We start from the raw sequence: 57,671 nt of genomic DNA on the forward strand, positions 1-57,671 counted from the left end.
CCGCGGCGTCGACATCCTGGTGGCCACGCCGGGCCGCCTGCTGGACCTGGAAGGCCAGGACCACATCGACCTGTCGAACATCGAGATCCTGGTCCTCGACGAAGCCGACCGCATGCTCGACATGGGCTTCATCCACGACGTGAAGAAGGTGCTGGCGCTGCTGCCCAGGGACAAGCAGAGCCTGCTGTTCTCGGCCACCTTCAGCGACGAGATCCGCGAGCTGGTAACGGCCTGCTCAAGAGCCCCAAGAGCGTGCAGGTCACGCCGCCCAACACCACGGTCGAGCGCATCGCGCAGGTCATCTACCCCGTGGGCCGCGCCCGCAAGAAGGACGTGCTGGCGCACCTGATCGGCGAGAACGACTGGGCCAGGTGCTGGTGTTCACGCGCACCAAGTTCGGCGCCAACAAGGTGGCCGACTTCCTGAACGACCGCGGCATCAAGGCCATGGCGCTGCACGGCAACAAGAGCCAGAGCGCCCGCACCCAGGCGCTGGCCGAGTTCAAGACGGGCGACCTGCGCGCGCTGGTGGCCACCGACATCGCCGCGCGCGGCATCGACATCGACGAGCTGCCGCACGTCGTCAACTTCGACATCCCCAACGTGCCCGAGGACTACGTGCACCGCATCGGCCGCACCGGCCGCGCCGGCGCCAGCGGCGAGGCCGTGAGCCTGGTGTGCATGGACGAGGAAGGCTTCATGCACGAGATCGAGAAGTTCACCAGGCAGCAGATCCCGGTGCGCATGCTCGACGGCTTCGGCCCCGAGGAAGGCGAACGCGCCGAGCCCATCGCCATGGGCCGCCAGACGCTGTGGGGCGGCCTGGGCAAGCCGCCCAGCCGCGAGGTGATGCAGGCCGCCGCCAAGGCCGCGCGCCAGGAGATGATGCAGCGCATCCGCGAGAACAAGGCCGGCCAGGGCCCGCGCGGCGCCGGCCGCGGCCAGCCGCCGGCCCGCCCCAAGCCGCAGGCTCCGCGCACCGCCGCCGAAGGCCAGCCGCTGGTCGAAGGCGCGGTGGAGCTGAATGCCGACGGCACGCCCCTGTCCGCCGCCGACCAGCCGATGGGCCAGCGCACCGGCCGCAACCGCCGCCGCGGCCGCGGCAAGGGCAACGGCCCCGTCGGCGCCAACGGCCCGCAGCAGCAGCCGCGCCCGCAAGGCGCCCACCAGCCGCGCCCCACGCGCGAGTTCGGCTTCGACGACGAGGACGAGCGCGACATCGACCACCTGCCGCGTAACATCGACCCGCTGCAGACCAACCTGCACGGGCGCCGCAACGCCCCGCGCGGCCCCAGCCACGGCGCCGTGGGCCAGCCCGACCCGATGCGCACCAGCATCGACCTGATGGGCAAGGGCGGCGGCGGTGGCCGCAACCGCAACCGCTCCGGCGGGGGTGGTGGCGGCTACGGCGGCAACCGCAGTGGCGGTGGTGGTGGCGGTGGCAACCGCCGCGGCGGCTTCAGCCGCTGATCGACCGCGCCGCACCGGCAACAGGGGCCTTGGAAGGGCCCTTTTTGTACCCGGAAACGGGTTCGGTGCCCGTGCAGCCAGCGCGGCCAGCGGCGACACTCACATTCCGTTTCCAGATCGAAGCGGCATGAATCTCGTCGTTCCGGCGAAAGCCGGAATCCAGACGACGCGCGTGCGCAGCGCATGGATCCCGGCTTGCGCCGGGATGACGATGGCCAACGTCTTGAGGTGGAAACCGGGAACCGTCGTCGAGCTGCGTGCAGCTCGACCGGTCTGCGCTCACTCATGGGGAGTATGCTTGCTCAGATCCCGTCCACCAAGCGCTGCCAGCCATATATAGGGGAGTATTTGTTGAAGCACGCCCCCAGGCACCGTCACCGCGGCGCGCGCACGAACAGTGTCGCCAGCGGCTCATCGCCCACCTGCCGGCTGCGGTGGCCGTGCACCGCGGCGTCGAAGATGGCGCCGGGCGGCAGGGTGTCGTTCGAGTAGAAGCACTGCCCCGGCCCGAACACGCGCGTGCTGCCGTCCTGCAGGCCGATCTCCATCTGCCCCTGCAGCACCACCAGCCACTGCGGCGTGGTGGTGCAGTGGAAGTCGCTGGCAAAGCCCACCGGGCTCCAGCGGAACTGGCTGCCGCCCGAGGCCGCCAAGGCCGACAGGCGGGCCGCCGGCGTGCCCTCGCTCAGCGGCACGCGCAGATCGCGAAAACGCGCCACGCCGTCGGCGCCGGTGAACAGTTCGGGCAGGGTCATCTCGGCGGCGGGCGATGCGGTCATGGGCGGGCGTGGCGGGTGGACAACGGCGCACCGAGCGTAACGCACCGCGCCTGCGCTGGCGCAAGACAGCGGGCCGTGGGCGATGTGATGATCATCAAACCATCATCTCTCGGGCGCATGCTTGCCCCCTTGCCATGACCACTCCATCCGCTGCCCCGCCCGCCGCCGCCTTCCAGGGCAACGACCGGCTGCTGTTCGGCATGATCGCCGGGCTGGTCACCTTCTGGCTGTTCGCCCAGACCATGCTGAACGTGGCGCCCGACATGCGGCGCGACCTGGGCGTGGCCTCGGGCACCATGAACGTGGCGGTGTCGCTCACTTCGCTGTTCTCGGGCATCTTCACGGTGGTGATGGGTGGCCTGGCCGACCGGCTGGGGCGCATGCGCATCATGCGGCTGGGCTTCGGGCTGTCGATCGCCGGCTCGCTGCTGGTGGCGCTGGCGCCGGCGGGCGCGCTGGCCGCGCCGGTGCTGCTGCTGGGGCGCGCCATCCAGGGGCTGTCGGCGGCGTGCATCATGCCGGCCGGGCTGGCGCTGATCAAGACCTGGTGGCAGGACGCCGGGCGCCAGCGCGCGGTCAGCATGTGGTCGATCGGCTCCTGGGGCGCGTCGGGCCTGTGCTCGCTGTTCGGCGGGCTGATGGCGGCGCAGTTCGGCTGGCGCGCGATCTTCTTCACCTCCATCGCGGTGGCGCTGCTGGGGCTGTGGATGATCCGCGGCGCGCCCGAAAGCAAGGCGCAAGGCAGCGACAACGCCAGGTTCGACCTGGCCGGCGTGCTGCTGTTCATGCTGACCATGATCGCGCTGGAGGTGTTCATCACCCAGGGCAGCAAGCTCGGCTGGGCCAGCGCCGCCACGCTGGGCCTGGCCGCCGCCACGCTGGTGCTGGGCGCGCTGTTCGTGTGGCTGGAGACGCGGCCCGGGCGCCACAACTTCGTCGATTTCAGCCTGTTCAAAAGCCGCACCTACACCGGCGCGGCGCTGTCCAACTTCCTGCTCAACACCGTGGCCGGCACGCTGCTGGTGGCGCTGCAGTTGGTGCAACTGGGCGGCGGCATGAGCGCCCGGCAGGCCGGCCTGCTGACGCTGGGCTACGCCATCGCCATCATCCTGTTCATCCGCGTGGGCGAGAAGCTGCTGCAGCGCTTCGGCCCGCGCCAGCCCATGCTGTGGGGCTGCCTGATCACCGGCTTGGCCATTGCTCTGCTGTCGCCCGCCAACCTGCTGCTGGAGCAGTACCGCGTGCTGTCGGTCATCGGCTTCACGCTGTTCGGCATCGGCCTGGCCTTCTACGCCACGCCGTCGACCGACGCCGCGCTGTCCAGCCTGCCGGCGGCGCAGGCGGGTGCGGGCGCCGGCATCTACAAGATGACCTCGTCGCTCGGCTCGGCGCTGGGCGTGGCCATCTCGGGCTCGATCTTCACCGCCATCAGCAGCACCGGCGCGCCCTGGCTGGAGGGCGTGATCCCCTTCCCCGGCCGGCAGGACAACCTGGCCGTGCGCCAGGCCGCCATGGTGGCGCTGGGCTTCAACGGGGTGATGGTGGCGCTGGCCGCGCTGTCGGTGGTGCTGACCATCCCCAAGGGCAAGCGCGCCGAGCCGTATTGACGATTCGTCACACTTTCGCCGCCCGCGCTTGACCCCGTTGGCGCGGCGGCGCCGTTTCAGCAGACTCCAACACTTGTTTCTGGAGCCCCGCATGAAACCCCTGCCCCCGCTGCTGTCCGCCCTGGCCCTGGCCGCCGGCCTGCTCACCGCCCTGCCCGCCCACGCCGTCGGCGGGCTGGTCGACGTCAACGTGATCGACCGCGACAGCGGCGCCACCCTGCCCGTGTACCGCCACCAAGGCGAGTGGTGGATCGCCGGGCGCCCCGGCGCGCGCTACGCGATCGAGGTGCGCAACGCCGCGCCGGGCCGCGTGCTGGGCGTGATGGCGGTGGACGGCGTCAACGTCATCAGCGGCGACACCGCCTCCTGGGAGCAGACCGGCTACGTGCTGGCGCGTCGGCAGACGGCGCAGATCACCGGCTGGCGCAAGAGCGATGCCGAGGTGGCGGCGTTCCACTTCACGGCGCTGCCGCAGTCCTACGCCGCGCGCACCGGCCGGCCCGACCATGTGGGCGTGATCGGCGTGGCGGTGTTCCGCGAGAAGGCGGTGCCGCCGCCGCCACCCATCGCGCCCCGGCCCTGGCCGCGCGACGGGCGCTTCGGCGGCGGCGCACCCGCTGCCAGCGCCGATGCCGCCGGCCCGGCCGCCGAATCCGCCGCGCGCCAGCGCTCCCCGCGTCGCCCCAGCTGGGCACCGGCCATGGCGCGCGCGAAGCCTCGTACACCCGCCACACCACGTTCGAGCGCCGCAGCGCGCAGCCCGACGAAGTCATCACCCTCCGCTACGACAGCCGCGAGAACCTGATGGCGCTGGGCATCATCCCGCCCGATGCGCGGCGCCGGCCAGACGCCTTCCCCGACGCCCCGTCGGCGCGCTACGTGCCCGACCCGCCGGCGTGGCGCTGAACCTGCCCTGCACGGGTGATGGCGCGGGCGCGGGGCGTCGACATAATCGGCCCCATGTCCGTGCAGGCCGCCACCGCCGATGAGCAGCTCATGCGCGCCTACGCCGGCGGCGACGCTACCGCGTTCGAAACCCTGTACGACCGCCACGCGGCGCGCGTGTGGCGCTACATTCTTCGAAGCACGGGCGATGCCGCCACGGCCGACGACCTGGCGCAGGAGGTGTGGTTCAGCGTGGCGCGCCAGGCCGGGCAGTACGCGCCGCGCGCCTCGGCCCCCGGCCTGCCGCTGGCGCGCTTCACCACCTGGCTGTTCACCATCGCGCGGCACCGCGTGGTTGACCACCTGCGCGCCACGCGCCCGCAGGCCAGCCTGGATGCGCCCGCGGGCGACGACGCCGGCCAGACCCTGGCCGACACGCTGGCCGCGCCCTCCGGCTTCGGCCCGGTGCGCCGCATCGAGACGCGCCAGCAGGCGGCGCAGCTGCTGGCCGCGCTGGACGCCCTGCCGCCCGAGCAACGCGAGGCCTTTCTGCTGCAGGCCGAGGCCGACATGAGCGTGGCCGACATCGCCAGCACCACCGGCGTGCCGTTCGAAACCGCCAGGAGCCGCCTGCGCTACGCCCGCGCCGCGCTGCGCCGCACGCTGGAGACCATGGCATGACCCCCGACCCGATGCCGCGCCCGACCGAGGACGAACTCGTCGCGTGCTACCACGAGGCCGCGGCGCTCCAGGGCGCCGGCCCCAGTGCCGACCTGCGCGCCGCCGTGCTGGCGCAGGCCGAGGTGACGGCGTGGAAGCACGCCGATGCGGCCGAGAACCCGGATGAAATTGCTATCGAAAAATAGCTTCCAGCGCAGACACAGCAAGAGCTGAGGCCGAATTTGCCTCTGAACTGCCGCTGCGCGCCGCCGCCGCGGCCGAGGCGGCCAACGACCGCCGCTGGTTCATCCCCGCCGTGGCCAGCGTGGCCGTGCTGGGCCTGGCCGCGCTGCTGGCGCTGCAGTTCGACCGCGGCGATCCGGCCGACCAGGCCGTGGCGTTGGGTCAGCGCGGCGCACCGGCTGCTGAGGTGGCCGACCCCGCGCCCTCCGAACCGACGGCCAGCGACGCCGTGGCGGCAGCGCCGTCTGCCGAAACCGTGCCCGAACCCGCCCCAGCCAGCGCGCTGCCGCCACCTGCCTCACCTGAGCCACCCGCGCCACCGCCCGTGGCCGCGCCGGCCGAACCACTCCGCGCGAGCGGCGAAGCGGCCGCAGGGCCGGCCCGCGAACGCGCGGCCGAGCGCCCCGCCCCGCGCCCGCCGCCAAGCCCGCGCCCGCGCCGCGTGCCAAGCCCCGGCACCCGCCCGCGACGACCGCGCCGCCACGCGCCGCAGCGCCCCGCAGACGCACCCACCCCGCGCCGTGCGCCCGCCGCCGCCGCCACGCAGGAACCGGCCCCGACCGCGCCCACCGCCGCACCGCCGGCACCTGATGCGGCCGCCCCGCCGCCCACGCGCGATGCCGCCCGCCGCCCCGGCCCCGGCGGCGAGTTCGCGGCGCCCGACGTGGCGTATGAACATGACCGCGCGCCCACCGCGCCAGCCACTGCGCCCCGCGCCTTCCCCGGCCTGCAGCGGCCCGGCTCCGCCATGGACATGGCGGCCGACCCCGCCGATGCCGCGCCCGCGCCGCAGGCCGCACCGCGCGCCCCGGCGCTGACGCCGGCACAGCGCCTGCTGGCCGCGGCGACGCAAGGGCAGATCGCCGCCGCGCGCGACGCGCTGCAACGCGGCGCGCCGGTGAACGCCAGCGACGCCAGCGGCCGCACGGCGCTGATGCTGGCCGCGCGGCGCGGCGACGTGGGCATGGCCCGCCTGCTGGTGGGCGCCGGTGCCGATGCGCGCCGCACCGACCGCCAGGGCGTGAGCGCCATCGAGCACGCGCGCCGCGCCGGCCACGAGGCGCTGGCCCGGCACCTGGAACAAGGCGGCGGCGCGCCATGATCGTTTACTATGCTGTTGATAGCTGCTCGCGCCCTACTAGCGGGCGCTGGCGGCCATTTTGTTCATGAAAACCGAGGAGCCCCATGACCGCATCTTCCACCGCCATCCGCTTCGGCCTGCAGGGCCGCGTCGCCATCGTCACCGGCGGTTCGCAGGGCATTGGCGAAGCCTGTGCGCGCCGCTTCGCGCAGGAAGGCGCACAGGTCGTCATCGCCGACCTGGCCGATGAGCGCGGCCGCGCACTGGCCGCTGAACTGCAGGCGCGCTACGTGCACTGCGACGTGGGCGACAAGGCCCAGGTCGACGCGCTGGTGGCCGAGGTGATGCAGGCGCACGGCCGCATCGACGTGCTGGTGAACAACGCCGGCATCTTCCGCGCCGCCGACTTCCTCGACGTGACCGAGGAAGACTTCGACGCCGTGCTGCGCGTCAACCTGAAGGGCTCGTTTCTCGTCGCGCAGGCCGTGGGGCGCGAGATGGCCAGGGCCGGGCGCGGCAGCATTGTCAACATGAGCAGCGTGAACAGCGTGCTGGCGATTCCCAACATCGCCAGCTACAACGTCAGCAAGGGCGGCATCAACCAGCTCACGCGCGCCATGGCGCTGGCGCTGGCCGACCGGGGCGTGCGCGTCAACGCCGTCGGCCCCGGCACCATCGCCACCGAGCTGGCCGCCAAGGCGGTGCTGACCAGCGAGGAAGCGAAGAACAAGATCATGATGCGCACGCCGCTCAAGCGCCTGGGCGAGCCGAGCGAGATCGCCGACGTGGTGGCCTTCCTGGCCAGCGATGCATCAAGTTACATCACCGGCGAGATCATCATGGTGGACGGCGGGCGCATGGCGCTGAACTACACGGTGCCGACCTGATCATTCACACTGGCATCGGCGTGGCGTGCCGATTTCCGCGATGGGGCGCAACTATTGCGCACCGGCGCCCCGGCCACCCACGCCGCTGCCTGCAAGCCGATGACAATTCGCTCGTCATGTTGATCGCCCACCTCACCGACGCCCACCTGGGTCTCGACCCCGGCGGGCTGGTCGGCCGCATCGAGCCGGCCGCGGCGCTGCGCCGCGCGCTGGCGCATGTGCGCGGGCTGGGCACGCCGGCCGATGTGCTGCTGCTCAGCGGCGACCTGACCGAATCGGGCGCCGATGCCGATTACCAGACGCTGCGCCGGCTGTTCGACGAGGAACTGCCCGGCCACCGCCACCACCAGCCGCGCGTGCTGGCCGTGGGCGGCAACCACGATTTGCCGCTGCGCGCCCGCCAGCACCTGGCCGACTGGATGCCCGCGCCCGACAACCTGCCGCCCGGGCTGGTGTGCGTGAAGGCCGAGCATGGTGGCCTGCACTTCATCGGCCTGGATACCGTGGTGCCCGGCCAGCCGCACGGCGAACTGGGCAGCGCCCAGCTCGACTGGCTGGCGACCACGCTGCAATCGCTGGCCGGCCAGCCGGTGTTGATCTTCATGCACCACCCGCCCATGCTGACCGGCATGGCGGCGATGGACGACTGCGGCCTGCGCCACGGCCGCGCCGAGCTGGCGCGCCTGATCGCCGCGCATGGCCAGGTGCAGCTGGTGGCCGCCGGCCACATGCACCGCCCCATCCTGGGCGCGCTGGGTGGCGCGCCGGTGGTGGTGGCGCCCTCCACCTCGCACCAGATCGAGCTGGACCTGAACCCCAACGCACCGCTGGCCGTGCGGCTGGAGCCGCCCATGATCGGCCTGTACCGCTGGACGCCCGAGGACGGCATCGCCTGCCACTTCAGCCACGTGCAGGCGTTCGACGGGCCATTCCCGATCTGACGCCAGCGACCGCGGTCGCTTCTTTATTGATAGCTGCTGTCGCTTGCTGTACAAGCGCTGAAGGCCGTTTTTACCCAAAATCGGCAAGCACATCACCGTACGGAACGAGGAGACACCCATGACCCTGGCCCACCTGCTGCTGCGCCAGGCGCGCCAGCGCCCCGATTCGCCCGCCATCCTTGAAGGCGCGGCGCTGCATGCCACGCACGGGCAGTGGGCCGCGCGCAGTGCGGGGCTGGCAGCCGCCTGCGTGAAGCAGGCCTGCAGCCGGGCGACCGCGTGCTGCTGTTCGCACGCAACCACCCGCGCTACCTGGAGGTGCTGTGGGGCCTGTGGTGGGCCGGGCTGGTGGCCGTGCCGGTCAACGCCAAGCTGCACCCGCGCGAGGTGGAATGGATCGCCGCCAACTGCGGCGCGCGCTGGACTTTCGTCACCAGCGACGTGGCGCCCGAGCCGCTGGCCCGCATCGAGCGCCAGATCGACCTGGAAAGCGACGAAGCCGCCGCCCTGCTCGCGCCCGTGCCCGATCCCTTCGCCGTGCCCCTGGCCGAGCGCGACCTGGGCGACACCGCCTGGCTGTTCTACACCAGCGGCACCACCGGCCGCCCCAAGGGCGTGATGCTGACGCACCGCAACCTGATGACCATGGGTCTGGGCTACCACGTCGATGTCGATCCAGTGGCGCAGGGCGACGCCATCGTTTACGCCGCACCCATCTCGCACGGTGCCGGCATCTACGCCATCCCGCACCTGATGGCCGGCGCGCGCCACGTGGTGCCGGCCTCGGGCGGGGTCGATCCGGCCGAGCTGTTCGCGCTCGGGCGTGCCATTGGGCCGCTGTCGCTGTTCGCCGCGCCCACCATCGTCGGGCGGCTGGTGGACGAGGCCGAGCAGCAGGCCCTGTCGCCCGCCGACTGCGCACAGAGCTTCAAGACCATCGTCTACGGCGGCGCGCCGATGTACGTGGCCGACATCCAGCGCGCCCTGCGCGTGATGGGTCCGCGCTTCGTGCAGATCTACGGCCAGGGCGAAACGCCGATGGTCGGCACCGTGCTGTCGCGCGCCGACCTGGCGAACTCCGCCCACCCCCGTTACCTGGCCCGCATCGCCAGCATCGGCGTGGCGCAGACGCCCGTGCGCGTGCGCGTGACCGATGCCGAAGGGCGCGACCTGCCGCTGGGCGAGATCGGCGAGATCGTGGTCAAAGGCGACAGCGTGATGGCCGGCTACTGGGCCAACCCGGAAGCCACGGCCGTGGCCGTGAAGGACGGCTGGCTGTTCACCGGCGACATGGGCGCGCTCGACGCCGACGGCTACCTGACCCTGAAGGACCGCAGCAAGGACCTGATCATCAGCGGCGGCAGCAACATCTACCCGCGCGAGGTGGAAGAGACGCTGCTGCACGCCCCCGGCGTGGCAGAGGTGGCGGTGGTGGGCGAGCCGGATGCCGAATGGGGCGAGAACGTCGTCGCCTTCGTCGTGCTACAGGCCGGTGCGGACGTGACGGAGGCCGCGCTCGACGCGCATTGCCTGGCCGAGATCGCCCGCTTCAAGCGCCCCAAACGCTATATCTTCGTGAGCGCGCTGCCGAAGAACAACTACGGCAAGGTGTTGAAAACCGAGTTGCGCGCGCGACTGACGTCGACTTGAAGCCTGTGCATCATGTGCCACAGGGAAACCCGAGACGAACCATGACCCAGAACCATCTCGACCAATGGCTTGCCGATGAAAAGGCGATTCTCGAACGCCTCGAAAAAGGTCCCGGCCCCGGCGTGGCGCGCATGGACCAGATCGCCGGCCTGACGGGGCTGGAGCTGATGCAGGGCGTGCTGGACGGCACGCTGCCCTACGCGGCGATTGCCAAAACGCTCGACTTCGTGATGGTCGAGGTCGGCAAGGGCCGCGCGGTGTTCCAGGGCACGCCGGGGCCGCAGTTGCTCAACCCCATGGGCACGGTGCACGGCGGCTGGTTTGCCACGCTGCTGGATTCGGCGCTGGGCTGCGCCGTGCACACCCTGATGCCGGCCGGGCGCGCCTACACCACGGCAGAGCTGGGCGTGAACCTGGTGAAGGCCCTCACGCCCAAGGTGCCGCGCGTGCGCGCCGAGGGCCAGGTGATCCACTGCGGGCGCCAGCTGGCCACGGCCGAGGCGCGGCTGGTGGGGCCGGACGGCACGCTGTACGCGCACGCCACCACCACCTGCCTGGTGTTCGATCTGCCGGCGGCCTGAACCGGCGAGGCGGCCGCCATCAGGCGGCGCCGAACCCGCCGCCACCCGGCGTGTGGATCTCGAAGATGTCCCCGGCTGCATCTCGGCGCTGCCGATGTGCTGCAGCTCTTCCTGCGTGCCGTCGGCGCGCACCACGCGGTTGATGCCGGTGGCGCCCTCGCCACCACCCGCCATGCCGAAGGCGCCACGCACGCGGCCGTTGCTGAGGATGCTGGCGGTCATCGGCTGCAGGAAGCGCAGGCGCCGCACGCCACCGTTGCCGCCATTCCACTGGCCCTGGCCACCTGAGTCGCTGCGGATCTCATAGCTTTCCAACCGCACGGGAAGCGCCATTCCAGCACCTCGGGGTCGGTCATGCGCGAGTTGGTCATGTGCGTCTGCACCACGCTGGTACCCGGGAAGCCGCCCACCAGCTGGCCGTTGTCGTCGAACAGGCCCCCGGCGCCCGAGCCGCCCGAGATGGTCTCGTAGTACTGGTAGCGGTCGTTGCCGAAGGTGAAGTTGTTCACCGTGCACTGGCTGGCGCCCATCAGGCCCAGTGCGCCGATGATGGCGTTGGTGATGCAGGTCGAGGTTTCGACGTTGCCCGCCACCACGCTGGCCGGCGGACTGGGCCGCAGCATGCAGCCTTCGGGGATGACCACCTCGATCGGCTTCAGGCAGCCGGCGTTGAGCGGGATGTCGTCATCGACCAGCATGCGGAACACATACAGCACCGCCGCCATGCACACCGCCGTGGGCGCGTTGAAGTTGTTGGCCTGCTGCGGCGAGGTGCCGGTGAAATCCACCCTGGCACTGCGCGCCGTGCCGTCGATGGTGACGGCCACCTGGATCTGCGCGCCGTTGTCCAGCGGCAGGGTGAACTGCCCGCCCTGCATGCGCGCGGCCAGCTTGGTGATGGCGCGGCGCACGCTTTCCTCGGCGTTGTCCTGCACGTGGCGCATGTAGGCCTGCACCACGTCCAGGCCGAACTGCTCGACCATCTTGCGCAGCTCCTGCACGCCCTTCTCGTTGGCGGCGATCTGTGCCTTCAGGTCGGCCATGTTCTGCTGCGGGTTGCGGCTGGGGTATTCGCCGCTGGCCAGCAGGTCCAGCATTTCCCTTTCACGCAGGTGGCCCTGATCGACCAGCTTGACGTTGTCGATCTGCACGCCTTCCTCCTCGATGCGGGTGGAGAACGGCGGCATCGAGCCGGGCGAGATGCCACCCACATCCGCATGGTGGCCGCGTGAGCCGACGTAGAAGATCGGTTGCTGGTGCTCCTGCAGGTACACCGGCGTGATGACAGTGATATCCGGCAGGTGCGTGCCGCCGTGGTACGGGTCGTTCAGCACGTACACATCGCCGGGCTGCATGCTGCCCGCGTTGCGCGCAATCACGGTCTTGATGCTCTCGCCCATCGAGCCCAGGTGCACCGGCATGTGCGGCGCGTTGGCGATCAGGTTGCCCTCGGCATCGAACAGCGCGCAGCTGAAGTCCAGCCGCTCCTTGATGTTGACGGAGTACGCCGTGTTCTGCAGCTGCAGTCCCATCTGCTCGGCGATGTTCATGAACAGGTTGTTGAACACTTCCAGCAGCACCGGGTCCACCGTGGTGCCGGCGGCGTAGGTGACGGCGCGCGGCGCCGTGCGCTCCAGCAGGATGTGGTCGAACGTCGTCAGGCTGGCACGCCAGCCGGGCTCCACCACCGTGGTGGCGTTCTGCTCGGCGATGATGGCCGGGCCGTCGATGGCATCGCCGGGGCGCAGGTCCTCGCGCACGATCAGCGCGGCGTCGTGCCAAGCGGCCTGGCCATCCAGCCCGGCGGTGTAGATGCGCACCGTGTCGCGCTGCGGCACGGAGCGCGGCTCGTGCAGCGGGTGCCGCGCCTCCGAGGGCGCATCGCCGGCGATCACCGCCTCGACCGACACCGCCTCGACGATCATCGCCTTGCCCTCCATCAGGAAGGCGAAGCGCTGACGGTAAGCGGCCTCGAACGCGCGCGTGAGCTCGTGCAGCACCTGCTCGTCGCCCATTCCGCCCATCTCGTGGCCGCCGTGCAGGTTCGGAAACGGCACGATCAGCGCCGAGTCGGTGCCTTCGTAGCGCACGTGCGCGCGCCGGTGCACGCGGATGTCGCCGCGGCTGACTTCCTGGCGCGCCAGCTCCTCGTGCGCGGCCAGCGCCAGTTCGCCCAGCGTGTCGCGCATGGGGGCGATGTGGTCGAGCGCCAGGGGCAGTTCCACCGCCGTCTCGCGCATCACGTTCTGGTCGGCCAGGCCCATGCCGTAGGCCGACAGCACGCCCGCCAGCGGATGCACCAGCACGCGCGTCATGCCCAGCGCGTCGGCCACGCCGCAGGCGTGCTGGCCGCCGGCACCGCCGAAGCACTGCAGCGTGTAGCGCGTCACGTCGTAGCCGCGCGCCACGCTGATCTTCTTGATGGCGTTGGCCATCTGCTGCACGGCGATCTGGATGAAGCCGTGCGCCACGTCCTCGGGCAGTCGGCCTGTGGGGCGGGCGATGTCGGCAAACTTGTCGCGCACCACGTCGGCGTCCAGCGCCTGGTCGGCGGCGGGGCCGAACACCTTGGGAAAGTGCGCCGGCTGCACCTTGCCGACCATCACGTTGGCATCGGTCAGCGCCAGCGGGCCGCCGCGCCGGTAGCTCGCCGGGCCGGGGTTGGCGCCCGCGCTCTCGGGGCCGACGCGAAAGCGCGCGCCGTCGAACTGCAGGATCGAGCCCCGCCCGCCGCCACCGTGTGGATGCTCATCATGGGCGCGCGCATGCGCACCCCGGCCACCTGGGTTTCGAACTCGCGCTCGAACTGGCCCGCGTAGTGGCTCACGTCGGTGCTGGTGCCGCCCATGTCGAAGCCGATGACCTTGGGCTGGCCGGCGATCTCGGCCGTGCGGGCCATACCGACAATGCCGCCCGCCGGACCGCTGAGAATCGCGTCCTTGCCCTGGAAGGCCATCGCGTCCGTCAAGCCACCTGACGACTGCATGAAGAACAGCTTCACCCCGGCATCTCGGCCGCCACCTGCTCGACGTAGCGGCGCAGGATGGGTGACAGGTAGGCATCGACCACCGTGGTGTCGCCGCGGCTGACGAATTTCATCATCGGGCTGGTTTCGTGGCTGGTGCTGATCTGCGTGAAGCCGACCTCGCGCGCAATGCGCGCCGCCGCCTGCTCGTGCGCGCTGTGGCGGTAACCGTGCATGAACACGATGGCCACGCTGCGCAGGCCTTTCCGATACTGCGCGAGCAGCTCTTCTTTCAATAGCGATTCGTCCAGCGGCTGAATCACGTCGCCATGGGCATCCACGCGCTCCTGCGCCTCGACCACGGCGCTGTACAGCAGCTCGGGCAGCACGATGTGGCGGTCGAACAGGCGCGGACGGTTCTGGTAGGCGATGCGCAGGCCGTCGCGGAAGCCGCGCGTGGTGACCAGCAGCGTCGGCTCGCCCTTGCGCTCCAGCAGTGCGTTGGTGGCCACCGTGGTGCCCATCTTCACGCATTCGACCTGCAGCGGCGTGATCGGCGCACCCGGCGCCAGCCCCAGCAAATGGCGGATGCCGGCCACCGCGGCGTCCTTGTACTGCTCGGGGTTTTCCGACAGCAGCTTGTGGGTGACGATGCCGCCGTCGGGCCGGCGCGCCACGATATCGGTGAAGGTGCCGCCGCGGTCGATCCAGAACTGCCAGCGGGGAGAGGAGTAGGTCTTGTTCGGCATCGCAATTTACAAGTAAAAATGGCCTGCAGCGCTTGCTGGGCCAGCGCGAGCAGCTATTAAAATAAAAGCACCCTTTAGCAGGGCGTGGCTGCCCGCACGGCCTGGTCGCACGGCCCCGACATGGTACGCGGACTGGCCGCGGAAGCGGGCGCGGCCCTCCGGGCATCCCTGCAATTCAAGCCCTCCTGCTGGGCAGTCCATGGCGGCGGCGCTGTGGGCTGATTCAGGTTTTCCCCGTTGGCGGCGCTGCTGGCATGCGCCATGCTTGGGGGTTTCCACCCATTCAGGAAAGCACCCATGAAACTCACTCGACGCACCCTCCACGCCCTGTCGGGCGCGCTGCTCGCCGGCCTGGCCGTGTCGGCCGGCGCGCAGACCAAGTGGGATCTGCCCAGCGCCTACCCGGCCAGCAACATGCACACCGAGAACCTGGCGCAGTTCGTCAAGGACGTGGACGCCGCCACCGGCGGCAAGCTGAAAATCCAGGTGCACGACAACGCCTCGCTGTTCAAGGCGCCCGAGATCAAGCGCGCGGTGCAGGGTGGGCAGGCGCAGGCGGGCGAAATCCTGCTGGTCAACTTCCAGAACGAGTGGCCGCTGTGGGGCATCGACGGCATCCTTCCTGGCCACCAGCTACGCCGACTCCTTCAAGCTGTACCAGGCCAGCAAGGCTACCCTGCAGAAGAAGCTGGGCGAGCAGGGCATGGTGCTGCTGTACGCGGTGGCCTGGCCGCCGCAAGGCATCTTCACCAAGAAGCAGGTGGCCAGCGCCGCTGACATGAAGGGCATCAAGTGGCGCGCCTACAGCCCCGCCACGGCGCGCATCGGCGAACTGGTGGGCGCGCAGCCGGTGACCGTGCAGCAGGCCGAGCTGTCGCAGGCCATGGCCACCGGCGTGGTCGAGAGCTACATGAGCAGCGGCTCCACCGGCTACGACACCAAGACCTACGAGCACCTGAAATTCTTTGCCGACACGCAGGCCTGGTTGCCCAAAAACGCCGTCATCGCCAACAAGAAGGCCTTCGACGCACTCGACAAGGCAACGCAGGACGGCCTGCTGAAAGCCGCCGCCGAGGCCGAGCAGCGCGGCTGGACCGCCAGCGAGCGCAAGACGGGCGAGTACCTCGATCTGCTGAAGAAGAACGGCATGACGGTCTACCCGCCCTCGGCCCAGCTCAAGGCCGACATGCAGAAGGTGGGCGAGACCATGCTGAAGGAATGGCTGGACAAGGCCGGGCCCGAGGGCAAGGCGGTGGTGGACGCCTACCGCGCGGGCAAGTAGCCCCTGCGCCACATCGGTCGCCCTCCGAGCTCGCCTCCAGGGGCTTTTTCGTTGGAAGCGCACCAAGATACTGGTCTGTTGGTTGGACTTCAATCTTGGCGGGCGATGCCGCGCTCGTACCACTAGCGAGCCGTGGTCGGCGTATTTCAATCCGCGCCCGCCATTGCTGGCGGGCGATGCAAATTCGGGCGCGGCCATCACAGCACCACCCGAGGTTTCAATCCGCGCCCGCCATTGCTGGCGGGCGATGCGTGAAATCGACGCCCTCCCCGGTCACGCGGTACTGTTTCAATCCGCGCCCGCCATTGCTGGCGGGCGATGCGCGGCTGCATGCCCGCAGTGTGTTGCCCAATGCAGTTTCAATCCGCGCCCGCCATTGCTGGCGGGCGATGCGGCGCGGTCGCGGATCAGCGCTTCTCTGAGATCGAGTTTCAATCCGCGCCCGCCATTGCTGGCGGGCGATGCGAGGGTGCTCATGGCGTGCCCTCCTGCGCGTCATGTTTCAATCCGCGCCCGCCATTGCTGGCGGGCGATGCAGCCGGCCATGCCCTTCACGCCGACGTTGTAGGCGTTTCAATCCGCGCCCGCCATTGCTGGCGGGCGATGCTTGGGTGACCGTCAGCCCGAGCGCCGGCAGGGTGAGTTTCAATCCGCGCCCGCCATTGCTGGCGGGCGATGCACCGAACTGCTACGAAAATGCAGTTCACAGAGGGTTTCAATCCGCGCCCGCCATTGCTGGCGGGCGATGCATGTTCGGCACCGGCACGCGCGGCATCGAGATCCTGTTTCAATCCGCGCCCGCCATTGCTGGCGGGCGATGCGGGGCGGCGGTGAGCGTTAATCATTCCCCTGTGGGTTTCAATCCGCGCCCGCCATTGCTGGCGGGCGATGCGATGCGCACGCTGCGAAACCGGGGAGTCACAGTGGTTTCAATCCGCGCCCGCCATTGCTGGCGGGCGATGCCCGACGCCCGTGTTGATGGGGGGTAGGACGCGAGGTTTCAATCCGCGCCCGCCATTGCTGGCGGGCGATGCATGTTCGGCACCGGCACGCGCGGCATCGAGATCCTGTTTCAATCCGCGCCCGCCATTGCTGGCGGGCGATGCGATGCGCACGCTGCGAAACCGGGGAGTCACAGTGGTTTCAATCCGCGCCCGCCATTGCTGGCGGGCGATGCTCGATAGATCAATGTTGCCCAGCCCGATCTTTTCGTTTCAATCCGCGCCCGCCATTGCTGGCGGGCGATGCCTGATCCTCTTGCGCCTCTCTCGACGTTGCTATCGTTTCAATCCGCGCCCGCCATTGCTGGCGGGCGATGCAGGCCCGTGCCCAGGTCGAACGTGGCGTTGCTGGTGTTTCAATCCGCGCCCGCCATTGCTGGCGGGCGATGCGTCCAGGCCAGCGCCGACCACGCGCGCGGCGCGAAGTTTCAATCCGCGCCCGCCATTGCTGGCGGGCGATGCCAGGCCGGCACCACCACTGTTTCGTAAAGGGCACTGTTTCAATCCGCGCCCGCCATTGCTGGCGGGCGATGCACGGCGCTCACGCTGCGCATTCCAGTCACGATCCAGTTTCAATCCGCGCCCGCCATTGCTGGCGGGCGATGCCGGCGCCGGCGGCCTCTGCGGCGCCCCTTGGAGTTTCAATCCGCGCCCGCCATTGCTGGCGGGCGATGCCGGGTATATTTTTTGCTTGACTATGCACGCTTAGTTTCAATCCGCGCCCGCCATTGCTGGCGGGCGATGCGCAGGCCAAGCAGGGTCTTGACTGTCAGCACGTCGTTTCAATCCGCGCCCGCCATTGCTGGCGGGCGATGCCTGTTCAAGGGCGGGGGAACTGTGGGGTGACGTTGTTTCAATCCGCGCCCGCCATTGCTGGCGGGCGATGCTCGACCGCTACCGGCGCGAGGTCACCAGCAAGAAGTTTCAATCCGCGCCCGCCATTGCTGGCGGGCGATGCTGTGCAGAATCGACGCCTTCCGGCACCGTTAGCGTTTCAATCCGCGCCCGCCATTGCTGGCGGGCGATGCTGACTTCCAGCCTGCGCTACAACGCCGTCGCCTATGTTTCAATCCGCGCCCGCCATTGCTGGCGGGCGATGCGCTGGTAGCGGCTGGTGCGCAGCAGGCTGCGGATGTTTCAATCCGCGCCCGCCATTGCTGGCGGGCGATGCCTGGCACGCGCGGCCGAAGCCTACGGGGTGGAAATGTTTCAATCCGCGCCCGCCATTGCTGGCGGGCGATGCCGATCACCCATCCAGCCTGTGCCGCACGCTCACCGGTTTCAATCCGCGCCCGCCATTGCTGGCGGGCGATGCTCCAGCCCGGTAGGAGCTGCGTTAGCGGCAGGGCGTTTCAATCCGCGCCCGCCATTGCTGGCGGGCGATGCTCGGCACTTGCGCCACGGTGGTAGAGCCTGATTTTGTTTCAATCCGCGCCCGCCATTGCTGGCGGGCGATGCGGGCCTGCGCGCCTTCAATTCGGCCATCTCGCGGCGAGTTTCAATCCGCGCCCGCCATTGCTGGCGGGCGATGCCAAAGACCGAAGCGCAGAAAGCCGGCGATGCGATGTTTCAATCCGCGCCCGCCATTGCTGGCGGGCGATGCACCTCGTTGCCAAGGCATTGCCAACTCGTCACTTTTCCTTATCGAGCGCGAACTCCCGCCGCCCCATCAAAGGGACAGACAAAGATCGCATGTGAAAAAGAAAAACCATTTGGCAACAATACCTTACGAAGCGCGCGAACCTGCCTGATGCAACGCCATCACTTCAGGTTCGCGGCGCTCACGATAGCATGGCACCCATGCCCTACAGCACCAGCGGCCCATCAAAATCCACGGCCTTGAAGCTGCCATGCTCCAGCACTTCAAAGCCCCGGGTTTGCGGCATGCGGTACAGGCGCAAACAGTCCTGATCGGGATTGATTTCCGCCAGCAACCGGCGCTCCAGAGTCTCGAATTGCGCCACGTCCACCTGGCATTCAAAGACGGACTTTTGCACCCGCTGCCCCGTGCTCTCGCACACCTTGGCCACGCGGCGCAGGCGGCGCCGACCGGCGCTGGTTTCGGTGTTCACGTCGTAGCAGACCAGCACCAGCATGGCGTTTTCTTTTACTTGGGCACGAAGGGCAGATAGGGCATGGCGTCGTCGCGCAGCGCCCGGCCAGCAGCCGAGCCTGCACCAGCGGCACCAGACCCAGGGGAAGGCTTTGCGCGAGCAGTGGATGGGTGATTTCGTCCTTTTGCGCTCCTGGTAGGCGACCACCACGGCCTTGCGAGCGTCGCCCTGCAGGGTCACACCGCCGCCTTCGCGCAGATCAAAATCATCGGCCTGAACCTGCCCTCGGTTGATGAGGGTGAGCGCCAGGCGATCGGCCCAGGGGCGGAATTCCTCCATCACGTCCAGCGCCAGCGCGGCGCGCCCCGGGCGCAGGGCGTGCAAAAGCCCACTTGCGGGTCGAGCCCGGCGGCCTCCAGGGCGCTGCGACAGTCGTTCATCCACATGGCGTACAAAAAGGACAGCAGGGCGTTGAAGCGGTCGCGCGGCGGGCGGCGGGTACGGCCTTGCATGGAGAAGTGCTCGCGCTGATCCGGGCGAAGCAGCAAGGGCAGGCCGCTGAAATACTGGCGCGCAGCCTCGCCTTCCACGCCGCGCACGGCATCCAGCGTTGTGGATTCCGGCAAGGCGCGCAGACTGGCGGCCAAGTCGTCGGCCAGGCGGGCCAGCACCCTGCCTCGTCCTCGGACTTGGCTTCGCGGGCGCCGCGCTGCAAGACCTGGCGGGTGTTTTTGATCTTGCCGGCGACAAAACTGCGCGCCATGTCGAGTGTGAAGGCCGCATCCGCGCCGCGCGCAAACTGCGCCTGACGCAGCAGCACATTGCCGCTCACGGCGCCTTCAAGCCGCGCCTTGAAGCGTCCGTTGGCGTCCAGCAGCACCAGGGCGATACCCTCGTCGGGCAGACGGTGCATGAGGGGCGCGGACAGGCCGACGTGGCCAAAGCAGACCACGGCGGTGAGGTGGTGCAGCGGCACACGCAGCCGTGTTTCGCGCTCGACCTCGATGCGCAGGGTGTCGTTGTCCAGACGCAGCCAGGCGTCCGGCAGGGTGACGTAGAGGGTGTTGAGCAGTTGCATGGCGGGCGTCAGGCCTCGGGGTCGAACAGGCTGCGCCGCGCTGCGGCCAGAAGCGCCGCTGTCGCCTGCGGCTGGCAGCGCTCTTGCAGTGAGCAGCCTTTGCAGCGCTGCTGCGCGGCGTCGCCAGTCAGAGGCGGGGAAAAACCCGCTGGCCAGCATGCGACGCACGGCCTGTGCGGTGTCTTCTACGTCCTGGCGCAGGGCTGCGGTGATGGGCACCACGCGGCGACGGCGTGAGCTGGCGTAGTACAGCGCGCCCTCGGGCACGGCCTTGCCGGTCATGAACTCCAGACACAGCGCCTGCGCGGCCAGCTGCAGGTCGTCGCAGGCGGCAATGGCCGGCGCCTTGTGGCGGCTACCGTACTTGTATTCCACAGGGTAGGGCGTGCCGTCTGGCAAGAACTCGACCACGTCGGATTTGCCGATCAGCCCCAGTGCGTCATGCCACAGCGGCAGGGCCCGCTCCACGCGCACGCCCTTGGCGCTTTGCACGCCGGGCTGATCGGCCCGCGCATGTACGGCCTGGCCACGCAGGGTGTGCAGGTTGTCGTCAAACGCCTGCTCCAAATGGATCAGGCCGCAATGGCGCGGGCAGTAGGCCCAGTGCTGCAGGGCAGACAGGGGATAGGATCCAATTCGACGCTAACGGGCGTGGACATTGGGCAAGCCACTATGTTTTTTTGTTGGTGCACGGGCGGATTTCGCCTTGGGCGGCTGGAGCTGCGGTGCTGCGCTATCAGCAGCAGGCGGCAGATAGTTGGCGCCGGTGATCACCGATTGCCCCGTTTGCGCTTCCAGCTGCTGGCGCGCCTGGCGGGCGATACGGCCACCGGCCTGGGCGGCGCCCTTGTTCTCCTGCAGGCCGGTGGCGTCCTGCCGCTCGGCGATCTGGCGCGTGGAAAGCTCGGCCAGGGCGGTGAAGATGAGCTCGGCCTCGCTCATGTGGTCGCGCAGGTTCTGGCTTTGCAGACCCTTCTTCGTCTTGTGCTCGGCCACCGACAGGCCCGCCCATTCCTGGTGAATCAGGTTGGTGAGGATGGCGTACTCGCGCCCCTGCTGCACGCCGTGCTCACTCCAGTAATCGGTGAGCTTGTTGCGCGTTTCCTGCCCGGTCATGCGCTGCTGGATCCACTTGTCGCTGCGGCCGAGCTGCTGCCAGGTCTGGCGCGCGCGGTCGAGCGCCTGGGCCGGGTCGGCGATTTCCTGCATCCGCTCGTAGCCCACCTTGGCCAGCCACAGCTTGATGGGCTCGGCCTTGGGGCTGGGGATGGATTGCACCAGACGCAAAAGGGTTTGCGCGCTGGCGCAGTCGGTCTCACGCTGCTTGCCGTCCGCCGAAGGCAATTTCAACTGTACGATTTCAGCGTACGGTTGCTCTGAACCCGCCTCCTGCACCAGCTTGCGCTTGAGGTCGGACCAGTAGCGGCGAGCATTGTTGGAGTCCGTCAGGATCTGCACGATGTCGATGACGGAAAACCACCAAGTGCCCGTCTCCTGGTCGTACACGCGACGGATGGCTGCACCATCGAATTGGGTGGGCAGGATTTTCATGACCGCCCCTTCAGCAAACGCGGCGCAGCTTGACTCCCGGTGCGGCTTGTACTTCAGCCCCGACAGCGAGCCCCTCGCCATCAAAGGCCACGTTGTAGGCATCAAAGCTGCGCGCCACCTGATCGGCCGCACGCGGCGTGACCGTCAGACGCTCGAACAGCGCGTGCGCCGGGGCGTTACCCAGTTCACTGTCGTGGGCAAAACGTAAAGCCCGCGCGTGGCCATCTGCCCCCGGGCGGCGCTGCGGTCATGCTCGAACATTTGAGACAGCGCCTGCCACAGCAATTCCAGGTCGTCTGAGCCAAAGCCGGTCTGCTTGGCCAGGAAGGACGAGACAAAGCCATGCGCCACATACACCCCGTAGGGCACGGTGTGTTTGCGGCCCATGGTGCGGTTGTCACCTTGCTGCTTTTCGGCCTCGGCCTCGGTGGCCACGGCCATGCGGGTGATGGAATGCTCCAGCGCGACGATGGGTTCAACCGAGCGCGCAAAGGTCAGTTGCACTGGGCCGCGTACCTGGCCGCAGTTGATGCCTGTGGACATCACCGCGCCGAAGGTGCGTACGTCAAAGAAGTTCTGGCACATCCACTGGCGCGCCAAGCTCACTTCGTCGGCGCTACCCTTGCGTTTGTCTTTAGCAGTTTTTTCTTTTTACCGTCATCCGCTCCCAATTCAAGAGCTTCTTGCGCTTTCTCCTCCTGGGCTGGAGCCAGATTCAATGCCGAATAGGCGCGCTCGTGCTGCTGGTTCAGGATGGCTTTTTCACGCACGTAGATCTCAAAGCGCTTCTCGCCCGGCTCGGGCACGCGTTCGGCTTGGTCTTTCACCAAACCGACAAAGTTGCGCACCTTGCGCTTGAGCGCCACATCGGTCACCAGGCCGTGGCCGGTCTCGGCATCCAGGCGCGGCATATTGCCCGCATCGGGGTCGCCATTAGGGTTGCCGTCTTGCACCTCGAAAACGAGGACGAAGTCGTAGCGTTGGTTCAGGCTCATGCCGCATCTCCTGGGGTGGGGTCGTTGGTGGGGGTGTCGGGTTTCTTGCTGAAGAAATCCTGGCGCTGGTGGTAGTAGCCCAGGGCAAAGCGGCCCTGATTGGGTAGGGTCAGGTGCGCGGGGAAGTCGGCAACGGGGGCCAACACCTCGCCCAACAGCTTTTCAAACCACTGCGCACGACCGGGGCTGAGCTTTTTCAGGTGCGCGTTCTTCAGCCGCAACAAGGTGGTGAACACCGCCACCGGGGTGCTGGACGCCGCGCCGTAGTAGCGGTCGCGGATGGTGGCATTGAGCCCCGGGCTGGCTTCTTCCTGGGCTTTTTCCAGCACGGCGAAAAGCCGCCCCAGCCGGTAGGCGGGGTGGGTGTTGTCGGGGTCGAGCATGGGCAAAAATTCCTTTTCTTCACGGGGGTGCAAACGGATCTGGCGGTTCAGGCAAGCCTTGAGGGCGGCGGCGCGCGCATACGTCACCTGCTGCTCGGCGCGGCAGCGGCCCACGGCGGCGTTGAGCCACAGGCGCGGGTAGGGGTGTTTTCACCGCCCAGCACGGCATCGACGATGGCGCCGCCCAGGCTGGGCGGGATGTTGTCGGCCTTGCCCTGCAGCGCCACGGCGGTGAGCAGGCGAAACAGCGAGGGGTACGGCGCATCGTGCGGCCCGCGTACCAGCGCCAGGTCATGAAAATGTTGGGCGATGCGCCGCCCCAGATCGCGCAGCGGCAGGCAGTGATAGAAGCGCACGCTGATGCGCGCGGCGTTGGGCGCCAGGCCCAGCACATGAAAGCGCGTCTCGCCCTCTGGACCAGCAAGTTTGCCGCTGTGGATGGCGCCCAGCAGCGCATGGACAGCTTCTTTTCCTCGATCAGGATCGTCCTTGGGCGGGTCGCCAAAAATGTCGGCCAGCGCGGTTTCAAAGTCAGAATCCCGCTCGGCCCAGAACACCGTGGACGCATCGCCCACCTGGATGCGCTGGCGCGAATCCTTGCGCAGCAGGTGGTTCAGGGCCGTGGTGTAGGCAAAGGCGGCGGCGCGGCCGACGGGGGCGTTTTCGCCCTGGCGCTCGGTCTTGCCGTAGGACTCGAAGGCACGGGCGTTGAACGAGACGATATTCGCCCCTGAGGTCTGCGCGCCCCACACGCCTTTGATGGCGGCGTGCAGCCGCTCCACCGGTGCCACAGCGCCCGTCACCAGGCACATGGCCTGGGGCGCGTCGTCATCGGTGGCCGTGTTCAGTGCCGCCTGCACCACAGCGGGACGCTGGCAGACCAACTCCACATCGCCGTGCAGGCGAAAACTCAGGAGCGGATTGGCTTCCAGCATCTCGGCCCAGGCGGGGTGGCTTTGCAGCGCGCTGGGGTCAAAACGCTGCAAAAACCGCTGCACGGCCATCGCGCCCGCATCGGCCTGGGCCGTGGCGGGCAGGGCCGCGATGCGCGCGCGGAAGGCGGCGTGCTGCTCGGCCACACGCTCGGGCTTGCCCTTGGTGTCCACGCCCAGCACATATTCCAGCGTGTCCCACAGCAGATTGGCCGCCACGCCCGAGGTCTTCTTTACCCCCATGGGCACACGAAACGCCTGCGCCACTTTCCTCTTGCCCTGCGGCTCGCGCGTATCGCGGATTTGCAGCAGATCACCCTCGGCGCTGAGATCCAGGATGAAGGGAATTTCCTTGGTTTCAATTCCAAAATCAGGCAGGCGCTGCGCCGGGTCGGGGTCGTCGCACTTGCGACGGTAATAGTCGTTGAGCGCTTGCAAGATCATCCGCGTGTCTCCGAAAAAGGCGGCACCTGTACCCGGCCCGCCTCCAGCTTGGCGTCAAAGAAACGCGGTTGAGGATCGATAGGGTTGCTGAAATCCAGGTCGTGCAGCATCCAGCCCAAAGGGCGGGTTTCGGTGATTGGCGGGATGACCGCTTCACCGTCCTCCACCAGCCGAAAGTCCGCAGCAAATTCGCGGCAGCCCAGGTAGGGCTGGTTCACGCACCGGCCCTTGCGTGCGCGGCGGGCGAACATTTCGGTGTACTTGGCCAGCGGATCGGTGCTGCGCTCGGTCAGTTCCAAATCGGCGTGAATGCGGTAAGCCACGTCGCGCAGCAATAGGCCCGCGCGCTGTTGACGCTCATCCTCGATATACAGCCCCAAGTTGCCGCCGCCCGCCGCCATAGCCTGCTGCACATTGCGCGTGGAGACCACGGCGCTGACCTCATTGCGCCGCAGATTCATCCAGCGGATAGGGTGCAGTACCTCGATGCATTGCACGCGCCAGCGGATTTGCGGCTTCCACAAGATGGACTCGAACACGGCGCGCGCGGCGGACGGCGTCATGACCTCATAGGACACGCGCTCGACCTTCATCTCCGGGCGCGTGAAGCAGGCCAAGGGACCAGCGACTTGCAGGCAAAAGCGGGACATGGTGGGGGTTCTCCTCCTGTGTTCTTTCTCAAATGGCAAAGCCGCCGGGGTTATAGATCGCGTCGTCATCGAGCAGACCGAGCACGCCGTCATACAGGTTGTGCGCATCCACCTGCGCGTACAGCCCAAGCATGGGCAGGTAGAGGCTGCCTTGCTGGTGCAATCTATCGGCCATTCGTTTCGGGATACTGACGGTGTAGCGCTGCAGCTTGCGCATCAGCCAGCGCTGTGGGCCTTCGGCTTGCAGGGTGCGCAGCAGTTTTTCGATCTTGTCGTGCTGCGCGGCGTAGCGCACGACCACGCTGGCGCTGTCTGCATCGTCGATCAGCCGAAAGGCCTCGGCGGCACTGCGAAACTGCACCGCCAACGTAGCTGGATTGACCTTGAGTTTGCCCACGATGCCGCGCGCATCCAACGCCTGGCTGTAATAGAACTCGCGGAAATAGCGCTCGAACAGCGGCCGCGCCAGCGGGTCGGCCTGCTGCCCTTGCAGCGTGCTCACGCAGGCCTGCGCCGCCTTGAGCAAGGTTCCTTTGGGCGGCGGCTCGGGCGGCACGAAGACCACCACGCGGCCCTTGTCCGCCAGCAGCCCTTCGCGGTTGCAGCGCCCTGCCGCCTGGGCGATGGAATCGAGCCCGGCCAAGGCGCGATAGACCACGGGAAAATCCATGTCCACCCCGGCCTCGACCAGCTGGGTGCTGACCACGCGCAGCGGCTGCAGGTCGCGCCCTTCGCGCTTGGCCCGCAGCCGCTCCTTGATGTGGGTGATGACGGCCTGGCGGTGCGCGGCGCACATCAGCGCCGACAGGTGCAGCGTGCCCGGCGGCATCAGGGTATGCAGGGTGCGTGCGGCCTTGCGCGTGCTGACGATGGCGAGCACACAATCTTCAGCGCTCAACTGCGCGGCCAGGTCTTCCCATGGCGTGGGCGCGTTCCAGTCCTGAGGCAGTTCCACACGCACCCGGTTCAGGGCCGTGAACAAAGCATCGGGGGCGTCGATGATTTCGCACACGTTGTTCAGGCCGCGCAAGTTCTTGCTGGCGTCGAAATACGCCGTGCTGGCCAGCGCCGGTTGCGTGGCTGTGCACAGCAGCACCGTTACGCCGTAGTGGCGCACGAGCAGGTTCAGCACATCCAGAATCGGCTGCAAGAACGCCGGCGGCAGCTGCTGCGCCTCATCCAGCACGATGACGCTGCCAGCGATGCGGTGCAGCTTGCGGCAGCGCGAGGTCTTGGCGGCAAACAGCGACTCGAAGAGCTGCACATTGGTGGTGACGATGAGCGACGCATCCCAGTTCTCACAGGCCAGGCGGCTGCGCGCGGTTTCGCTTTCGGGTGCGGATTCGGCCTGGCTGTGATGCTCTACCAGCACTTCATCGCCCAAAGCGGCAAACACGCTGCGGAACACGTCTGCCGTCTGCTCGATGATGCTGGTGTAGGGGATGGCGTAGATCACGCGCCGCTGGCCGTGGGCCAACGCATGTTCGAGCGCAAAGGCCAGGCTGGAGAGCGTCTTGCCGCCGCCCGTGGGCACGGTGAGCGAAAAAGCCCGGAGCCAACGCAGCCTTGGCACGGCATTGGCGCAGGATGTCGGCACGCAGAGCGTTGACGGGTGTCGCCGCCACGGGCCGCGCCGCCATCCAATCGGCCAGCGTGGCGTGCATCTGCGCCAGCGCGGGAAATCCGCCGCGCCGCTCGGGCTTGCCAGCGTCGAAATGCGCCTCGGTGTCGAGAAAGTCGGCATCGACCAGGCAAGAGAACAACATGCGCAGCCACAGCGCAAAGCCCTCGCCTCCGCCAGGTATGCCCTGCAACGTGGGCACCCAGCCATCCGTTGCCAGAACTGCTGCGGGCGGCTGCGCAGCCAGGGCCTCGGCCAGTTCCTGCGCGCTGTCGGTCGAGGCCAGGCGGGGCCGCAAATCCTCGTCCCAATCACCCAAGCCCGCATGGTGTCCCGCAATCAGATACGCCAGCACATGGCCGTAGGGCAGCTTGGACTGGTTGAGTTGCTGCATCGCCCACAGAGCGCCAGCAGCGGAATGCGTTTTCTCGCGCCCCGCCACTCGGTGCTCGATATGCGCATCCTCGGCCTGCCGCACGTACCGCTGAAAGCCGGGGCGGTATTTGCCCAGGTCGTGCCAGCGACCCGCCAGCTCGGCCCAAGGCGCTGATGCCGGCCCCAGGGCCTGCGCAAATTCGGCCGCCGCGCCCGCCACGCCCTGCAAGTGCTCGGCCAACAAATGTCCGCCCGAATGGGCCCAAGGCTCTGACATCCCACTCCCTCCCGCGTCTTCAAATCAATGTCGATGCAGCGGGAGCTTAGCCTGCCGATTCGTTCCCCGCCCCACAACTTCAGTTTCCAACTGCGCTTCGTTCACCCATGAGTTCTGGCTGTACGCTCGCGCATTCGCTGGCTGAAATGTGCGTCGCGCGGAAGCTACAACACTTGGTCCGAAACCAGTCGATCAACCAGTGGCACACCATCGTCAACGACTTGCCCAGACTCGAGTACGCTGTCGCGCACGCGTTGCAAAGCATTCCGCTGCCCGCAAATCGGCCTTGGTTGATAGCTGCAGCCGCAACGGCAGTCTCACCGTGATTGAGAATGAAGAGCTTTTAACTGAACAGAGGAAAGGGAATACCCGATGCGCCGAAGTCTTGATTTCCTCTACGACGCCACGGCCTGGCTGGCGGCGCTGTCCATGATCGGCGTGCTGGTCATGGTGCTGAATTCCATCCTCGGCCGCCTGCTGAACTTTCACCTGCCGGGCAGCGACGCCTACGCCGGCTACAGCATGGCGGCGGCGGGCTTTCTGGCGCTGGCGCACACCTTGAAGAAGGGCGAACACATCCGCGTCACGCTCGTCATCGGCCGCCTGCGGGGCGGTGCGCGGCGTGCGCTGGAGCTCTTGTCGCTGTCGGCGGCCGTGCTGCTGGCCGGCCTGTTCGCCTTCTACGCCTGCCGGCTGGTGTGGCAGTCGCACCTGTTCAACGACATGTCCACGTCCAACGACGCCACGCCGCTGTGGATTCCGCAGCTGTCGATGGCGGTCGGCACGGTGGTTCTGTTCATCGCCTTCGTCGACGAATGGGTGCTGGAAATCCTGGGCCGGCGCAGCCACGAATCGACGGCCGAGGAGGCGCTGCACAATGAGTGACTTCGGCATCACCGCGCTGCTGATCCTGTCGCTGTTCGCCCTGCTGGGCAGCGGCGTGTGGATCGGCCTCACGCTCACCGGCGTGGCCTGGATCGGCATGCAGCTGTTTTCGGCGCGCCCCGCGGGCGATGCCATGGCCGTCACCATCTGGGGCTCGGCCTCGTCGTGGACGCTCACGGCCCTGCCGCTGTTCGTGTGGATGGGCGAAATCCTGTTTCGCACCCGGCTCAGCGAGCATGTTCCGTGGCCTGGCGCCGTGGGTCACCTGGCTGCCGGGGCGCCTGCTGCAAACCAATGTGATCGGCTGCGCCATCTTCGCGGCGGTGTCGGGCTCGTCGGCGGCCACCTGCGCCACCATCGGCAAGATGAGCCTGCCCGAGCTGGGCAAGCGCGGCTACCCCGAAGGCATCACCATCGGCTCGCTGGCCGGCGCCGGCACGCTGGGCCTGCTGATTCCGCCCTCGATCATCATGATCGTCTACGGCGTGGCGGCCGACGTGTCGATCGCCAAGCTGTTCATCGCCGGCGTGCTGCCGGGCATTCTGCTGGCGGCGCTGTTCTCGGGTTACCTGATGGCGTGGGCGCTGATGAACCCCGGCAAGGTGCCGCGCCCCGACCGCGTGATGAGCTGGGCGAGCGGCTGCACGAGTCGCGCCACCTGATCCCGGTGGTGATCCTCATCGCCGCCGTGCTGGGCAGCATCTACACCGGCGTGGCCACCGCCACCGAAGCCGCCGCCGTGGGCGTGGTGGGTTCGCTGCTGCTGTCGCTGGTGCAGGGCAGCCTGAACTGGCAGACCTTCCGCGATTCGCTGATGGGCGCCACGCGGCTGTACTGCATGATCGCGCTGATCCTGGCCGGCGCGGCTTTCCTCACGCTGTCGATGGGCTACATCGGCCTGCCGCGCCACCTGGCCGAATACATCAGCGGCCTCGGCCTGTCGCCCTTCGTGCTGGTCGTCGCGCTCGCGCTGTTCTTCATCGTGCTGGGCTGCTTCATGGACGGCATCTCCATCGTCGTGCTGACCATGGGCGTGCTGCTGCCCACGGTGCAGGCCGCCGGCATCGACCTGATCTGGTTCGGTATCTTCGTCGTGGTGGTGGTCGAGATGGCGCAGATCACCCCGCCCGTGGGCTTCAACCTGTTCGTGCTGCAGGGCATGACGGGCAAGGACATCGCCTACATTGCGCGCGTCACCATGCCCTTCTTCTTCCTGATGTGTGCGATGGTGCTGCTGCTGTGGTTCTTCCCGCAGATCGCCACGTGGATGCCGGGGCACATGTGAGCGCCTTCGACGCTCTATGATCCTGATCCGGCCCGCCGATGTGCGGGCCGCGTTGATTGGGAAGTGACGAACGTGTTCAAGAATCTGATGCTGTACCGCCTGAGCCCCGAGTGGCCGGCGTCCGCAGCGCAATGGGAAGCCGCGATCGCGAACGAGCCGTTCGCCGAATGCAGCGCCACGCAGCAGAAATCCACCGGCTGGGTGCCGCCGCGCGGCGACGAGCACGGCGCGCTGGTCGAAACCGTGGACGGGCAATGGATCGCCCGCTTCGCCATCGAGACCAAGGCCGTGCCCGGCGATGCCGTGCGCCGCAAGGTGGAAGAAGCGGTACAGCACATCGAGAAGACCACCGGCCGCAAGCCCGGCAAGAAGGAGTTGCGTGACCTGCGCGACGACGCGCTGATCTCGCTGCTGCCGCAAGCCTTCCCGCGCCGCAGCACCGTCACGGTGTGGATCGAGCCCACGCAGCGCTGGCTGGTTATGGACGTGGGCGCGCAGGGCAAGGCCGACGAGGTCATCACCAGCCTGGTGCGCGTGGCCGGCAAGGGCTTCGGCGTGGGCCTGCTGCAGACCGCCAGCTCGCCGCAGGCCGCCATGGCCGCCTGGCTGGCCGACGCCGAAGGCGACGCCCTGCCCCACGCCTTCAACATCGAACGCGAGTGCGAGCTGAAGGGCAGCGGCGACGAGCCGGCCGTGGTCAAGTTCACCCGCCACCCGCTGCAGACCGACGAGGTGCGCCAGCACATCGCCGAAGGCAAGCTGCCCACCAAGCTGGCCTTGGGCTGGGCCGGGCGCGTCGGCTTCATGCTGACGCAGGCGCTGCAGCTCAAGAAGATCGCCTTCCAGGAAGGCGTGTTCGAGGAAGGCGCGAAGTCCAAGGACGACGACCGCTTCGACGCCGACGTGGCGCTGTCCACGGGCGAGCTGAGCGGGCTGATCACCGACCTGATCGACGCGCTGGGCGGCGAGGCCGACCCGACGGCCGTGAGCGATCAGGCGCCGGCCGCCGCACCGGCTTCGGCCACCGAACGCCGCGCGCTGGCCACCGCCGGCGCGGACGACGACGGCCCGCCGTTCTGAGAACCACCGCTGCCGGCCCTGACGCCCCATGCACGCCGTCTTCGCCATCTGCTTGGGCGCCTGCATCGGCGCGCTGGCGCGCTGGCAGCTGGGCCTGTGGCTGAACCACCCGCACGCCTTCATGCCCTGGGGCACGCTGGCGGCCAACCTGATCGGCGGCTATCTGGTGGGCCTGATCCTGGCCTGGGCGCACCATGCCGAGCTGGCGCCGTTCTGGCGCCTGATGCTGGTCACCGGCTTTCTGGGCTCGCTGACCACCTTCTCCAGCTTCAGCGCCGAGGTGGTCGAGATGATGCTGGCCGACCGCTGGGGCCAGGCCCTGGCCACCGTTGCGCTGCACCTGCTGGGATCGCTGACGATGACCTTCGTCGGCATCAGGACGGCTTCGCTGCTGGTGGCCCGGTAGCCCGGCCGCCGCTCAGCCGCCACCGCGGTGCGTGTGCAGGTCGAAGTGCCGCATGAACGCCGCGCGTGCAGAAGGCGGCACGCCATCGAAGGCAAAGCGCACGTGCAGCCTTGGAAAGGACAGCAGCGCGATGCGGCGCGGCGGCAACGGCACCCAGGTGATGCGCAGCCGCCCATCGCCGATCGCCACGTTCACGGCCGCATCTTCGCGCTGCCAGGGATGCGGCGCCAGGGCAGGCGGCAACAGGCGCAGCCAGTCCGCCTCGCTGCCCGCCATGTCGCGCTCGAAGCGCTCGGGCACCTGCGCCGTCATCACCCCCGGCGATCGGCGGCCAGATGGCCAGCGCGTCGCCTTCCTGCAGGGTGCGCGTGGCGCGGTCTTCGGGCGCGATGAACGTACCGTTGACCAGCACGATGTGCACCAGGTGCGGCGGCAGGTGGAAGGGCGCGATGATGGTGGCGATGCTGTCGGTGGGGCCGACGTCCAGCGTCATCACGTTGCCGGGCCTGATCTCGGGCGGCAGATAGTCGCCCAGCGAGGCAAAGAGCTTGAAGGTGATGCGCATGCGTGGTTCAGTGCAAAATCAGCCTGCAGCGCCTGCACAGCAAGCGCGAGCAGCTATCAACTCAATAGTGTTTCAACGGCGCCGTTCGTCGCCCGCGCCGTTCCACTGGCCCAGCGCCTGCGCGCAGGCCAGGTAGGCGGGCATGAGCTGCGTGGGGTCGTCCTGCAGGCGGTCCTTCCAGGCACCGAGCTTGACCTTGCCGTCGATCAGCCCGCGCAGCACGCCCACGTGCTCGGTCCAGTTGATGGCGTTGGCGCCGATCAGCACGTCGTCCTGAAACTGCAGGTTCAGGTGGCGCAGGCCAGTCTGGTCGGTCAGGTCGGCGTGCGCGCCGCCCTGCTCCGCCGGCACGCCCTGCCAGTGGCCGAAGCTGGCCGAGATCAGGCCCATGGTGTCGAGCACGTTGAGCGTGGGTACGCTCTTCAGTTCGGCCGGCTGGCCCGCCATGTTGAGTGCGGCCACGCGCGCCTGGTCGGCGGCGTTGGGCTGAATGGCGCTGACCACGGGCTTGCCGCTGGCCTTGTCGAAGGCCTCGGCGCAGTCGCCGGCGGCAAAGATGCCGTCGACATTGGTGCGCATGCGGCTGTCGGTGAGCACGCCGCTCTTCGTGGCCACGCCGCTGCCGTCGAGGAAGGCGATGGACGGGCGCACGCCGGTGGAGCTGATGATGACGTCGGCCTCGATGGCCTGGCCGTTGCTCAGGTGCACCTTCATGGGCTGGCCGGCCTGGGCGGGCTGGATGCGCTCGAACACCGACTCGGTGATGACCTCCACGCCCTGCGCGCGGCACCAGTCGAGGATCATGCCGCCGGCCACCTCGCCCATCATGCGCGGCACCATGCGGTCGCCCTTGGCCACCATGGTCATCTTCGCGCCGCGCAGGCGCAGCGATTCCATGATGATGGCGCCGATGAAGCCGGCGCCCGTCTGCACCACGCGCACGCCGGGTTGCACGCGCTCCATGATGGCGCGCGCGTCGGCCAGCGTCCAGCAGTTGAACACATCCTCGCTGTCGCCGCCCGGCACCGACAGGCGCACGGGGTTGGAGCCGGTGGCGATCAGCAGGCGGTCGTAAGTCAGCGTCTGGCCGTTGTCGAGCACCACGCGGTGGTCGGCTGGCTCAATGCGCATGGCCTTGGCCTGGATCTGGTCGATGCGCAGTTGTTTGAAGTGGTCGCTGCCATGGCGCAGGTGCGTGCCCGATTCGGCAACGTTGCCGGCGATCAGGTAGGGGATGGCCATGCGCGAGTACGGCGCCTCGGCCTCGCCACCGACGAGGGTGATGGTGTCGGCCGGCGCGGCCTTGCGCAGGGTTTCGGCGGCGATGACGCCGGCGGGGCCGGCGCCGAGGATGACGTGGTGCATGGGGAAGCCTTCGATGTTACGGATGGGGTGACTGCTTCGCTGACGGAAACCGCCCCTTGGCTCTTTCGCTCCCTCTCCCGCCTGCGGGAGAGGGTTGGGGTGAGGGCAAGGTGCGCCACAGGAAAACGCGGACGAACCCTCACCCCAGCCCTCTCCCCAAGGGGAGAGGGAGCAACACCTCAGAGCCCCAGGCGCGCCTTGGTCTCGGCCGTCGGCCGGCCTTCGCTGTCCCAGCCGCGCACTTCGTAGTACTTCGGCATCATGGCGTCGACCTGGCTGACCTGGCCTTTGGAGCCGCCGACCTTGGCCGCTTCGGTCTTCAGGCGCGGCGGCAGCGTGTCGTCGGCCTTGGTGAAGCCGGCGGCGTTGTTGAACTCGCGCTCCATGTTCCAGATGCGCTCGCCGATCAGTGACAGCTCTTCCACCGTGTAGGCCTCGTCGCAGGCGGCCTGCAATTGCGGCGCCAGGTCGGGCAGGCTCCAGGCGAAGGTGGTGAACACGCACAGGCCGGCCGAATCGAACGCCGCCGTGGCGTCCTGGAAGGCCTTGACCAGTTCTGGCTTGCCCTCGGTGGCGGTGGGGTCGGTCTTGACCGGGATGCCCATCACCTCCGACGCGACGGTGTAGCCGCGCAGGTGGCAGCCGCCGCGGTTGCTGGTGGCGTAGGCCAGGCCGATCCCCTGCAACGCGCGGCCGTCGTAGGCCGGAAACTCCTGGCCCTTGGCCGACATCGACAGCTCGGGATGGCCGTACTTGGCCGTCAGCCGCTTGGAACCCTGGCCGATCTCCTTGCCAAAGCCCTGGCCGGCGATGGTGTCTTCCACCAGCTGCACCAGCGCCTTTGCCGAGCCGAAGGGCGCCTCGATGCCGAGCTGCTCCTTCGTCAGCACGCCCATCTCGTACAGCTCGAACGCCGCGCCCAGCGTGGCCCCCAGGCTGATCGGGTCCATGCCTTCCTCGTTGCACAGCTGGTTGACGTACTGCAGCGCCTCCAGGTCGCCCACGCCGTTGGCGGCGCCCAGCGCCCAAGCGGCTTCGTACTCGAGCCCGCCGGTGGCGTGCTGATAGCGCGGCTTGTCCTTCACGGTGAAGTGATTCGGGTCCTGCTTGCTGATGCGCCCGCAGGCGATGGTGCAGCCGAAGCAGGCCTGGTTGGTCACCAGTTGCGCCTTGCCGTCGGTGGCGCGCGGGCGGCGCATGGCCTCGGCGCTGATGGCGTCGGCCTGCTCGAACTGCACGTCGCGGTGGTTGCGCGTGGGCAACGCGCCGACTTCGTTGATCACGTTCATCAGCACCTGCGTGCCGTGCGTGGGCAGGCCCTCGCCGGTCACGGGGTTCTCGGCCAGGATCTTCTTGCGCTCCATGGTCTCCTTCATGAAGGCCTTGGGATCGCGCACGTTGCCCACGCCCAGGGTGCCGCGCACGGCGATGGCCTTCAGGTTCTTGCTGCCCATCACGGCGCCCACGCCCGAGCGGCCGGCCGCGCGGTGCAGGTCGTTCATGATGGCGGCGAACAGCACGCCGTTCTCACCCGTGCGGCCGATGCTGGAGATGCGCACCTGCGGGTCCTGCAGTTCCTTCTTGATGATGGCCTCGGTGTCCCACACGCTCTTGCCCCACAGCTCGGCGGCATCGCGCAGTTCCACCTTGTCGTCCTGGATGTAGAGCCACACGGGCTTGGGCGACTTGCCCTCGAAGATGATCATGTCCCAGCCGGCGAACTTCAGCTCGGCGCCCCAGTAGCCGCCCGAGTTGGAGCAGGCGATGGCCCCCGTGAGCGGACCCTTGGTGATGACGGTGTAGCGCCCGCCGGTCGAGGCCATGGTGCCCGTGAGCGGGCCGGTGGCCCAGATCAGCTTGTTCTCAGGCGCCAGCGGGTCGATCTTGGGATCGATCTCCGACGTGTAGTACTTGGTGCCCAGCCCGCGCGAGCCGATGTACTGGCGCGCCCATTCCATGTTGAGCGGTTCGGACTTGACGGTGCCGGTGGTGAGGTTGACGCGAAGAAGTTTGCCAGCCCAGGACATGATTTTTGCTCCTTGATCTATAGCTGCTTGCGCTGATGTATCAAGCGGCGGAGGTCTGATTGACCAGCTTGTCGGCCCAGGCGCGCATGCGGTCCAGGCCGGTCCAGTTGGCGTCGATGAAGGTGATTGCCGCCGTGGGGCAGGCGTTGGCGCAGGCTGGGCCGTCGGCGTTGTCGAAGCACAGGTCGCACTTCTGCACCTTGCCCGTCTCCTGCACATAGTTGATGGTGCCGAACGGGCAGGCCACGGTGCAGACCTTGCAGCCGACGCAAGTCGACTCGTGCACGATCTTGGCGCCCGAGGCTGCGTCGATGGTGATGGCCTCGACCGGGCAGGCATGCACGCACCAGGCCTCGTCGCACTGGGTGCAGGTGTAGGGCACCTTCTTGCCGGTTTCATGGAAGTCGAACACCTTGATGCGCGACTTGGCTATGGAGTAAGTGCCGTAGTTCTCGAACGAACAAGCCATCTCGCATTGCAGACAGCCGGTGCATTTTTCGGCGTCGAGGTGCAACACCTTTTGCATGAAGGTCTCCTTGCTTTTCGCGGCGCGACATGCGCCTGCCTATGAACAATTGTGCATAGGCATTTTGCCCCATGCCTTGCGTCATATCAGATTGGTGGTAACCCTTGTCGAGTACTGCGCGGCGGCGCGAAAAAGCCCCGGAACCGGGCGCCGCCGCTACCCTGCTCCGGGCCGCGCCCCAGCCGCCGACGCGAGGGCCCGAGGGGACCATTCATTCCGCCTCCACTTCAAAACGTGAACAACCGCCATCCCGGCGAAAGCCGGGGTCCATGGGTTCTTGCAAACGCCGCCTGGATTCCGGCTTTCGCCGGACTGACGAATTTCTGGCTGTTTTGATCGGACTTGGAATTAACTATGATTTATGTAGCTTCCGACGCCCAGCGGGTGGGCGCTGAAGCCCGTTTTTGCTATGAACCGGCAACCGGCGTCCCATGGTGGGCGTCACCGCGCCCGCCGCAAGCCGCCCATCACCCCGCCAGCGCCACCACCACCGCGCTTTCATCCAGCCACGCCAACGCGCGGCTGCCGGCTCGCAGGCGATTCGGCCGCGCGGCGAAGCCGACCAGTTGCAACTCACCCGCCAGCGTCACCGTCACCTCGTCGCGCTGCACGCCGCGCGCCATGCGCAGCACGCGGCCAGGCAGCAGGTTGGCACCGCCCTGCGGCGCCGCGGCGTCCACGGGCTGCACGCGCACCGCCGTGGCCTTGCACAGCGCCAGCACCGGCAGGCCGGGCGCCAGCCCCAGCAGTTCGGCGCTCTCGCGCGTGATGAGCGACGCCAGCGCGCCGCCGCCCGCCAGCGCCAGCACCACGCGCACCATGGGGTCGCGCGCGCCGTCGCTCTCCAGCCGCTCGACCACCGCACGCAGGTGGTTGCGCATGCTGGTGCGCGGGCCGGCCAGTGCCGCGCTGTCGGCACTGTTGACGCGCGCCAGCACGCCGCGCCGCGCCGCCTGCAGTTGATCGGCCGCGGCCAGCAGGCGCTCGCCCGCGGGCGTCAGGCGCGCGCCGCCGCCGCCCGCGCCGCCCACGCTGCTGTCCACCAGCGGCTCGCCGGCCAGGTTGGTGAGGGTGTGGATGGCCTGCCAGGCCGCCTTGTAGCTCACGCCCGCGCTGCGCGCCGCCTGCGAGATGGAGCCGTGGCGGCCGACCAGCTGCAGGATTTCAAGCCGCTTGTCGGCCGGCCCATGGCCCAGCGCGGCGGCGGTGACGAGTGATCGAGCCATGGCCCCGATTGTGGCGCGCGGCCGGTGCGGCTACACTCGCTATTCCTTTTTGAATAACGAATCGCCATGCCGCTCCGCCTTCACCGCCTGCTGGCCCTGACCGCCGCCCTGGCCTTCACCACGCTGGCCCGGGCCGACGTCGTGCAGGTGGCCGTGGCCGCCAACTTCACCGCGCCGGCCAGGGCGCTGGCCGAGGTCTTCGCCCGCACCACCGGGCATGAGGCGCGGCTGTCCTTCGGCGCCACCGGCGCGTTCTACACGCAGATCAAGAACGGCGCGCCCTTCGACGTGCTGCTGGCGGCTGACGACGAGCGGCCGGCGCGGCTGGAGAAGGAAGGCGACACCGTGCCCGGCTCGCGCTTCACCTACGCCACGGGGCAACTGGTGCTGTGGTCGGCCAAGCCGGGCTTGGTGGACGACGAGGGCGCCGTGCTCAAGCACGGCCAGTTCGGCAAGATCGCCATCGCCAACCCCAAGAACGCGCCCTACGGCGCCGCCGCGGTGGAAGCCATGAACAAGCTGGGCCTGGCGGCCGCGCTGCAACCCAAGCTGGTGACCGGCGAAAGCATCGGCCAGACCTACAACTTCATCGCCACCGGCAATGCCGAGCTGGGCTTCGTCGCGCTGGCGCAGGTGCTCGACGGCGGCAAGCTGAAAAGCGGCTCGATGTGGGTGGTGCCGGCCCAGTACCACGCACCGATCATCCAGGACGCGGTGATCCTGAAGCGCGCGGCCAACAACCCGGCCGCCAAGGCGTGGATGGAGTTGCTGAAGACGCCGCAGTCAAAGGAGTTGATCCGCAGCTACGGTTACGCGGTGAAGTGACGCATGACGCCGCTGACGCGGCATGACCTCGCCGCGCATGCGGCGTCGATGACGGGCCGCTACGCCGGCCCATGACCGGCACACAACGCCTGCCCCGCAGTCATTTCGTCATGGACGCCGCGTCAGCGGCGACGTCATCGCGCGCAGCGCGGTCATCAGCTTACGATTTCATCCCATGCTCGATCCCAACGCCCTCGCCGCCATCCGCCTGTCGATCGAACTGTCGATCCTGGCCACGCTGATCCTGCTGGTGGCGGGCACGCCGCTGGCGTGGTGGGTGGCGCGCGGCCGCTCGCCACGCTGGAACTGGCTGCGCGTGCCGGTGCGTGCGCTGGTGGCGATGCCGCTGGTGCTGCCGCCCTCGGTGCTGGGTTTCTATCTTCTCGTCGCCATGGGGCCGAACGGGCCGCTGGGCCAGCTCACGCAGGCGCTGGGCTGGGGGCTGCTGTCGTTCAGCTTCTGGGGGCTGCTGATCGGCTCCGTCATCTATTCGCTGCCCTTCGTGGTGCAGCCGCTCATCAACGCCTTCGAGGCGCTGGGCCAGCGCCCGCTGGAAGCCGCCGCCACGCTGCGCGCCGGCCCGCTCGATGCCTTCTGGCACGTGGCGCTGCCGCTGGCACGGCCGGGTTACCTGACCGGCGCCGTGATGGGCTTCGCGCACACGCTGGGCGAGTTCGGCGTGGTGCTGATGATCGGCGGCAACATCCCGGGCCAGACGCGAACCATCTCGGTGCAGATCTACGACCACGTGGAGGCGCTGGAATACGCGCAGGCGCACTGGCTGGCCGGCGGCATGCTGGTGTTCAGCTTTGCCGTGCTGCTGGCGCTGCACCTGCTGCAGGCGCGCAGCCGGCGCGCAGGCGGCGGCTGAAGCACTGCAGACGCCCAAGTCAAGGGGGGACCTTGCAAATTTTCCGGATGATGAAAAACAGGTTTTTTGCCTACAAGACGGGCGTAAACAGCTCACTTATTGATACTTTGATACCTCACCAAATGGTTATCGCTTGTTTTCTGAGTCAAGGCGCCGTGTGAGCACCTCGCCCGACGATCTGGCACTGTGCGCCCGCGTGCGGCACGGTGCCGATTTCACGCTCGACGTCGACCTGCGCCTGCCCGGCCAGGGCGTCACCGCCGTGTTCGGCTCTTCGGGCTGCGGCAAGACCACGCTGCTGCGCGCCGTGGCCGGGCTGACGCGGCCGGCGCCGGGGCGCATCGTCGTCGCGGGCGAGGTGTGGCAGGACGACGCGGCCCGCATCTGGCGCCCCACGCACCAGCGCCCGCTGGGCGTGGTGTTTCAGGAGGCCAGCCTGTTCGAGCACCTGACGGTGCAGGGCAACCTGGATTTCGGCCTGAAGCGCGTGCCCGCCGCCCAGCGCCAGGTGTCGCTGCCGCACGCGGTCGATCTGCTGGGCATCGGCCACCTGCTGGGCCGCCGCCCCGCGCAGCTTTCAGGCGGCGAGCGCCAGCGCGTGGCGATTGCCCGCGCGCTGGCCACCAGCCCGCGCCTGCTGCTGCTGGACGAACCGCTGGCCGCGCTGGACGCCGCGCGCAAGGCCGAGGTGCTGCCCTGGTTCGAGCGGCTGGCGCGCGAGCTGCGCACGCCGATGCTCTACGTCACGCACTCGCTCGACGAAGTGGCGCGCCTGGCCGACCACCTGCTGCTGCTGAAGGACGGCCGCGCCGTGGCGCAAGGGCCGGTGGCCGGGCTGCTGGCGCGGCTCGACATCGCGCAAAGCCATGGCGACGCCGCCGGCGCGCTGATCGACGGCGTGGTCGAGCGCATCGAGGCCGACTACCAGCTGCTGCACGTGCGCTTTGCCGGCGGCACCATCCAGTGCGTGCACGCGCCCGGCACGCCGCTGCGCCAGCCGGGCGAGCGCGTGCGCCTGCGCGTGCAGGCGCGCGACGTGAGCCTGACGCTGCGCGCGGCACAAGACACCAGCATCCTGAACGTGCTGCCCGCCAGCGTTACCTCGCTGGTCGCCGATGGCCCGGCGCAGACGCTGGTGGCGCTGGATGCGGGCGGCACGCCGCTGCTGGCGCGCGTGACGCGCAAGTCGGCCGATGCGTTGGGGCTGGCGCCGGGTCAGCCCGTGTTCGCGCAGATCAAGGGCGTGGCGGTGCTGGACTGATACCGTGTCGCATGACTTCGCCGCTGCGCGGCGTGATGACGGAATGACGAAATGACGCCAGTGCTGCGCAGTGCCTCGCCCTTGGCTGGCGTCATGGCGGCGCAGCCGCCGTCATCGAAGCGCAGCGAGGTCATTTCGTCATCGCATCGCGCGCGCGCGCAGCCATTTTTGAACGCGGAACAGTATGAGGGTTGCTATCCGCCGCGGCCGGGGTCGCAGGATCGTAGGGCGGATAAGCGCAGCGCCATCCGCCGACGACCGCGCATCGTGCTCACGAACAAAGGCGGATGGCGCTGCGCTTATCCGCCCTACACGCTGGATCGAGGCGCCGCCCCGTTGCCCCCATTACCACCCCATAAGGGAGTATCGCGCTGTATCGCCCTATACACGGGCGCTGGCAGCATGATGCATTGGGAGTATATGGAAACAAAGGTGCTGAAGTAACTCTAACCCGGCGCGCCGAAGCCCAGCCCCTGCAACACCTTTTGCGCGGCCGGCTCGCGCAGGCTTTGCGCAAAGCGCACCGCCGCCGCGGGCGCGCCCTGCCGCACGCCCAAACCGTAGTCCGCACCCACCCGCAGGTTGTCGGGCAGTTGCACCACCTTCAGGCGCGGCACTTCCTTCTGCGCCGCCACGGCGTTGGTGCAGTAGGTCAGGAACACGTCGGCACGCCCTTCGTCCATCAGCCAGGCGTAGGTGCCGCGGCCCGCGGGCGCGGGCGGCGAATCGGGGCCGCCGGTCAGCTTCAGCGCCTTGGCATCCAGCGTGGCGAAGGCGCCGGGGCGCACGCTGTCGGCGCGGCGGAACAGCTGCCACGCGTAGTCGCCCGACGGATCGGCCTTGGGCGTGCTGGTGCCCACGCGCACTTGCGGGTCGAGCAGCGTGGCCAGCAGCGAGTCGGGCGTAGCGTTCACGCGGTCGCTGGTCAGCGCGCACAGCTGGTTGCGCGTGAACACCACCGGCGCCTGCCAGCCGCCCGCGGCGGCCAGGCGCTGCGGATGGTCAGTGTCGGCCGAGGCGAACACCTGCGCGGGCTCGCCCTGCTCGATGCGACCACGCAGCAGGCCCGAGGCGCCGAAGGTCAGCGCCACCTTCTGGCCCGTGCGTGCTTCGTAGTCCTGTGCGATGTTCGTCAACGCCTCGCGCAGGCTGCCAGCGGCGTACACGCGCACCGGCTCGGCGCTGGCAGCGGGTGCGGCGCTATGCATCGAGGAGCACGCCGCGAGCGCCGCCACGGCCGTGGCGGCCAGCAACAGGCGCCGCATCACTTCTCCGCATTGGGGAAGAACAGCTGCTCACCACCGATCTTGTATTCGGCAATGACCTTCTGGCCGGCGGGCGAGGTCACCCAGTCGATGAACTTCTGGCCCTCGGCCTGCTTGACCTGCGGGTGCTTGGCGGGGTTGACCAGCATCACGCCGTACTGGTTGAACAGGCGCTTGTCGCCCTCGACCAGAATGCCCAGATCGGCACGGTTCTTGAAGTTGAGCCAGGTGCCGCGGTCTGCCAGCACGTAGGCGCCGGTGGAGGCCGCCATGTTCAGCGCCGGGCCCATGCCGCAGCCGCATTCCTTGTAGCCGCTGCCCTTGGCGTCCTTCAGGCCGGCCTGGTCCCAGAAGCGCAGCTCGGCGGCGTGCGTGCCACTCTTGTCGCCGCGCGAGACGAAGGGCGCGTTGCCGGCGGCCAGCTTCTTCAGGCCCTCGACGATGTCGGTGCCCTTGACGCCGGCCGGGTCGGCCTTGGGGCCGATGAGGATGAAGTCGTTGTACATGACCGGGTAGCGCTTGACGCCGAAGCCGTCGGCGACGAACTTGTCCTCGGCCTTCTGGTCGTGCACGAACACCACGTCGGCATCGCCGCGGCGGCCGGTGTCCAGCGCCTGGCCGGTGCCCAGCGCCACCACCTTGACGTCGATGCCGCTGGCCTTCTTGAACTCGGGCAGCAGGTGCGAGAACAGGCCCGACTGCTCGGTCGAGGTGGTGGAGGCGACCACGATGGACTGCGCCGAAGCAGCCATGGACGCTACAAAAACAGAAGCTGCCAGCGCAGATTTGACGGCGGCTCGGGGGCCAAAAGACTTGAAAAACTCATAACAACTCTCCTTTAAGAAACAGATCGGCCTCACGCGAGACGGCACGCAGCACGTCGCGGTTGAAGAAGTCCTGAACGGGCAGATCGGCCAGCACGCGGCCCTGCTCCAGATACACCACGCGCCGCGCCAGCCGCTTGACCTGGCCCAGGTTGTGGCTGGCGAACACCATGGTCAGCGGCGCGGCGCCGGTCTCGGCGGGCGCACCGGTGAACTCCTGCATCAGCGCCTCGACTTCGTGCTTGGCGTGCGGGTCGAGGCTGGCCGTGGGCTCGTCCAGCAGCAGCAGCTGCGGGCGCTGCGCCCAGGCACGCGCCAGTGCCACGCGCTGCTGCTGCCCGCCCGAGAGGCCGCGCGCGCTGCGCTCGGCCAGCGGCGCCAGCTGCACGCGCTCCAGCGCCTGCAGGGCGCGCGCCTTGGCGTCGGCCCAGGGCACGCCGCGCAGCCACAGGCCGATGGCGATGTTGCGCTGCACCGTGGTGCGCAGCATCCACGGGCGCTGGAACAGCATGGCCTGCGCCGCGCGCGGCGGCGCCTGCAACTGGCCAGCGCTGGTGGCGATGAGGCCGTGCACCGCGCGCAGCAGCGTGCTCTTGCCGCAGCCGTTGCCGCCGATCAGCGCCACGCTTTCGCCGGGGGCGATGTGCAGCGTCACGCCGCGCAGCGCGTGCACGGCGCCGAAGTGCACGCTGACGTCGTGCAGGGCGATCAACCGCGTTGCGCCCCTGCCGCGCTGGGGGCCGGTGGGGGTGCGGGCTGCACCGCCTCTGCGTGCATGGGGTGCGGCGCCCATCCCGACCTTCCCCGGCGGGGAAGGCGCCAACCCGGCCTCGCCCGGTTCGCGGGCCGTCGGCAGATCGCGCTTCATGTGGCCACCAGCCCGCGCGTGGCGGCCGTGGTGATGCCGTCCACGCGCTCGCGCCAGCCGCGCACCACGGCGATCAGCGCGTTCAGGATCAGCACCACGGCCAGCAGCACGATGCCGAGGCCCAGCGCCAGCGGCAGATCGCCCTTGCTGGTTTCCAGCGCGATGGCGGTGGTCATCACGCGCGTGAAGCCGTCGATGTTGCCGCCGACGATCATCACGGCGCCCACCTCGGACACGGCACGGCCGAAGGCGGCCATCAGCACCGTCAGCAGCGCGTAGCGCTCGTCCCAGGCCAGCAGCAGCCCGCGCAGGAAGCGGCCCGCGCCCAGCGAAGCCAGTTGCTCGCCGTGCTGCACGTCGGCGTCTTCCACCGTCTGGCGCGTCAGCGCCGTGACCACCGGCACCACCAGCACCACCTGCGCCACCACCATGGCCTGAAAGGTGAACATCCAGCCCAGAAACCCCAGCGGCCCGCTGCGCGACAGCAGCAGGTACACCAGCAGCCCCACCACCACCGAGGGCAGCGCCAGCAGCGTGTTCAGCACCGTCAGCACCGCGCCGCGGCCGCGAAAGCGCGTCACCCCCAGCCACGCACCCGCCGCCAGCCCCAGCCCATAGGCAATGGCGCAGGCGGTGGCGCTCACGGCCAGCGAGCGGGCCACGATGGTCCACAGGCCAGGGTCGAAGTTGGTGATGAGGGCCAGCGCAGTGCGCGCGCTGTCGGCAAAGGTGTTCACGGCGGCGCCGATGCTAAACGCTGGCGCAATGCCCGAGTATTGGGGATGGAGAGCTATGCAAATGATTGCATAGGACGGCGCGTCCGATGAATGGCATGAACATCCGCCGACCTCGTTGCTACTTGATCAATAGCTACCGGCGCCGACTGGATGGGCGCCGGAGGCCGAATTGAGCTCAATCGGCCGCCCGCGGTCATCGGCGGCGCACGACCCCGGATCGGGCACACTCGCGGGGTGCATCACATTGGTCTTTCCTATTCACTCGACGCCGACAGCGCCGAGCCGCTGATCCGCAACCCGCTCATCGACCTGCTGCAGGCCGTGCGCGCCAGCGGCTCCATCTCGGGTGCCGCCAAGCTGCTGGATCTGTCGTACCGCCATGTGTGGGGCGAACTCAAGCGCTGGGAGCAGACCCTGGCCCACCCGCTGGTGCTGTGGGAGAAGGGCCGCCCGGCCCGGCTGACGGCCTTCGCCGACAAGCTGCTGTGGTCCGAGCGGCAGGCACAGGCGCGGCTGGCGCCGCAGATCGACGCGCTGCGCGCCGAGCTGCAGCGCACCTTCGCGGTCGCCTTCGACGACCAGGCGCACGTGCTGACCTTCTACGCCAGCCACGACGATGCGCTGACCGCGTTGCGCGGCCACACCGCCAGCCTGCCGGGCAGCCCGCGCCTGCACCTGGACATCCGCTTCGTCGGCAGCGTGGACGCGATCCAGGCGCTGAACGAAGGGCGCTGCATCATGGCCGGCTTTCATACCCGCCGCGCGCCGCCCGAGGGCTCGCTGGCCGAGCGCACCTACAAGCCCCTGCTGCGGCCGGGCCAGCACAAGATCATCGGCTTCGCCACCCGCACCCAGGGCCTGATGGTGCGGCCGGGCAACCCGCGCGGCATCAGCGGCCTGCACGACCTGACGCGCGCCAACCTGCGCTACGTGAACCGCGCGCTCGGCACGGGCACGCGGGTGCTGTTCGACGAACTGCTGGCCGAGGCCGGCATCGCCCCCGAGCAGCTGCGCGGCTACGAGCAGACCGAGCCCTCGCACGCCGCCGTGGCGCAGGCCGTGCTGGCCGGGCAGGCCGATGCCGGCCTGGGCATCGAGGCCACGGCGCGCGGGCGCGGGCTGGACTTCGTGCCCCTGGTGACCGAGGACTACCACTTGGTGTGCCTGCAGTCGGCACTCGACGAGCCGCCCGTGACGGCCCTGCGCGACGTGCTGGCCAGCCCCGGCTGGCGCGCCAGCCTGGCCGCGCTGCCGGGCTACGTGCCCTCGCACAGCGGCCAGGTGCGGGCCATGACGCAGGTGCTGCCGTGGTGGCGCTTCGCCCGGCCCAAGGCCGCCGGCCGGCGCGCCGGCACGGCGCAACCGCCGCCCGCCTAGGGAAAGCCTCGTTCCGGCGCCCGCGGCCCGGTCATTACAATCGCTCACTTTTGCTGCGCGGCGCCGTGTCGATCCTCGGTGGCCGCGCCTGCTGTCGCGCCGCACAAGGCGCGCCGCCGCCGATACGGAGACCCCGATGCAAGCGCTGCTCAAAATCTCACGGGCCATCGACTGGCTCAATGCTCAGGTGGGCAAGGTCGTCATCTGGCTCATCTTTGCCGCCACCCTGATCAGCGCGCTCAACGCCGTGGTGCGCAAGGTGTTCAACTACAGCTCCAACGCCTACCTCGAGGTGCAGTGGTACCTGTTCGCCTGGGCCTTCCTGGTGGCCGCCGGCTACACGCTGCTGCACCGCGAGCACGTGCGCATCGACGTGCTGAACAGCCGCCTGCCCAAGAAAGCGCAGGTGTGGATCGACATCATCGGCTTCGCCTTCTTCCTCACGCCGCTGTGCCTGCTGGTGCTGTGGCTGGGCGTGCCCATGCTGATCGACAAGTACGCCTCCGGCGAGGTGTCGCCCAACACGGGCGGCCTGATCCGCTGGCCGGTGTGGCTGGCGCTGCCGGTCGGCTTCGGGCTGCTGCTGCTGCAGGGCTGGTCGGAGCTGATCAAGCGCATCGCCTTCCTGCGTGGCCAGGGTCCCGACCCGATGGGCCGCCTGACCGACCAGAGCGCCGAAGCCGACCTGGCCGAGGCGCTGCGCAAGCAGGCCGAGGCCGAGGCCGCCGCCCCGAACCCCGCGCCCGCGGCCCGCTGATCACCAGAAGGCACGCAGCATGGAGTTCCTCACCGCCAACTACGCCCCCATCATGTTCGTGGGGCTGATCTTCTTCCTGATCCTGGGCTTTCCGGTCGCCTTCAGCCTGGGCGCCTGCGGACTGTTCTTCGGCTTCCTGGGCATCGAGCTGGGCATCTTCCCATCGTCCATCATGGCCTGGCTGCCGCAGCGGCTGATCGGCATCATGGCCAACGACACGCTGCTGGCCGTGCCCTTCTTCACCTTCATGGGCCTGGTGCTGGAGCGCAGCGGCATGGCCGAGGACCTGCTCGACTCGGTGGGCCAGGTGTTCGGCCCGATGCGCGGCGGCCTGGCGCTGGCGGTGATCTTCGTCGGCGCGCTGCTGGCGGCCACCACCGGCGTGGTGGCGGCGTCGGTCATCTCCATGGGCCTGATCTCGCTGCCCATCATGCTGCGCTACGGCTACAGCCGGCCGCTGACCAGCGGCGTCATCGCCGCCTCGGGCACGCTGGCACAGATCATCCCGCCCTCGCTGGTGCTGATCATCATGGCCGACCAGCTCGGCCGCAGCGTGGGCGACATGTACAAGGGCGCCTTCGTGCCGGCCTTCATGCTGGTGGGCATGTACGTGCTCTACATCGTGCTGCTGGCCATCTTCAGGCCCAGCATGGTGCCGGCGCTGCCGCCCGAGGCGCGCACCTTCCGCGAGCCCAACGGCAAGAGCGGCCACCAGTCGCTGCTGGTGGTGGCCGTGGTGTCGGCGCTGGTGTCGATCTTCCTGGCGCGCCACATGGCCGACGTGCACACCTGGTGGGAGGGCAAGCTGGTCGAATCCGTGCCGACCGACGAGAAGATCGTCGTCGCCATGTGCGGCGGCGTGTTCGTGGCCTGGCTCATCGCCGTGGTCAACCGCTTCCTCAAGCTGGGCCTGCTGTCCAAGCTGGCCGAGCGCGTGACCTTCGTGCTGATCCCGCCGCTGCTGCTGATCTTCCTGGTGCTGGGCACCATCTTCCTGGGCGTGGCCACGCCCACCGAGGGCGGCGCCATGGGCGCGGTGGGCGCGCTCATCATGGCCTGGCTGCGCGGCCGCATGAGCTGGTCGCTGCTGAAGCAGGCGCTGGCGGCCACCACCAAGCTGGCCTCGTTCGTGATGTTCATCCTGATCGGTGCCACCGTGTTCAGCATGGTGTTCCAGGCCGCCGACGGCCCGAAATGGGTGGAGCACCTGCTGGCCGACCTGCCGGGCGGCCAGGTGGGTTTCCTGATCCTGGTGAACGTCATGATCTTCTTCCTGGCGTTCTTCCTCGACTACTTCGAGCTGTCCTTCATCGTGGTGCCGCTGCTCGCCCCGGTGGCCGACAAGCTGGGGATCGACCTGATCTGGTTCGGCGTGCTGCTGGCGGTGAACATGCAGACCTCGTTCCTGCACCCGCCGTTCGGCTTCGCGCTGTTCTTCCTGCGCTCGGTCGCACCCGACAAGCCCTATGTCGACAAGGTGACCGGCAAGGTGATGGACCCGGTGACCACGATGCAGATCTACAAGGGCGCCATCCCGTTCCTGTTCATCCAGCTGGTGATGGTGAGCGTGCTGATCGCCTTCCCGCAACTGGTCACGGGCAGCCTGGACAAGAAAGTGCAGGTCGACATGGACGCCATCGGCGCGCAGATGCGCGAGAGCTGGGTTCCGGCGCCGGCTACGGTGGCGCAGAAGCGGCCGGCGGCAGCGACTGGAGCAGCGGCTCGGCCTGGGGTGACGGCGGCAGCGAAAGCGGTGCGGCCAAGCCCGAAGGCGCCGACGCCGGCTGGGGCAACGATTCCGCCTGGGGCGACGAGTCGTCGGCAACCGAGCCGGCGACCCCGGGCTCTGAAGCCGCGCCGGCGGCCCCGGCCGCCCCTGCCACGGAGGGCTACGGCGCCGACGACCCCATGAAGGCGATGCAGGATGCGCTGAAGACGCAGTGAAGCGCCGCACGGCGGTGCGGGCCCGGCGTCCGCACCGCCGCTGAAAGCATCCCCGGGGGACCTTCCAGATTTTTTGCCCCATGACAAACGGCTTTTGCGCCCGATCATCGGGCGCAAGCAGCTCTCTTTTTCATACTGCTTTGTGGCGCTCAATGGCTATCGCCTGATTTTGCTCATGGCATGGCGCAGGAACCGTACCGAAGGCCGGCGCGCACCAGCCGCCAGCCAAGAAAAAGCCGCTCTCGATGAGCGGCTTTTTCGTTCCGGGCGCATCGCCCGGCGGCGGGCGTCAGATTTTGACGCTGTTCATGTACTGGTTGTACGGGAACTCCGAGAAACGGTTCCACAGGATCTGGTCGCGCTGGAAGGCGCGCATGTCCTGGTGGATCTTCTTGAACTCGGCCGACTTGGCGTCGTTCTCGGCAAAGGCTTCCATGGAGGCCTTGAAGCCCGCATCCATCACCGCCTTGGGGAACAGCGTCAGCTTGGTGCCGCTGGCCACCAGGCGCTTGAGCGCCTGCGGGTTCTGCGCGCCGTACTTGGAGGTCATGTCGGCGGCGGCCACCTTCATGGCCGCATCCAGGATGGCCTTGTTCTCGGCCGACAGCGTGTTGTACTTCTTGACGTTGACGAAGAACTCCAGATCGGCACCGCCCTCCCACCAGCCGGGGTAGTAGTAGTACGGCGCGACCTTGTTGAAGCCCAGCTTCTCGTCGTCGTACGGGCCGACGAATTCCACCGCGTCCAGCGTGCCCTTTTCCAGCGCCTGGTACACGTCGCCGGCAGGCATGGACTGCGCCACCACGCCCAGCTTGGCCATGGCCTCGCCGAAGATGCCGCCGCCCAGGCGCATCTTCAGGCCCTTCAGGTCGCCGGGGGTCTTGATTTCCTTGCGATACCAGCCGCCCATCTGGGTGGTGGTGTTGCCGCCGCTGGCGGTCTTGAAGTTGTACTTGGCGAAGAACGCATCCAGCAGCTTGCGGCCGTTGCCATGGTCCTTCCAGGCGTTCATCTGCAGCGTCGTCGGGCCGAAGGGCACGGCGCAGCTCAGCGAGAAGATCGGGTCCTTGCCGGCGAAGTAGTAGGCGGCGGACTGGGCCATCTCGATGGTGTCCTTCTCCAGCGCGTCGACCACGCCGAAGGCGGGCATCAGTTCACCCGCGGGGTGCACCGACACCTCGAACTTGCCGCCCGACAGCGCCTTGACGGTCTGCGACATCTTCTCGGCGCTGCCGAAGATCGTGTCCAGCGACTTGGGAAGCTCGAGGCCAGGCGCCAGCGCACGGCCGGCTGCGCGTGCACGGCAGGGCCACGCCGGCGGCCAGAACCCCGGCAATGCCGGCGCGCTTGATGAGGGAACGACGATCCATGGATGAATACTCCTTGATTGACATTGAGAACACGGAAGTGTAACGGCCGGTTTATCGGCACGGACTAGGGATTCACCTGTCCGCGGCCGCGAAGCCGTGAACAAGTCGGTCAGGCGACGATCTTCAGCGCCGGGGATGCCGCGCTGGCCAGTTCGCCGAAGCGCTGGCGCACCGACGCCTCGATGCCGGCGGCGTCCAGCCCCTGCAGGCTGAGCAGGCGCGCCGGATCGCCGTGCTCGATGAACTCGTCGGGCAGGCCCAGCTGCAGCAAGGGCTTGACGACGCCGGCTGCGGCCAGCGCCTCGGCCACGGCGCTGCCGGCGCCGCCCATGACGGCGCCCTCTTCCAGCGTGACCAGGGCCTCGTGGCCGGCGGCCACCTGCAGCAGCAGCTCGGTATCCAGCGGCTTGGCCCAGCGCATGTTGACCACGGTGGCGCCCAGGCGCTCGGCGGCCTGCAGCGCCGGGTACAGCAGCGGGCCGAAGGCCAGGATGGCGATGCGCTGGCCGGTACGGCGAATCTCGCCCTTGCCAAAGGCAGCGCCGACAGGTCTTGCAGCGGCTCGGCGCCCACGCCGGCGCCGCGCGGGTAGCGCACCGCCACGGCGTGGTCTTGCGCGAACGCCGTGCTCAGCAGCTGGCGGCATTCGCGCTCGTCGGCGGGGCAGGCCACGCTGACGTTGGGAATGCAGCGCAGGTAGGCAATGTCGTAGTTGCCGGCGTGCGTGGCACCGTCGGCGCCCACCAGGCCGGCGCGGTCGAGGGCCAGCACCATGGGCAGCTTCTGGATCGCCACGTCGTGGATCAGCTGGTCGTAGGCGCGCTGCAGGAAGGTGGAATAGATGGCCACCACCGGCTTCAGCCCTTCGCAGGCCAGGCCGGCGGCAAAGGTCACGGCGTGCTGCTCGGCGATGCCGACGTCGTAGTAGCGATCCGGAAAGCGCTTGTGGAACTCGACCATGCCCGAGCCTTCGCGCATGGCGGGCGTGATGCCGACCAGGCGCTGGTCGTGCTCGGCCATGTCGCACAGCCACTGGCCGAACACCTGCGTGAAGGTGGGCTTGGGCGGCGTGGCGGGCTTGACCAGGCCCACGGCCGGGTCGAACTTGCCGGGGCCGTGGTAGGCCACCGGGTCGGCCTCGGCCAGCTTGTAGCCCTGGCCTTTCTTGGTCACCACGTGAAGGAACTGCGGGCCTTCCTGCTTGGCCATGCGGTCGCGGATGTTCTCCAGCGTGGGGATGAGCGAATCCAGGTCGTGCCCGTCGATGGGGCCGATGTAGTTGAAGCCGAACTTCTCGAACAGCGTGGCCGGCACCACCATGCCCTTGGCGCCCTGCTCGATGCGCTTGGCCAGCTCGAACAGCGGCGGCACCGGGCCCAGCACGGTGCGGCCCACGTTCTTGGCGGCGGCGTAGAAGCCGCCGCTCATCAGCTGCGCCAGGTAGCGGTTGAGCGCGCCGACGGGCGGGCTGATGCTCATGTCGTTGTCGTTCAGCACCAGCAGCAGGCGCGCATCGCGCTCCACGCCGGCGTTGTTCAGCGCCTCGAAGGCCATGCCGGCGGTCATGGCGCCGTCGCCGATGATGGCCACGGCCTTGCGGTCCTCGCCCTTCTGGCGCGCGGCCAGGGCCATGCCCAGCGCGGCGGAGATGCTGGTGGACGAATGCGCGGTGCCGAAGGTGTCGTACTCGCTCTCGTCGCGGCGCGGAAAGCCCGAGATGCCACCCAGCTGGCGCAGCGTGGGCATGCGCTCGCGCCGGCCGGTCAGGATCTTGTGCGGGTAGGTCTGGTGGCCCACGTCCCACACCAGGCGGTCCTGCGGTGTGTTGAAGACGTAGTGCAGTGCGATGGTCAGCTCCACCGTGCCCAGGTTGGAGCTGAGGTGGCCGCCGGTCTTGGCCACGTTCTGCAGCACGCATTCGCGCAGTTCGTCGGCCAGCCCTTTCAGCTGCGTGCGCGGCAGGCGGCGCAGCTCGGCGGGGTCGTGGATGGAGTCGAGAAGGTTCGTGGAAGCCATGTCAGTTCTTGCGGTTCACCACCAGATCGGCCAGTGCGCGCAGGCGCGAGACGTCGCGCAGGCCGCTGGCATCGAGCGCGCCATGGGCCTGGGCGCGCAGTTCGTCGGCCAGGGCCTGCGACGCGGCCAGCCCCAGCAGTGACACGTAGGTGGGTTTGTCGGCGGCAGCGTCCTTGCCCGCCGTCTTGCCCAGGGCGGCGGAATCGGCGGTGACGTCGAGGATGTCGTCCACCACCTGAAACGCCAGGCCGATGGCGGCGCCGTAGTCGTCCAGCGCCTTGCGCGCGGCCGTCGGCACATCGGACGCGCAGGCCGCGCCCATGCGCACGCTGCCCTGCAGCAGCGCGCCGGTCTTCAGGCGGTGCATGGCGCGCAGTTCGGGCTCGGCCAGCGGCTTGCCGACGCTGGCCAGGTCGATGGCCTGCCCGCCGGCCATGCCGTGGGCCCCGGCGGCGCACGCCAGCAGGCGGCACAGATCGGCCTGCATGGCGGGCGGCACCGCGTCGCCCTCGGGCGTGAGCAGTTCGAACGCCAGCGCCTGCAGGGCATCGCCTGCCAGCAGCGCGGTGGCTTCACCAAACTGCACATGCACCGTGGGCTTGCCGCGGCGCAGCACGTCGTTGTCCATGCAAGGCATGTCGTCGTGCACCAGCGAATAGGCGTGGATCAACTCCGCCGCGCAGGCGGCGCGCAGGGCCGCCTCGGCATGGCCCTGCACCGCCTCGGCGGCAGCCAGCACCAGCAACGGGCGCAGGCGCTTGCCGCCGTCCAGCACGGCGTAGCGCATGGCCTCGCCCAAGCCGGCCGGGGTGCTGGCGGGCACCCAGTCCGACAGGGCCTGCTCGACACGCGCGCCCTGCGCTGCCATCCAGGCCGAAAAATCCGTCACGCTCGATGCTGATCCGTTCAAAACCACCCCGTTCATTCCGCCGTCCACGGCTTGATGGCGCCGCTGTCGTCGAGCACCTTGACCTGGTCTTCCACCGCCTGCAGGCGGTCGCGGCAGTAGCGCAGCAGCTCGGTGCCGCGCTGGTACTGGCCCAGCAACTCCTCCAGCGGCAACTGGCCCGACTCCAGGCCGGCCACCAGCTGCTCGAGCTGCTGCACGGCATCGCCATAGCTGGCGGGCGCGGCGGGGGTGGCGGGTGCTTTTCGGGACATGGCGGGCAAAGGTGCCTATTTTAGGTGCGCCCCCGCCACACCGCGGGCAAAGCGCACAGAACGCGGCCCCGGACTACAGGCTTGAAAACTGCACAACCACCCTCATCCGGGTAAAATAAAAGGTTCCCTTGGCCTCAAAAACCACTGGGTTCGCGCGCCCAATATCCTCGGATGCCAAAGCGCTTACTTCCTGCCCCTTCATAGGGGAGTCTTTGGATCGGAACACCATGTCTGATTTGAGTCTTCAATTACAGCAGGCGGCAAGTCAACTTCCCGTCACCTCCTATTTCGACCAGGCGCTGTTCGAGCGCGAAAAGCGGCTCATCTTCGAGTCCGGTCCGCGCTACGTCGGGCACCAGCTCGCCGTGCCCAACCCTGGTGATTACTTCGCCCTGCCGCAAGAGGCCGAGGGCCGCGCGCTGGCGCGCAACCCGCAGGGCGGCATCGAGCTGATCTCCAACGTCTGCCGCCACCGCCAGGCCGTGATGCTGAAGGGCCGCGGCTCGCTGCAGACCGAGGCCAAGGGCCATGCCGGCGGCAACATCGTGTGCCCGCTGCACCGCTGGACCTATTCGCCCCAGGGCGAACTGCTGGGCGCGCCGCACTTCAAGCACGACCCCTGCCTGAACCTCCACAACTACAAGCTGCGCGAGTGGAACGGCCTGCTGTTCGAGGACAACGGCCGCGACATCGCCGCCGACCTGGCCGGCATGGGCGTGGCGAAGGACCTGTCGTTCGAGGGCTTCGCGCTCGACCACGTCGAGATGCACGAGTGCAACTACAACTGGAAGACCTTCATCGAGGTCTATCTGGAGGACTACCACGTCGGCCCCTTCCACCCCGGCCTGGGCAACTTCGTCACCTGCGACGACCTGCAGTGGCAGTTCGGCAGCGAGTATTCGGTGCAGACCGTGGGCGTGGCCCCCACCTTCGCCAAGCCCGGCTCCGACGTGTACAGGAAGTGGCACGAGGTGCTGCTGAACTACCAGGGCGGCGAGCAGCCCACGCGCGGCGCCATCTGGCTGACCTACTACCCGCACATCATGGTCGAGTGGTATCCGCACGTGCTCACCGTCAGCACGCTGCACCCGATCAGCGTCGACAAGACGCTGAACATGGTCGAGTTCTACTACCCCGAGGAAATCGTCGCCTTCGAGCGCGAGTTCGTCGAGGCACAGCGCGCTGCCTACATGGAGACCGCCATCGAGGACGACGAGATCGCCGAGCGCATGGACGCCGGCCGCAAGGCGCTGATGCTGCGCGGCGACAACGAGGTCGGCCCGTACCAGAGCCCGATGGAGGACGGCATGCAGCACTTCCATGAGTGGTACCGAAAAAATCGGTGCCACCCCTGAGCGCCTGACGGCGCTTCCCCTCTGCTGCGCGAGGGGGACATCGCCAGTGGGCGGGCCAAGCCCTTCCACGGCGATCACTGGCATGGCCTGCTCCGCGGCCTTTGGAATACTAGACAGCGCCGGTTGACACAACAACCGGCGCTTTTGTTTTGTAGCTCTCCGCGCTTACCTGACGGGCGCCATAGCCCGATTTGATTCATAATCGCCGCCCATGCAAGCCGCCTGGATGATCGCCGCCTCGCTGTTCTTCGCGCTGATGAGCGTGTGCATCAAGTACGCCTCGCCCTACTTCGGCCCGCTGGAGATCGTCTGCTACCGCGGCGCCATCGGCATGGTTTTCCTGTGGATCATGATGCGCTCGCGCCAGGTCAGCCTGCGCACCACGGTGCCCATGATGCACGTGTGGCGCAACGTGGTCGGCGTGTCGGCGCTGGTGTGCTGGTTCTACGCCATCGCCCACCTGCCGCTGGCCACGGCCATGACGCTGAACTACATGAGTGGCGTGTGGGTGGCCGCCTTCCTGATCGGCGGCACGCTGCTGCTGGGCCGCATCGCCGACATCCGCCGCCAGGGGCCACTGGTGCTGGCCGTGATGGCGGGCTTTGCCGGCGTCATCATGATGCTGCGCCCCACGCTGGAACAGAATCAGCTGTTCGCCGGCCTGATCGGGCTGATGTCGGGCCTGATGTCGGCGCTGGCCTACATCCAGGTCGCCGCGCTCGGCCGCGTGGGCGAGCCGGAGGCGCGCACCGTGTTCTATTTTTCGCTCGGCGCCACGCTGGCCGGCGGCATCGGCATGCTGTTCTTCGAGATGCACCCGCTGAACACCGTGCAGGCACTGTGGCTGCTGCCCATCGGCATCCTGGCGGCGCTGGGGCAGTTGTCGATGACGCGCGCTTACACCCGCGGCGCCACCATGGTGGTGGCCAACCTGCAGTATTCGGGCATCATCTTCGCGGCGCTATTCGGGCTGCTGCTGTTCGGCGACCGGATGCCGCTGATCGGCTGGGCCGGCATGGCCACCATCATCGCCAGCGGCATGACCGCCACCTTCCTGCGCGCCCGTGCATTGCCCAACCCGCCCGCTGAATCGCACTGACATGCACTACACCCATCTGATTTCCGTCGACGAGCTGAAAGCCCTGCACGCCAGCGACGCGCCGCTGCTGGTGTTCGACTGCAGTTCGGAACTGGGCAACCCCGACAAGGCCGACGCCATGTTCGCCGAGAAGCACATCGCCGGGGCCGTGCAGGCGCACCTGGAACGCGACCTGAGCGCGCACGACCCGGCCAACGCTGTCAACGGCGGGCGCCATCCGCTACCAAAACGAGAGCTGTTTGCGCAGACCCTGCAAGCGCTGGGCTTCGACAACGCCATGCAGGCCGTGGTGTACGACCGCAACGGCGCCAACTACTGCGGCCGCCTGTGGTGGATGCTGAAGTGGGCCGGCCACGACGCCGTGGCCGTGCTCGACGGCGGCCTGCAGGCCTGGGAGGCGGCGGGCGCGGTCGAATCCGGCCCCCGCCCCGGCGCGCACGCGGCCAGTTCTCCCTGAAGCCCGCCCTGCGCCGCCTGGTGCACACCGACGAGGTGCTGCAACAGCTGGGTCGCCCCACGCAGACACTGATCGACGCCCGCGGCGCGGCGCTACCGCGGCGAGACCGAGACGCTCGATCCGGTGGCCGGCCACATCCCCGGTGCGCTGAACCGCCCCTTCACCGACAACCTGGGCGCCGACGGCCGCTTCAAGCCGCGCGAGCAGCTCAGGCCGAGTTCGATGCGCTGCTGGCCGGGCGCGACGCCGTTGGCGTGGTGCACCACTGCGGCAGCGGCGTCAGCGCCGTGCCCAACGTGCTGGCCATGGAACTGGCCGGCTACCCGCCCGCCGCGCTGTACGGCGGCAGCTGGAGCGAATGGAGCCGCACGCCGGGGCTGCCGATGGCGCAGGGTTGAGGGATCAGGCTCTACGTATTTGATAGCTGGCTGCGCTCGTCATTAAACAATTTCAGAATTGAATGATGTTGAAATCGCCTGTTTATCAGCGCAAGCAGCTATCATTTTGTTTGATCAGCAACAAGTCTCAGACCGTGTTGTGGGAGCGGGCTTGCCCGCGATGAGGCGCCTCGTCGCCACGAACGCCTGATCGCGGGCAAGCCCGTTCCCACACAGCGGATGAGATCCGCGCGTCATCCGAGACTTCTTGGTAATCAAGCATTTTTGACAAACGCCAGAAAGAAAAGCCGCCCCTTCGGGCGGCTTTTCCTGTCCAGTTGCTGCAGCCTGGCCTTACGCTTACCCCACACCGTGCTGCTTGAACCACGCCAGCGCGCGCTTCCAGCCATCCTCGGCCGCTTCCTTGCGGAAGCTCGGGCGGTAGTCGGCATGGAAGGCGTGCGGCGCGTCGGGGTACACCACGAACTCCGACGCCTTGGCCGCCGCATTGCCCTTGGCACCCGCCTCCGCCAGCGCCGCCTTCATCCTCTCCACCGTGTCCAGCGGAATGCCCGTGTCGGCCGCGCCGTACAGGCCCAGCACCGGCCCCTTCAGCTGCGCCGCCAGTTCCACCGGGTGCTTCGGCGTCAGCGCCGTGCTGTCGCCCACCAGGCGCCCGTACCAGGCCACACCGGCCTTCACCTTCGGGTTGTGCGCCGTGTACAGCCAAGTCTGGCGCCCGCCCCAGCAGAAGCCGGTCACGCCCAGCTTGTCGGCATTGCCGCCGTGGGCCGCGACCCAGGCCACCGTGGCGTCCAGGTCGCCCAGCACCTGCGCATCGGGCACCTTTGAGATCACCTCGCTCATCAGCTTGGCCATCTCGCCATAGCTCTGCGCATCGCCCTGGCGCACGAACAGCTCGGGCGCGATGGCCAGATAGCCCGCCTTGGCAAAGCGCCGCGCCGTGTCGGCGATGTACTCGTGCACGCCGAAGATCTCCGACAGCACCAGCACCACCGGCAGCCCCGTCTTGCCCGCCGGCTGCGCGCGGTAGGCGGGCATCTTGAAGCCGGCCACGTCGATCGTCACCTCGCCCGCCGTCAGCCCCTCGGCCGAGGTCTTGATGGCCGTCTGCGCCATGATCGGCAGCGTCGCCGCGGCATAGCCCGCGCCCAGGCCCAGCTTGAGCGCGGTGCGGCGCGTGGGCGCCAGCGGCTTGGCCGGCACATCGAGCAGCGCCTGGGTGTCGAGAATGTGGTCGGACTTCAGCATCTGATAGCTCTCCTGTGTATGTGGGGATCGGGACAACCAGTCTAGAGGCGTTTGCGGATTCCTGCCCATGCCTGATCGAATCGAGGCCCTGCATCATCCACGATCCCGGTCAGTCGCGCTATAATCTTTGGTTCCAATTTCGCCGACTTAGCTCAGTTGGTAGAGCAACGCACTCGTAACGCGTAGGTCGCCAGTTCGATCCCGGCAGTCGGCACCACATTGAAGTCCGCACAGGTTCACACCCGTGCGGACTTTTTCTTTTTCGATGCGGCAACTCGGGCGCAAATGCGTCGTCGCCAGAAAGACAAAGGGCCCGGAAATGATCCGAGCCCTTGAATGTGGTGGTGGGATGGTAGCCGGTCCCAAACCGCGTTGAATGGACCCGAAATCGGGGTCTCGGCAAGTAGCGGATTGCTGCGGATTCCAGTGAAAAGTGGACCTTGACAGCCCACTTTCGGGGCATTTCTGCAGTTTTCACCGGCGCACGGTCGACCACTGCAGGGGCGTCAACTTTGCGAGGGACGGGCCCGGTTCAATTCCCATTTGCGGAATCGAACCCGCGTCCGTCAGATCGCTACCTTCCACTCCCGCAACTGGCCGACGGTTTGTGTCAGCCCCTGCTTGAGCAACGTATCCACCCGCTGATGCGCCGGATGCACAAACCCGAACCCAACTTGCCACCCGATGCGCAGGACAAGCGGTCGGTGATCCCCATCGATGCGGGTGACGTCGAGCAGTGGCTGCGCGGCACGGTGGACGAGGCACAGAGCCTGCTGCGGCTCGCACCCGTGGAAACCTTCGATGCGGGGCCCGTCTCGGCGGCGTCTCAGTCCTTGCTGCTGTAGCAGTCTCAAACTACAACCGACCGTCTCCAAACCCTTGTCTCGCAAGGAAGTCGCCCTCGGAGCACTCCACGGACGCCAGAGAAAAACAGAGAAGAGAGAGTCGTCAGAGAGCCTAGCGCCGCGAACCGGCCACGCCCGCGTCCGAAGGGCGATGCCCCGAAACGCAGCAAACACGCGGGGAACGGCCAGAAAAACCCCAACCGAGAACGGTTGGGGCTTCAATATTGGTGGGCGACCATCTACTGAATGATCTGCGCTTACGCGCATGAAATCTACGAATTCTCCGATTAGGTTTTTATTTTTCCCCGTTTGTTCCCCGGACAGACAGGGAAGCGAGAAGAGTTCGTGAAGGTTGTCAACTCACCATCCCAGCGAACTGATCGGACAACTGGATGCTCTCCGCTACCGCCTCAAACCAACCGTTCCCAGCCAATTCAAGCCCTGGAGCGCCAGGCACCTACTGCGCGCCGCCCCGCAACCCCTCG

43 protein-coding genes, 1 tRNA gene, 11 pseudogenes and 1 CRISPR repeat array (2 of these 56 only partly in view) are annotated in these 57,671 nt (G+C 68.3%); of the genes and pseudogenes, 26 read left to right on the forward strand and 29 right to left on the reverse strand.

Annotated features, from left to right (window positions below):
- Positions 1-1,469, forward strand: a pseudogene (locus H0I39_RS03745) (DEAD/DEAH box helicase); it begins 362 nt to the left of the window's first position.
- Positions 1,470-1,843: 374 nt separating this feature from the next.
- Here H0I39_RS03745 and H0I39_RS03750 read toward each other — a convergent pair.
- Positions 1,844-2,248, reverse strand: a complete 405-nt coding sequence (locus H0I39_RS03750) for a cupin domain-containing protein (protein WP_257645598.1) — start codon at positions 2,246-2,248, stop codon at positions 1,844-1,846.
- A 134-nt stretch (positions 2,249-2,382) separates the two neighbouring features.
- Between H0I39_RS03750 and H0I39_RS03755 the strand changes: the two genes are divergently transcribed.
- From H0I39_RS03755 to H0I39_RS03795, 9 genes are all read left to right on the forward strand, one after another.
- Positions 2,383-3,855 (forward strand): MFS transporter, encoded by a 1,473-nt coding sequence (locus H0I39_RS03755; protein ID WP_180549612.1) that lies wholly within the window; start codon positions 2,383-2,385, stop codon positions 3,853-3,855.
- A 91-nt stretch (positions 3,856-3,946) separates the two neighbouring features.
- Complete coding sequence (locus H0I39_RS03760; RefSeq protein WP_257645599.1) at positions 3,947-4,660, forward strand: hypothetical protein; 714 nt, start codon at positions 3,947-3,949, stop codon at positions 4,658-4,660.
- A gap of 155 nt (positions 4,661-4,815) precedes the next feature.
- Complete coding sequence (locus H0I39_RS03765) at positions 4,816-5,421, forward strand: sigma-70 family RNA polymerase sigma factor (RefSeq protein WP_257645600.1); 606 nt, start codon at positions 4,816-4,818, stop codon at positions 5,419-5,421.
- On the forward strand, positions 5,418-5,606 hold the full coding sequence (locus tag H0I39_RS03770; RefSeq protein WP_180549613.1) for a hypothetical protein: 189 nt from the start codon (positions 5,418-5,420) through the stop codon (positions 5,604-5,606). The genes H0I39_RS03765 and H0I39_RS03770 overlap by 4 nt, the downstream gene beginning before the upstream one ends.
- Before the next feature lie 110 nt (positions 5,607-5,716).
- The gene (locus tag H0I39_RS23695) at positions 5,717-6,745 is read left to right on the forward strand and encodes an ankyrin repeat domain-containing protein (RefSeq protein WP_180549614.1); all 1,029 of its coding nucleotides are present in this window, start codon (positions 5,717-5,719) and stop codon (positions 6,743-6,745) included.
- An 83-nt stretch (positions 6,746-6,828) separates the two neighbouring features.
- Positions 6,829-7,611, forward strand: a complete 783-nt coding sequence (locus tag H0I39_RS03780) for an SDR family NAD(P)-dependent oxidoreductase (RefSeq protein ID WP_180549615.1) — start codon at positions 6,829-6,831, stop codon at positions 7,609-7,611.
- Positions 7,612-7,727: 116 nt separating this feature from the next.
- Entirely contained in the window at positions 7,728-8,552 is an 825-nt protein-coding gene (locus H0I39_RS03785; protein ID WP_180549616.1) for a metallophosphoesterase, read from the forward strand.
- A gap of 213 nt (positions 8,553-8,765) precedes the next feature.
- Positions 8,766-10,202, forward strand: a complete 1,437-nt coding sequence (locus tag H0I39_RS03790) for an AMP-binding protein (protein WP_308645759.1) — start codon at positions 8,766-8,768, stop codon at positions 10,200-10,202.
- A gap of 41 nt (positions 10,203-10,243) precedes the next feature.
- Positions 10,244-10,783, forward strand: coding sequence for a PaaI family thioesterase (locus H0I39_RS03795; protein ID WP_180549617.1), 540 nt, complete (start codon positions 10,244-10,246; stop codon positions 10,781-10,783).
- A gap of 19 nt (positions 10,784-10,802) precedes the next feature.
- Here the strand turns inward: H0I39_RS03795 and H0I39_RS03800 are convergent.
- Positions 10,803-14,497 (reverse strand): annotated as a pseudogene (locus H0I39_RS03800) (hydantoinase B/oxoprolinase family protein).
- A gap of 297 nt (positions 14,498-14,794) precedes the next feature.
- Here H0I39_RS03800 and H0I39_RS03805 point away from each other — a divergent pair.
- Positions 14,795-15,779: pseudogene (locus tag H0I39_RS03805) on the forward strand (TRAP transporter substrate-binding protein).
- Between the two features lie 143 nt (positions 15,780-15,922).
- Positions 15,923-18,383: direct repeats of the CRISPR family, unit length 37 nt; unit sequence GTTTCAATCCGCGCCCGCCATTGCTGGCGGGCGATGC.
- 202 nt (positions 18,384-18,585) lie between these two features.
- On the opposite strand, the gene cas2 reads toward H0I39_RS03805, so the two are convergent.
- The 11 genes and pseudogenes from cas2 to H0I39_RS21535 all read right to left on the reverse strand — a co-directional run.
- Complete coding sequence (cas2, locus tag H0I39_RS03810; RefSeq protein WP_180549618.1) at positions 18,586-18,876, reverse strand: CRISPR-associated endonuclease Cas2; 291 nt, start codon at positions 18,874-18,876, stop codon at positions 18,586-18,588.
- A 207-nt stretch (positions 18,877-19,083) separates the two neighbouring features.
- Positions 19,084-19,505 (reverse strand): annotated as a pseudogene (gene cas1 / locus H0I39_RS21510) (CRISPR-associated endonuclease Cas1); the annotation flags it as partial.
- A gap of 74 nt (positions 19,506-19,579) precedes the next feature.
- Positions 19,580-20,479, reverse strand: a pseudogene (cas4, locus tag H0I39_RS21515) (CRISPR-associated protein Cas4); the annotation flags it as partial.
- Positions 20,480-20,554: 75 nt separating this feature from the next.
- Positions 20,555-21,463 carry a BRO-N domain-containing protein gene (locus H0I39_RS03825; protein WP_180549619.1) on the reverse strand — a complete coding sequence of 303 codons (909 nt, stop codon included), beginning with the start codon at positions 21,461-21,463 and terminating at the stop codon, positions 20,555-20,557.
- A 144-nt stretch (positions 21,464-21,607) separates the two neighbouring features.
- A complete protein-coding gene (gene cas7c, locus H0I39_RS24570; protein WP_308645761.1) occupies positions 21,608-22,069 on the reverse strand; it encodes a type I-C CRISPR-associated protein Cas7/Csd2 in 462 nt (153 codons plus the stop codon).
- Positions 22,066-22,458 carry a type I CRISPR-associated protein Cas7 gene (locus H0I39_RS24575; RefSeq protein ID WP_257645602.1) on the reverse strand — a complete coding sequence of 131 codons (393 nt, stop codon included), beginning with the start codon at positions 22,456-22,458 and terminating at the stop codon, positions 22,066-22,068. The genes cas7c and H0I39_RS24575 overlap by 4 nt, the downstream gene beginning before the upstream one ends.
- A complete protein-coding gene (locus tag H0I39_RS21530; RefSeq protein WP_308645762.1) occupies positions 22,455-22,955 on the reverse strand; it encodes a type I-C CRISPR-associated protein Cas8c/Csd1 in 501 nt (166 codons plus the stop codon). The genes H0I39_RS24575 and H0I39_RS21530 overlap by 4 nt, the downstream gene beginning before the upstream one ends.
- Positions 22,925-24,217: a type I-C CRISPR-associated protein Cas8c/Csd1 gene (gene cas8c, locus H0I39_RS03835; RefSeq protein WP_257645603.1), complete on the reverse strand. Its 1,293-nt coding sequence runs from the start codon at positions 24,215-24,217 to the stop codon at positions 22,925-22,927. The genes H0I39_RS21530 and cas8c overlap by 31 nt, the downstream gene beginning before the upstream one ends.
- Positions 24,214-24,936: a type I-C CRISPR-associated protein Cas5c gene (cas5c, locus tag H0I39_RS03840; protein ID WP_444547264.1), complete on the reverse strand. Its 723-nt coding sequence runs from the start codon at positions 24,934-24,936 to the stop codon at positions 24,214-24,216. Before cas5c ends, cas8c begins: the two co-directional genes overlap by 4 nt.
- Positions 24,896-26,401: a CRISPR-associated helicase/endonuclease Cas3 gene (locus H0I39_RS03845; protein WP_308645763.1), complete on the reverse strand. Its 1,506-nt coding sequence runs from the start codon at positions 26,399-26,401 to the stop codon at positions 24,896-24,898. The genes cas5c and H0I39_RS03845 overlap by 41 nt, the downstream gene beginning before the upstream one ends.
- Before the next feature lie 250 nt (positions 26,402-26,651).
- A pseudogene (locus H0I39_RS21535) lies at positions 26,652-27,140 on the reverse strand (CRISPR-associated endonuclease Cas3''); the annotation flags it as partial.
- Positions 27,141-27,512: 372 nt separating this feature from the next.
- Between H0I39_RS21535 and H0I39_RS03850 the strand changes: the two are divergent.
- The 4 genes and pseudogenes from H0I39_RS03850 to crcB all read left to right on the forward strand — a co-directional run bounded on the left by H0I39_RS03850 (position 27,513) and on the right by crcB (position 30,796).
- On the forward strand, positions 27,513-28,025 hold the full coding sequence (locus H0I39_RS03850; protein WP_180549621.1) for a TRAP transporter small permease: 513 nt from the start codon (positions 27,513-27,515) through the stop codon (positions 28,023-28,025).
- Positions 28,018-29,310, forward strand: a pseudogene (locus H0I39_RS03855) (TRAP transporter large permease). The gene H0I39_RS03850 and the pseudogene H0I39_RS03855 overlap by 8 nt, the downstream one beginning before the upstream one ends.
- 72 nt (positions 29,311-29,382) lie before the next feature.
- Positions 29,383-30,390, forward strand: coding sequence for a recombination-associated protein RdgC (locus H0I39_RS03860; protein WP_180549622.1), 1,008 nt, complete (start codon positions 29,383-29,385; stop codon positions 30,388-30,390).
- Positions 30,391-30,418: 28 nt separating this feature from the next.
- Positions 30,419-30,796 (forward strand): fluoride efflux transporter CrcB, encoded by a 378-nt coding sequence (crcB, locus tag H0I39_RS03865; RefSeq protein WP_180549623.1) that lies wholly within the window; start codon positions 30,419-30,421, stop codon positions 30,794-30,796.
- 12 nt (positions 30,797-30,808) lie between these two features.
- On the opposite strand, the gene H0I39_RS21540 is transcribed toward crcB, so the two are convergent.
- The 6 genes and pseudogenes from H0I39_RS21540 to H0I39_RS03890 all read right to left on the reverse strand — a co-directional run bounded on the left by H0I39_RS21540 (position 30,809) and on the right by H0I39_RS03890 (position 36,505).
- Positions 30,809-31,108 (reverse strand): hypothetical protein, encoded by a 300-nt coding sequence (locus H0I39_RS21540; protein WP_257645605.1) that lies wholly within the window; start codon positions 31,106-31,108, stop codon positions 30,809-30,811.
- A 1-nt stretch (position 31,109) separates the two neighbouring features.
- Positions 31,110-31,361: pseudogene (thiS, locus tag H0I39_RS21545) on the reverse strand (sulfur carrier protein ThiS); the annotation flags it as partial.
- 72 nt (positions 31,362-31,433) lie between these two features.
- Positions 31,434-32,726, reverse strand: a complete 1,293-nt coding sequence (locus tag H0I39_RS03875) for an NAD(P)/FAD-dependent oxidoreductase (RefSeq protein WP_180549625.1) — start codon at positions 32,724-32,726, stop codon at positions 31,434-31,436.
- Positions 32,727-32,905: 179 nt separating this feature from the next.
- Positions 32,906-34,753, reverse strand: a complete 1,848-nt coding sequence (locus H0I39_RS03880; protein ID WP_180549626.1) for an aldehyde ferredoxin oxidoreductase family protein — start codon at positions 34,751-34,753, stop codon at positions 32,906-32,908.
- Positions 34,754-34,793: 40 nt separating this feature from the next.
- The gene (locus H0I39_RS03885) at positions 34,794-35,279 is read right to left on the reverse strand and encodes a 4Fe-4S dicluster domain-containing protein (protein WP_180549627.1); all 486 of its coding nucleotides are present in this window, start codon (positions 35,277-35,279) and stop codon (positions 34,794-34,796) included.
- A gap of 467 nt (positions 35,280-35,746) precedes the next feature.
- Positions 35,747-36,505 (reverse strand): TOBE domain-containing protein, encoded by a 759-nt coding sequence (locus tag H0I39_RS03890; RefSeq protein ID WP_180549628.1) that lies wholly within the window; start codon positions 36,503-36,505, stop codon positions 35,747-35,749.
- Between the two features lie 66 nt (positions 36,506-36,571).
- On the opposite strand from H0I39_RS03890, the gene modA reads away from it, so the two are divergent.
- From modA to modC, 3 genes are all read left to right on the forward strand, one after another.
- Positions 36,572-37,330: a molybdate ABC transporter substrate-binding protein gene (modA, locus tag H0I39_RS03895; protein WP_180549629.1), complete on the forward strand. Its 759-nt coding sequence runs from the start codon at positions 36,572-36,574 to the stop codon at positions 37,328-37,330.
- A 175-nt stretch (positions 37,331-37,505) separates the two neighbouring features.
- A complete protein-coding gene (modB, locus tag H0I39_RS03900; RefSeq protein ID WP_180549630.1) occupies positions 37,506-38,201 on the forward strand; it encodes a molybdate ABC transporter permease subunit in 696 nt (231 codons plus the stop codon).
- A 157-nt stretch (positions 38,202-38,358) separates the two neighbouring features.
- The gene (gene modC / locus H0I39_RS03905) at positions 38,359-39,462 is read left to right on the forward strand and encodes a molybdenum ABC transporter ATP-binding protein (RefSeq protein WP_180549631.1); all 1,104 of its coding nucleotides are present in this window, start codon (positions 38,359-38,361) and stop codon (positions 39,460-39,462) included.
- 446 nt (positions 39,463-39,908) lie between these two features.
- On the opposite strand, the gene H0I39_RS03910 is transcribed toward modC, so the two are convergent.
- From H0I39_RS03910 to H0I39_RS03925, 4 genes are all read right to left on the reverse strand, one after another.
- Positions 39,909-40,727 carry a molybdate ABC transporter substrate-binding protein gene (locus tag H0I39_RS03910; protein ID WP_180549632.1) on the reverse strand — a complete coding sequence of 273 codons (819 nt, stop codon included), beginning with the start codon at positions 40,725-40,727 and terminating at the stop codon, positions 39,909-39,911.
- The gene (locus H0I39_RS03915) at positions 40,727-41,479 is read right to left on the reverse strand and encodes an ABC transporter substrate-binding protein (protein WP_180549633.1); all 753 of its coding nucleotides are present in this window, start codon (positions 41,477-41,479) and stop codon (positions 40,727-40,729) included. Before H0I39_RS03915 ends, H0I39_RS03910 begins: the two co-directional genes overlap by 1 nt.
- Positions 41,480-41,549: 70 nt before the next feature.
- Entirely contained in the window at positions 41,550-42,263 is a 714-nt protein-coding gene (locus H0I39_RS03920) for an ABC transporter ATP-binding protein (protein ID WP_257645606.1), read from the reverse strand.
- Positions 42,264-42,415: 152 nt separating this feature from the next.
- Positions 42,416-43,156 (reverse strand): ABC transporter permease, encoded by a 741-nt coding sequence (locus tag H0I39_RS03925; RefSeq protein ID WP_180549634.1) that lies wholly within the window; start codon positions 43,154-43,156, stop codon positions 42,416-42,418.
- 234 nt (positions 43,157-43,390) lie between these two features.
- Here H0I39_RS03925 and H0I39_RS03930 point away from each other — a divergent pair, with 234 nt between their 5' ends.
- From H0I39_RS03930 to H0I39_RS03940, 3 genes are all read left to right on the forward strand, one after another.
- Complete coding sequence (locus H0I39_RS03930; RefSeq protein ID WP_180549635.1) at positions 43,391-44,533, forward strand: substrate-binding domain-containing protein; 1,143 nt, start codon at positions 43,391-43,393, stop codon at positions 44,531-44,533.
- Between the two features lie 136 nt (positions 44,534-44,669).
- Positions 44,670-45,290 (forward strand): TRAP transporter small permease subunit, encoded by a 621-nt coding sequence (locus H0I39_RS03935; protein WP_180549636.1) that lies wholly within the window; start codon positions 44,670-44,672, stop codon positions 45,288-45,290.
- A 19-nt stretch (positions 45,291-45,309) separates the two neighbouring features.
- The gene (locus tag H0I39_RS03940) at positions 45,310-47,202 is read left to right on the forward strand and encodes a TRAP transporter large permease (protein ID WP_180549637.1); all 1,893 of its coding nucleotides are present in this window, start codon (positions 45,310-45,312) and stop codon (positions 47,200-47,202) included.
- Between the two features lie 321 nt (positions 47,203-47,523).
- Here H0I39_RS03940 and H0I39_RS03945 read toward each other — a convergent pair.
- From H0I39_RS03945 to xseB, 4 genes and pseudogenes are all read right to left on the reverse strand, one after another.
- Positions 47,524-48,604: pseudogene (locus tag H0I39_RS03945) on the reverse strand (TRAP transporter substrate-binding protein).
- 109 nt (positions 48,605-48,713) lie between these two features.
- Positions 48,714-50,620: pseudogene (dxs, locus tag H0I39_RS03950) on the reverse strand (1-deoxy-D-xylulose-5-phosphate synthase).
- Between the two features lies 1 nt (position 50,621).
- A complete protein-coding gene (locus tag H0I39_RS03955) occupies positions 50,622-51,545 on the reverse strand; it encodes a polyprenyl synthetase family protein (protein WP_180549638.1) in 924 nt (307 codons plus the stop codon).
- Positions 51,542-51,781, reverse strand: a complete 240-nt coding sequence (gene xseB, locus H0I39_RS03960; RefSeq protein WP_180549639.1) for an exodeoxyribonuclease VII small subunit — start codon at positions 51,779-51,781, stop codon at positions 51,542-51,544. Before xseB ends, H0I39_RS03955 begins: the two co-directional genes overlap by 4 nt.
- 227 nt (positions 51,782-52,008) lie before the next feature.
- Here xseB and H0I39_RS03965 point away from each other — a divergent pair, with 227 nt between their 5' ends.
- The 3 genes and pseudogenes from H0I39_RS03965 (at position 52,009) to H0I39_RS03975 (ending at position 55,090) form a co-directional block, all read left to right on the forward strand.
- Positions 52,009-53,136 carry an aromatic ring-hydroxylating oxygenase subunit alpha gene (locus tag H0I39_RS03965; protein WP_180549640.1) on the forward strand — a complete coding sequence of 376 codons (1,128 nt, stop codon included), beginning with the start codon at positions 52,009-52,011 and terminating at the stop codon, positions 53,134-53,136.
- A gap of 211 nt (positions 53,137-53,347) precedes the next feature.
- Entirely contained in the window at positions 53,348-54,235 is an 888-nt protein-coding gene (locus tag H0I39_RS03970) for a DMT family transporter (protein WP_180549641.1), read from the forward strand.
- Between the two features lies 1 nt (position 54,236).
- Positions 54,237-55,090, forward strand: a pseudogene (locus H0I39_RS03975) (sulfurtransferase).
- A 339-nt stretch (positions 55,091-55,429) separates the two neighbouring features.
- Here the strand turns inward: H0I39_RS03975 and H0I39_RS03980 are convergent.
- Entirely contained in the window at positions 55,430-56,341 is a 912-nt protein-coding gene (locus H0I39_RS03980; protein WP_180549642.1) for a dienelactone hydrolase family protein, read from the reverse strand.
- A 141-nt stretch (positions 56,342-56,482) separates the two neighbouring features.
- Here H0I39_RS03980 and H0I39_RS03985 point away from each other — a divergent pair.
- Positions 56,483-56,558, forward strand: a tRNA-Thr gene (locus H0I39_RS03985).
- Positions 56,559-56,994: 436 nt separating this feature from the next.
- Entirely contained in the window at positions 56,995-57,186 is a 192-nt protein-coding gene (locus H0I39_RS03990; RefSeq protein ID WP_307776770.1) for a hypothetical protein, read from the forward strand.
- Positions 57,187-57,643: 457 nt separating this feature from the next.
- Here the strand turns inward: H0I39_RS03990 and H0I39_RS03995 are convergent, their stop codons facing one another.
- On the reverse strand, positions 57,644-57,671 hold the 3' end of the coding sequence (locus H0I39_RS03995) for a hypothetical protein (RefSeq protein ID WP_180549643.1). 116 nt of this gene lie beyond the right edge of the window; the window shows 28 of its 144 coding nt (coding positions 117-144); its start codon lies off the right edge, out of view — the gene reads right to left on this strand; the stop codon is at positions 57,644-57,646.

The sequence above is a fragment of the Ottowia beijingensis genome, assembly GCF_013423955.1.
Classification (GTDB): Bacteria; Pseudomonadota; Gammaproteobacteria; order Burkholderiales; family Burkholderiaceae_C; genus Ottowia; species Ottowia beijingensis.

Coding starts and splice junctions, on each gene's coding strand:
- H0I39_RS03750 (WP_257645598.1), bottom strand. CDS start 2,248: ATGACCGCATCGCCCGCCGCCGAGATGACCCTGCCCGAACTGTTCACC.
- H0I39_RS03755 (WP_180549612.1), top strand. CDS start 2,383: ATGACCACTCCATCCGCTGCCCCGCCCGCCGCCGCCTTCCAGGGCAAC.
- H0I39_RS03760 (WP_257645599.1), top strand. CDS start 3,947: ATGAAACCCCTGCCCCCGCTGCTGTCCGCCCTGGCCCTGGCCGCCGGC.
- H0I39_RS03765 (WP_257645600.1), top strand. CDS start 4,816: ATGTCCGTGCAGGCCGCCACCGCCGATGAGCAGCTCATGCGCGCCTAC.
- H0I39_RS03770 (WP_180549613.1), top strand. CDS start 5,418: ATGACCCCCGACCCGATGCCGCGCCCGACCGAGGACGAACTCGTCGCG.
- H0I39_RS03780 (WP_180549615.1), top strand. CDS start 6,829: ATGACCGCATCTTCCACCGCCATCCGCTTCGGCCTGCAGGGCCGCGTC.
- H0I39_RS03785 (WP_180549616.1), top strand. CDS start 7,728: ATGTTGATCGCCCACCTCACCGACGCCCACCTGGGTCTCGACCCCGGC.
- H0I39_RS03795 (WP_180549617.1), top strand. CDS start 10,244: ATGACCCAGAACCATCTCGACCAATGGCTTGCCGATGAAAAGGCGATT.
- cas2 (WP_180549618.1), bottom strand. CDS start 18,876: ATGCTGGTGCTGGTCTGCTACGACGTGAACACCGAAACCAGCGCCGGT.
- H0I39_RS03825 (WP_180549619.1), bottom strand. CDS start 21,463: ATGAAAATCCTGCCCACCCAATTCGATGGTGCAGCCATCCGTCGCGTG.
- H0I39_RS24575 (WP_257645602.1), bottom strand. CDS start 22,458: ATGAGCCTGAACCAACGCTACGACTTCGTCCTCGTTTTCGAGGTGCAA.
- cas8c (WP_257645603.1), bottom strand. CDS start 24,217: ATGATCTTGCAAGCGCTCAACGACTATTACCGTCGCAAGTGCGACGAC.
- cas5c (WP_444547264.1), bottom strand. CDS start 24,936: ATGACGACGCGATCTATAACCCCGGCGGCTTTGCCATTTGAGAAAGAA.
- H0I39_RS03850 (WP_180549621.1), top strand. CDS start 27,513: ATGCGCCGAAGTCTTGATTTCCTCTACGACGCCACGGCCTGGCTGGCG.
- crcB (WP_180549623.1), top strand. CDS start 30,419: ATGCACGCCGTCTTCGCCATCTGCTTGGGCGCCTGCATCGGCGCGCTG.
- H0I39_RS21540 (WP_257645605.1), bottom strand. CDS start 31,108: ATGACGGCGCAGGTGCCCGAGCGCTTCGAGCGCGACATGGCGGGCAGC.
- H0I39_RS03875 (WP_180549625.1), bottom strand. CDS start 32,726: ATGCACCACGTCATCCTCGGCGCCGGCCCCGCCGGCGTCATCGCCGCC.
- H0I39_RS03880 (WP_180549626.1), bottom strand. CDS start 34,753: ATGTCCTGGGCTGGCAAACTTCTTCGCGTCAACCTCACCACCGGCACC.
- H0I39_RS03885 (WP_180549627.1), bottom strand. CDS start 35,279: ATGCAAAAGGTGTTGCACCTCGACGCCGAAAAATGCACCGGCTGTCTG.
- H0I39_RS03890 (WP_180549628.1), bottom strand. CDS start 36,505: ATGGCTCGATCACTCGTCACCGCCGCCGCGCTGGGCCATGGGCCGGCC.
- modA (WP_180549629.1), top strand. CDS start 36,572: ATGCCGCTCCGCCTTCACCGCCTGCTGGCCCTGACCGCCGCCCTGGCC.
- modB (WP_180549630.1), top strand. CDS start 37,506: ATGCTCGATCCCAACGCCCTCGCCGCCATCCGCCTGTCGATCGAACTG.
- H0I39_RS03910 (WP_180549632.1), bottom strand. CDS start 40,727: ATGCGGCGCCTGTTGCTGGCCGCCACGGCCGTGGCGGCGCTCGCGGCG.
- H0I39_RS03915 (WP_180549633.1), bottom strand. CDS start 41,479: ATGGCTGCTTCGGCGCAGTCCATCGTGGTCGCCTCCACCACCTCGACC.
- H0I39_RS03935 (WP_180549636.1), top strand. CDS start 44,670: ATGCAAGCGCTGCTCAAAATCTCACGGGCCATCGACTGGCTCAATGCT.
- H0I39_RS03940 (WP_180549637.1), top strand. CDS start 45,310: ATGGAGTTCCTCACCGCCAACTACGCCCCCATCATGTTCGTGGGGCTG.
- H0I39_RS03955 (WP_180549638.1), bottom strand. CDS start 51,545: ATGAACGGGGTGGTTTTGAACGGATCAGCATCGAGCGTGACGGATTTT.
- xseB (WP_180549639.1), bottom strand. CDS start 51,781: ATGTCCCGAAAAGCACCCGCCACCCCCGCCGCGCCCGCCAGCTATGGC.
- H0I39_RS03965 (WP_180549640.1), top strand. CDS start 52,009: ATGTCTGATTTGAGTCTTCAATTACAGCAGGCGGCAAGTCAACTTCCC.
- H0I39_RS03970 (WP_180549641.1), top strand. CDS start 53,348: ATGCAAGCCGCCTGGATGATCGCCGCCTCGCTGTTCTTCGCGCTGATG.
- H0I39_RS03980 (WP_180549642.1), bottom strand. CDS start 56,341: ATGCTGAAGTCCGACCACATTCTCGACACCCAGGCGCTGCTCGATGTG.
- H0I39_RS03990 (WP_307776770.1), top strand. CDS start 56,995: ATGCACAAACCCGAACCCAACTTGCCACCCGATGCGCAGGACAAGCGG.